Here is a 55,313-nt window from a genome sequence, read left to right on the forward strand (position 1 = left end):
TGTCCCCTTCGTCTAGTGGCCTAGGACACCGCCCTTTCACGGCGGTAACAGGGGTTCGAGTCCCCTAGGGGACGCCATTTGCGGGAATAGCTCAGTTGGTAGAGCACGACCTTGCCAAGGTCGGGGTCGCGAGTTCGAGTCTCGTTTCCCGCTCCATATTCAACGAAAACGCCGATCAGCAATGATCGGCGTTTTTGTTTGCGCGTCATTTATAGCGGTCGAAAAAAAGCCCGCCATTGCGGCGGGCTCCGTTTCATGCTCAGAGCTTCGGCAACTGCCCGATACGGCCCATCATTTCCGTGACGATCTGCAGGTCCAGCAGGAACTGGTCAACCGTCTTGAACTCGTTGTCGGTGTGCCCGGTGTATTTCACTTCCGGGCGCGCCAGGCCGAATTGCACGCCGTTGGGCAGTTCATGCACCGAGGTCGCGCCGGCTGAGGTCCCGAACTTGTGCTCCATGCCCAGGTTTTCTGTGGCCACGGCCAGCAGCGCCTTCACCCATTCACCTTCCGGGTTGCGGTACATCGGTTCGGCAACCGAGTAGGTGAAGTCAACCTTGACCTTGGTTCGCTTGTCCCAGGCGCTCAGTTTGTCGGCAATCTCTGCCTTGAGTTTTTCCGGCGACTTGCCCTTCGGCACGCGCAGGTTCACTGCGAGTTTGAAGGCTTTGTCGTCCAGGCCGACAAAGGTCAGCGAGGTGGTCAGCGGCCCCATGAAATCATCGGCGAAACCAACACCCAACTTGCCGCCCAGGTAATCCAGGCCCCAGTTGTCGGCCGCATAACGCGCGGCGTCGGTGATGTGGTTGTGCTTGAGGGCGATCTTGCCGTCGACGCGGTGGATCAGCTCCAGCATGCGTGCCACCGGGTTGATCCCGGATTCCGGCTCGGAGGAATGCGCCGATACGCCGGTCACCGTCAGCTTGACCTCTTTGCCGACCACCTTGGCCGCGACCTCGAAATCGCCGCCATTGGCCTTCGCATATTCAGTGCCGGCTTTTTGCAGGCTGGCGGCCAGCTCGGTAGGCTTGTCGCTCACGAACGTGGCAACCGAAGCCGACGGAATCTGATTGGTGGCCATGCCACCGGTCATCGCGATGACCTCGGCGCCTTGGCCTTCGCCCTTGCGACGCGGGAAGGTCGCCATGACCGTGCCGTAACCCTTCTCGGCAATCACCACCGGATAGCCACCATCCAGCGCCAGGTTGTACTGCGGCGTCGGGTTCTTTTCGAAGTAATAGGGAATGGCATCCCCGGAGGTTTCTTCGGTGGTATCCACCAGCAGCTTGAAGTTGCGCGCGAGCGGCAGCTTTTCTTCCTTGATCACTTTCATCGCGTACATGGCCACCACGATGCCGTTTTTGTCATCCTCGGTACCACGGCCGTACATGCGGTCGCCGATCAGCGTGACCTTGAACGGGTCGAGCTTGGTGCCGTCCTTCAGCACCCAGTTTTCCGGGGTCACCGGCACCACGTCGGCGTGGGCGTGGATGCCCACCACTTCATCGCCGCTGCCTTCCAGGGAAATTTCATACACGCGATTGTCGACGTTGCGGAAGTTCAGGTTGAAGTCTTTTGCCAGGGCCTGGATCTTGCCCGCGATCTTGATGAATTGCGGGTTTTTGTACTGGGGCAGGCCGTCCACGTTGAAGGTCGGGATTTCCACCAGTTCGCGGAGGGTTTCGAGGGCGGCCTTGCCGTATTTCACTCGGGTATAAATGCCCAGCAGGCGATGGATTTCATTCTGCTGGTCGGCGTTCAGAGTTTTGTTGTCGAGGAAGGCGCTGATCGCCGGGCCCACGTCGCTGGTTTTACCCAGGTCACCCTTGGCCAGGGTGCCGAGGAAACCGCGAAAATCAGTGACGGACGTTTCGTTGAAGCTCTTGATGATCGCCGTGCTTTGATCAGCTGTGATGTTGGCGAAGGCCGGCGTGGAGATCGCCGAAAAGCTGGCCGCGAACAGGGTGGCAACCGCCAGTTGCTTAAGGGGAAAGTGCATTGCTGAAGGCATTCCTTTGCAAGGAGAAAGTAGGGTATTCCTGATCAAGATGTCAGAAATATTTCCACACACTAACACTGCAAAGGTGTGCCAGGGGAGATCACAGTGAGGCTTATCTAAAAACTCAATAGCCCCTTAATCGAGGGTGTAGCGCACCGACAGCGCGCCTTTTTTCTCCGACAGGGCGAGAATCGTGACTTGTCCCAGTTCTCCCAGCGCTTGCACGTGGGTGCCGCCACAGGCGTAGGCGGGCAGCTCGCCGAAGCCGACTTCGCGGGTGCCGTCCTGCAGGCTCATATGGCGGGGGTAGTCCGCGCTGATCAATTGGTTGATCTGCTGCTGAATCGCCTCGGCTTCCATGGCTTGCGCGTTTTCACCACGGATAAACGTCACCTTGCCTTCGCCCGGCCAGTGATGCGCCTTGATCGGCAGCCAGCCCAGGGTTTCGCCAACATTACCGATCAGGTGCCCGGCGGAATGCAGCCGGGAGTGCAGGGCGCGGCGCGGTGCATCGACGCGCGCGATGATTGGGCCAGGCGCTACCGGTTTTTCGACGTAATGCACCACGCGATCGGCTTCCTGGGTGACGCGTAGCACCTGGCTGTCGCCGAGCCAGCCGGTGTCGAAAGGTTGCCCGCCACCCTGGGGGTGAAAGATCGTCGACTGCAGGGTGACGGCGTAATGGTCGTCGTGCGGTGTGCAGCTCAACACTTCAAGCTCGGCGGTCAGGTGGTCATGGGTGAAAAACAGGCGCTCGGTCATCATCTACATCCGCTTCAAGGTTCTGCGAGCAGTATAAATAGTGCGTCGATGAGTGATAATCCGCTCAACTATCAATGGACCTGTGCGTTATGAGCATCAATCTTCCTTTGCCGCTGCTGGGCGAAATGGCGATTTTCGTCAAAGTAGTGGAAGCGGGCAGCTTTTCAGCGGCGGCGCGGCAATTGAGCGTTTCGCCCTCTGCGGTCAGCCGCAGTATTTCGCGCCTGGAGCAGGGGTTGGCGACCCGATTGCTGCAACGCACTACGCGCAAACTGCGCCTCAGCGAGGGCGGTGAAGAGGTGTTCAAGCGTTGCCAGGAGATGGTCAACGCCGCGCGCTCGGTGATGGAAATCAGCGGCCAGTTCAACCATGAAGCCGAGGGCCTGGTGCGGGTCAGCGTGCCCAAGTCGGTGGGGCGGTTTGTGGTGCACCCGCATATGCCCGAATTCCTGCGGCGTTACCCCAAGGTCGACGTGCAATTGATCCTTGAAGACCGGCATGTGGACCTGATCGATGACAACGTGGACCTGAGCATCCGTATCACCGACAGCCCGCCGCCGGGGTTGGTGGGGCGCCAATTGTTGCCCATCGAGCATTTGCTCTGTGCAACGCCGCAGTATCTGGCCGAGCAGGGCACGCCGGTTCATCCCCATGATTTGCTGGCGCACAGTTGCATCTACCTCGGCGAAACGCCGGGAGACTCACGCTGGAAGTTTCGCCAGGCGGGCAAGGCGGTGACGGTGGGCGTGCGCGGGCGGTATGCGGCGAACCACACTGGGGTGCGCCTGGATGCAGTGTTGCAGCATGTGGGGATTGGCAGCTTGCCATATTTCACGGCGCGGCATGCCCTCGAGGAGGGGCGGCTGGTGCAGGTGTTGCCGGAGTGGGATTTTATTGCGTCCTACCATGGCGAGGCGTGGTTACTGCATTCGCCGACGCGGTATCTGTCGCCGAAGTTGCGGGTGTTTATTGACTATCTGGTGGAGTGCATGGCGAAAGAGCCGACGTTGCGTCGACGGTAGGAATACAGGCCACATGTGGGAGGGGGCAAGCCCCCTCCCATATTTTGATTTGTAGTGTCCTGTGGATCAGTGCTTGCTCTGATCCTGCGGCATGGCCAGCAGCTGCTTTTCCTGGTTCCAGTCGAACGGTTCGTCGTTCAGCTCGGCTTCATGGCGACGTTCTTCCAGGGCCTGGTACAGGTCCAGTTCTTCGTCGGGCATGAAGTGCAGGCAATCGCCGCCGAAGAACCACAGCAGGTCGCGCGGTACCAGATGGGCGATCTGCGGGTAGCGCAGGATGACCTGGCTCATCAGGTCCTGGCCCAGGTACTGGCTTTCGATCGGGTCGATCGGCAGCAGCGCGCGCAATTCATCGAAGCGCTCCAGGAACAGGGTGTGGCTTTCCTCGGGCACCTGTTCGGCTTCGCCGACGGCTACCAGGATGCTGCGCAGGTGGTCGAGCAAGACGAGATGATCGGCAACGACGTTGGACACGAGATAAGTCCTCTAAAGCAAAAACGGGCGCGAGAGTATATAGCTCTCGCGCCCGTATTTATATGACCGCTGGCGTCAGCGGACTTTACCCTCGGCCTGAGTCAGCTCTTCCTTGCTGAAATCATCCACGTCGATCACCTTGCGTCGCGCCGCTTCGGCGTCACGCAGGGTTTGCGCTTCGGCCGGTTGCAGTACTCCGGCGTGCAGCGCGGCGTCGATGGCATGTTCGCCGGCGGTCGGTTTGACCTGGCCGTTTTTGAGTGCGGAGTGCAGTTTTTTCTGCAGCGGATGGCTGGCGCCGAGCAGGTCGTAGGCATGTTGCAGGGCGCCGACCGGATCCTCTGCGGATTGCGGGCGGTAGCAGCCGGCCAGCAACTCTTCCAGGGTCGGGTCGCCCTTGGCGCGGCCGATCACTGCGGCGACTTCGGCATCCAGTGCATCGGATGGCCCTTTGTGGCGACGCCCGAACGGGAACACGATCACTCGCAGCAGGCAGCCGAGTACCTTGTTCGGGAAGTTGCTCAGCAATTCATCCAGTGCGCGCTCCGACTCACCGAGGCTCTCTTCCATGGCCCAGGCGAACAGCGGCGCCAGGTGGTCCGGCGAATCCAGGTCGTGATAACGCTTGAGCGCCGCCGAAGCCAGGTACATATGGCTCAGCACATCCCCCAGGCGCGCGGACAGGCGTTCGCGGCGCTTCAACTCGCCGCCCAGCAGCATCATGCTCAGGTCGGCGAGCAGGGCAAAAGCGGCCGCCTGGCGGTTCAGCGCACGGAAATAACCCTGGCTCAAACGGTTGCCCGGGGCTTTCTCGAAGTGGCCAAGGCCAAGGTTCAGCACCAGGGTGCTGGCGGCGTTGCTCACGGCAAAGCCGATATGTTGCATCAGCAGGCCGTCGAACTCCTTCAGCGCCTGGTCGTGGTCTTCGCGACCGGCCAGGGCCATTTCCTTGAGCACAAACGGATGGCAGCGAATCGCGCCCTGGCCAAAGATCATCAGGTTGCGGGAAAGGATATTCGCGCCTTCCACGGTGATGAAGATCGGCGCGCCCTGCCAGCTGCGGCCCAGGTAGTTGTTCGGGCCCATGATGATGCCCTTGCCGCCGTGCACGTCCATGGCGTGGCTGATGCACTCACGGCCGCGCTCGGTCAGGTGGTACTTGAGGATCGCCGACAGCACCGAGGGTTTTTCCCCCAGGTCGACGGCGTTGGCCGTGAGCATGCGCGCGCTGTCCATCAGCCAGGCGTTGCCGCCGATACGCGCCAGGGCTTCCTGGATACCTTCGAAGGCCGACAGCGGTACGTTGAATTGTTCGCGCACCTGAGCGTACTGGCCGGTGACCAGGCTGGTGAACTTGGCCGCGCCGGTGCCGACCGCAGGCAGGGAGATCGAACGGCCTACCGACAGGCAATTCATCAGCATCATCCAGCCCTTGCCGAGCATCTCCTGGCCACCGATCAGGAATTCCAGCGGGATGAATACGTCCTTGCCGGAGTTGGGGCCGTTCATGAACGCGGCGCCCAAGGGCAGGTGGCGACGGCCGATTTCCACACCTGGGGTGTCAGTGGGGATGAGTGCCAGGCTGATGCCCAAGTCTTCCTCGTCGCCCAGCAGATGGTCCGGGTCATGGGCCTTGAAGGCCAGGCCGAGCAGGGTCGCGACGGGCCCTAGGGTGATGTAGCGTTTTTCCCAGTTCAGGCGCAGCCCGAGGGTTTCCTTGCCTTCCCATTCGCCTTTGCAGATCACCCCGGTGTCGGGCATCGCGCCGGCGTCGGAGCCGGCCAGCGGGCCAGTGAGGGCGAAGCACGGGATGTCATCGCCACGCGCCAGGCGTGGCAGGTAGTGGTTGCGTTGTTCGTCGGTGCCGTAATGCAGCAGCAGCTCGGCCGGGCCGAGGGAGTTGGGCACCATCACGGTGGACGCCAGGTCACCGCTGCGGGTGGCGAGTTTCATCGCGACCTGGGAGTGGGCATAGGCGGAAAAGCCTTTGCCGCCGTATTCCTTGGGAATGATCAGGGCGAAAAAGCCGTGGGTCTTGATGTGCTCCCAGGCGGCGGGCGGCAGGTCCATGGCCTGGCCGATTTCCCAGTCGCTGACCATCGCGCAGAGTTCTTCGGTAGGGCCGTCGATAAACGCCTGTTCTTCTTCGGTCAGTTGCACCTTGGGGTAGGCCAGCAACTTGTCCCAGTCGGGGCGACCGCTGAACAGTTCGCCGTCCCACCACACGGTGCCGGCGTCGATGGCGTCGCGTTCGGTTTCCGACATCGGCGGCAGGACTTTCTGGAACCAGCTGAACAGCGGCTTGGTGAAGTATTGGCGGCGCAGGTCGGGCAGCAGCAGGGGGGCGGCAACGGCGGCGATCAGCAGCCAGAAGATCAACAACAGCCAACCCGGTGCATGGCTCCAGGCGCCCATCGCCAGCAGGTAAACGGCGACCACGCCCAACGCGGGCAGGGGCGCGACGCGGCGATGTGCGAGGTAGGCAATGCCGACCACCAGAACCAGTATCCACAACAACAGCATATTCAATCCTCCGTGAAACCAGGGGCGAAACCAACAAGGAGCTTAGTCGGCATCCGAACTAGCGGGGTGATCAGGGTGTTACGAGATTTGGCCGAATCGTCGTTATCGCCATGGCTGGCCTGTCGTTAGACTCCAGGCTTACCTCGGAGATAAAGCTCATGGATACGTACCTGAGTCCCAGCCGCTTCATCGATAGTGACCACCCTGCGGTGGTGGAGTTCGCAGAGAAACACCGCGGAACCCGTGCGGATTTACGTGACCAGGCAGTCAGTCTTTATTACGCGGTGCGTGAGGCGATTCGCTACAACCCCTACACCTTCAGCCGCGACCCAGACACCCTGAGCGCCAGCCACGCGCTGGCCACCCGCGAGAGTTACTGCGTGCCCAAAGCCACGCTGCTTGCCGCCTGCGCGCGGCACTGCGGCATCCCCGCGCGCATCGGCCTGGCGGACGTGCGCAATCACCTGTCGACGCCACGCCTGATCGCGTTGCTCAAGAGCGATGTGTTCGCCATGCACGGTTACACCGAGTTGTGGCTGGACGGGCGTTGGGTCAAGGCCACGCCGGCGTTCAACAGTCAGTTGTGTGAGTTTTTCGATGTACCACCATTGGAATTCGACGGGATCAACGACAGCGTTTTCCATGCCTTCAACCGCCAGGGCCTGCGCTCGATGGAGTACGTGGTGGATCACGGGCAGTTTTCTGACGTGCCCGAGGGATTTTTCTTCGCGCATCTTCAGCAGTGTTACCCACACCTGTTTGCCGATGACCTGCCAGCCCTGTTGGGCGATATGCACAGCGATTTAAGCCGCGCGTGAACCGGCGTATGCTGCTGCGTTCCTCTAAGCCATGTTCATCAACAATAAGGCGCGGTCATGCTGAAAATCTGGGGTCGTAAAAATTCATCAAACGTCAGGAAAGCACTCTGGTGCGCCGAGGAACTCGGCCTGGACTATGAGGCAATTGATGCGGGCGGGGCTTTTGGTGTGGTCGACACCCCGCAATACCGGGCGTTGAACCCCAACGGCCGGGTACCGATGATCGAAGACGGTGACTTTGTACTGTGGGAATCCAACACCATCGTGCGTTATCTGTGTGCCAAGCACGCGTCGGACTTTTACCCAACTGATGTGCAAGCCCGCGCCAACGCGGAAAAATGGATGGACTGGACCACCTCGACCCTGGCCGACCCGTTCAAGGCGGTGTTCTGGGGCATCCTGCGCACCCCGGCGGAAAAACAGAACTGGGACAGCATCAATGCCGGGCGCCAGGCCTGTATCGAAGCATTGAAAACGGTCGACCAGGCCCTCGCCACACAGCCTTACCTGTCGGGCACCGCGTTTGGCATGGGGGATATTCCCCTGGGCTGCTTCGCCTACGCCTGGTTCGAAATGCCCATCGAACGCCCGGCAATGCCCCATCTGGAGGCCTGGTACCAGCGCCTGCAGCAACGCCCGGCGTACCGCAAAGCGGTGATGACCGCGTTGACTTAATACCCACTATTAATACGGGTGACTGTACTTGTGCGGCGCGGGCAAGCACCATGCTTTCCCTGCGCAGCCGTTGAACTACGCGCGCTGCGCCCCCATCTACTCTTTCTATTCCCTTCTTTGGTGCGTATTCCGATATGAGTTCCGCTCTGTCCATCCGGCAGCTAACCAAAACCTACGGCAACGGTTTCCAGGCCCTGAGTGGTATCGATCTGGACGTTGCCGAAGGTGACTTCTTCGCCTTGCTCGGCCCCAACGGTGCCGGCAAATCCACCACCATCGGTATCCTTTCCACCCTGGTCAACAAGACCAGCGGCACGGTGAATATCTTCGGTCACGACCTGGACAAATCCCCGGCGGCGCTCAAGCGCTCCATCGGTGTGGTGCCCCAGGAGTTCAACTTCAACCAGTTTGAAAAGACCTTCGACATCGTCGTGACTCAGGCCGGCTACTACGGCATCCCGGCGAAAATCGCCAAGGAACGCGCCGAGCAGTACCTGACCCAACTCGGCCTGTGGGACAAGCGTGACGTGCCGTCGCGCTCACTGTCCGGCGGCATGAAGCGCCGCCTGATGATCGCTCGCGCATTGGTGCATGAGCCGCGCCTGTTGATTCTCGATGAGCCTACCGCCGGCGTCGATATCGAACTGCGCCGCTCGATGTGGACCTTCCTCACCGAGCTGAACGAGAAGGGCATCACCATCATCCTCACCACCCATTACCTGGAGGAGGCTGAGCAACTGTGCCGCAACATCGGCATCATCGACCACGGCACCATCGTCGAGAACACCAGCATGCGTAACCTGCTGGGCCAGTTGCATGTGGAAACCTTTTTGCTCGACCTGAAAAACAACTTGTCGGCACCGCCGCAGCTGCTCGGCTACCCCAGCCGCCTGGTGGACAGCCATACCCTGGAAGTCCAGGTGGACAAAGCCATGGGCATCACCGCGCTGTTCACGCAGTTGGCGACCCAGAACATCGAGGTGCTGAGCCTGCGTAACAAAACCAATCGCCTTGAGGAGTTGTTCGTGTCCCTGGTGGAGAAAAATCTGACGAAGGTGGCGGTATGAGTTCCGAACTGCAACCCAACCTCGTCGCGCTGCAAACCATCGTTTATCGCGAAGTGAAACGCTTTACCCGGATCTGGCCGCAGACCCTGCTGCCGCCGGCGATCACCATGGTCCTGTACTTCGTGATCTTCGGTAACCTGATCGGCCGGCAGATCGGTGACATGGGTGGTTTCACCTACATGGAGTACATCGTGCCGGGCCTGATCATGATGTCGGTGATCACCAACTCATACGGCAACGTGGTGTCGAGCTTTTTCGGCAGCAAGTTCCAGCGTTCCATCGAAGAACTGATGGTGTCGCCGGTTTCGCCGCACACCATCCTGATCGGCTACACCCTGGGCGGCGTGCTGCGCGGCTTGATGGTGGGGGTGATCGTGACGATCCTGTCGCTGTTCTTCACGCACCTGCAGGTGCATCACTTGGGGGTCACTATTCTGGTGGTGGTGCTGACGGCGACGATCTTCTCGCTGCTGGGTTTCATCAACGCGGTGTTTGCACGCAACTTCGATGATATCTCGATCATCCCAACCTTCGTGCTCACGCCGCTGACCTACCTGGGCGGGGTGTTCTATTCCATCACCTTGCTGCCGCCGTTCTGGCAGACGGTGTCGCTGGCCAACCCGGTGTTGCACATGGTCAATGCTTTCCGCTACGGCATCCTGGGGGTTTCGGATATCAAGATCAGCGTGGCAATCACCTTTATGATCGTGGCCACGATCGTCTTGTATATCGGTTGCGCGCGGTTGCTGGTGAGTGGGCGCGGGATGCGTACATAACTGCTGACCTTAACCGGGTCAAAAATGTGGGAGGGGGCAAGCCCCCTCCCACATTTGTTTTGTGTAGGTCTTTTAGATTTTCAATGCCAGCTCGATTTGGGCGTGTAACTCTTGCACCGTCAGCGGCGCAGTCGAAAACAAAATCCGAAACACCGTCGGCGCCGCGATCAGGTTGATCAAGTGGTCCACGCTCGGCGGTGTGCTGTCGGGATAGCGATCCACAATCGCCTGCAGCTGCCCACTCAGGATGCTCACGCAGTACCCCGGCGTCACACTGCATTGCAGGTCGCGCATCATGTTGCGGCCCGGCTCGGAACTCATCTCATCCAGGTATTGCTCGGCCCACGCCTGCAAGTCGCCACGCAGGCTGCCGGTGTTGGCCGGTTCGCTGTCCGGGCGCATGCGTGCCAGGGCCACATCCGCGAGCAGCACGCCAAGGTCACCCCAACGGCGGTAGATGGTCGAGGGTGTGACGCCTGCGCGCGCGGCAATCATCGGCACGGTGATGCTGGAGCGCTCATGGGCTTCCAGCAGTTCACGCACGGCCGAATGGACGGATTCTTGTACCCGGGCACTGCGGCCCCCCGGGCGGAGGCCTTCTTTTATCGCCATGCTTGCGACCTTAACACAAAGAATTTGCTTTAAGAGCTGGCGAGTAGCACACTCCGCAAAAGCAAAATATTAGCTTTAGCGGAGCGTGCCCATGTCCAGTCCCACTTCTCATCGTTCCAGCCTGGTGTTCCTCGCGATCACCTTGCTGACGTTCCTGGCCGCGTCCAGCGCGCCGACGCCGTTGTATCACCTGTATCAGGAAGGCCTGCATTTTTCGGCCGGCATGCTCACGCTGATCTTTGGTGTGTACGCCTTGAGCCTGCTGGCGGCGCTGTTGACCGTGGGTTCGCTGTCGGACCACCTGGGGCGCAAGCCGGTGATTTTTGCCGCGCTGGTCCTGAATATGTTGGCGATGCTGCTGTTTATCAATGAAGGCAGCGTGGCCTGGCTGATTGCCGCGCGCACCCTGCAAGGGTTTGCCACCGGCATGGCCACTGCGGTGCTGGGTGCGGCGCTGCTGGATACCGACCGCCAGCAGGGCCCGCTGGTCAACAGTGTGGCGCCGCTGCTGGGCATGGCGTGCGGGGCGATGGGCAGCAGTTTGCTGGTGGAATTCGCGCCGCTGCCGACCCAGTTGATTTATTGCACGTTGCTGCTGTTGATGGTGTTGCAGGCCGTGTATGTGTGGCGCCTGCCGGAAAGCGTCAGCCGTATTCCGGGTGCGTTGGCCTCGCTGCGTCCGACGTTGCATGTGCCGCCCCAGGCGCGGCGGGCGTTGTGGCTGTCGTTGCCGGTGGATGTGGCGGTGTGGGCGATGGGCGGCTTCTATCTGTCTCTGGCGCCGTCGCTGGTGCGGGCGGCCACCGGTTCGACGTCCAACCTGATCGGTGGCGGCCTGGTAGCGGTGCTGACTCTGAGCGGTGCGCTGATGATCTTCAGCCTGCGCAATCGCCCTGCGGCCAAGGTGCTGCGCCTCGGCGCCGGGTTGCTGGCGATCGGCGTGGCGCTGATCCTCACGGCCGTGCACAGCGCCAGCCTGCCGCTGTTTTTCATCGCCACCCTGATCGCCGGCGGCGGCTTTGGCGCAGGTTTCCTGGGGGCCTTGCGCAGCGTGGTACCGCTGGCCTTGCCCCATGAGCGGGCGGGCTTGATGTCGGCATTTTATGTATTGAGTTACCTGGCGTTCTGCCTGCCGTCATTGTTGGCGGGCAACCTGATCCGCAGTTTCGGCCTGATCGCGACCACCGACGGCTACGGCGCAATCCTGATTTTGCTGGCGCTGAGTGCCCTGGCGGCGCTGATGTGGCAGGAACGCCGCCCGGCTTATATTGGCAAAACAGATAACAGTTAGAGATATTACCCGTTATATAGATATTCGATCAGGTTCTACCATGGGCTCAACCTCATACGAGGAAGAGGACTGCCATCATGACCTGCTCCAATATCATCAGTTACAAACCTTTCAGTCACCTGACCCGTCCCCGGGAAGTGATTCGCCAGTTCACCCCCAACTGGTTTGCCGCGACCATGGGCACCGGTGTGCTGGCGTTGGCCCTGGCGCAACTGCCGGTCAACCTGCCGGGTTTGCATGCCATCGCCGAGGGGCTGTGGCTGTTCACCATAGGCCTGTTCATGCTGTTCAGCGTCTTGTATGCCGCGCGCTGGGTGATGTTTTTCCATGAGGCGCGGCGCATCTTCGGGCACTCCACGGTGTCGATGTTCTTCGGCACCATTCCCATGGGGTTGGCCACGATTCTCAACGGTTTGCTGCTGTTTGGCCTGCCGCGCTGGGGCGTCGATGTGATCCCCTTGGCCGAAGCCCTGTGGTGGCTGGATGTGGCGATGGCCTTGGCCTGCGGGGTGTTGATCCCGTTCATGATGTTTACCCGCCAGGAACACAGCATCGACCAGATGACCGCCGTCTGGCTGTTGCCGGTGGTCGCAGCCGAAGTCGCGGCGGCCAGCGGTGGCCTGTTGGCGCCGCACCTGGCCGATGCCCACGGGCAACTGGTGATGCTGGTCACCAGCTATGTGCTGTGGGCATTTTCCCTGCCGGTGGCGTTCAGCATCTTGACCATCCTCATGCTGCGCATGGCCCTGCATAAGCTGCCCCACGCGAATATGGCGGCATCCAGCTGGCTGGCACTCGGCCCCATCGGCACCGGCGCCCTGGGCATGTTGCTGCTCGGTGGCGACGCACCGGCCATTTTTGCCGCCAGCGGCCTGCCTGGAGTGGGTGAAATCGCCAACGGCCTGGGCCTGGTGGCGGGCATTACCCTGTGGGGCTTCGGCTTGTGGTGGATGCTGATCGCGGTGTTGATCACCTTGCGTTACCTGCGCGCCGGCATCCCGTTCAATCTGGGGTGGTGGGGCTTCACCTTTCCGCTGGGCGTTTATGCCCTGGCCACGCTGAAGCTGGCGAGCTTGCTGCGCCTGGGCTTCTTCAGCGTGTTCGGCAGCGTGCTGGTGGTGGCGTTGGCGCTGATGTGGCTGATCGTGGCCAAGCGCACGGTGCAGGGAGCTTATAAAGGTGAGCTTTTTGTTTCGCCCTGCATTGCAGGACTAGGGAATAAGTAAGCGGAGTTAGGTAAAGTCGTGGCCTGAACCAATAACAGGCCACGCAGGAACACGGACGATGAGCCACCCCTCACAATTCACCTTGCTGCGCACACGGCGCTTTCTGCCGTTTTTCATCACCCAGTTGCTGGGCGCCTTCAACGACAACATCTTCAAGCAATCGCTGATCCTGGCGATTCTCTACAAACTCGCCATCGACGGTGACCGCGCCATTTGGGTCAACCTGTGCGCGTTGCTGTTTATCCTGCCGTTTTTCCTGTTCTCGGCACTCGCCGGGCAGTTCGGCGAGAAATTCAACAAGGATGCGTTGATCCGCGCGATCAAGGTCGGCGAGATCGTGATCATGGCCGTCGGCGCCACGGGTTTTCTGTTCAATCACCTGGAGTTGATGCTGCTGGCGCTGTTTGCCATGGGCACGCACTCGGCGCTGTTCGGCCCGGTGAAGTACTCGATCATGCCCCAGGCCTTGCGCGACGATGAGCTGGTGGGCGGCAACGGCCTGGTGGAAATGGGCACGTTCCTGGCAATCCTCGCCGGCACCATTGGCGCGGGGGTGATGATGTCGTCTACCCATTACGCGCCGGTGGTGGCGGTGGCGATTGTCGGCGTCGCGGTGCTGGGTTACCTCGCCAGCCGCAGCATTCCGCGCGCGGCGGCGTCTACTCCGCAACTGCGCCTGGACTGGAATATCTTCACCCAGTCCTGGGCCACCCTGCGCATGGGCCTGGGGCAGACGCCGGCGGTGTCGCGCTCGATTGTCGGCAACTCATGGTTCTGGTTTGTCGGGGCGATTTACCTCACGCAGATCCCGGCTTACGCCAAAGAGTGGCTGTACGGCGACGAAACCGTGGTGACGCTGATTCTCACGGTGTTCTCGGTGGGCATCGCCCTCGGTTCGATGCTCTGCGAAAAACTCTCCGGGCGTAAGGTCGAAATCGGCCTGGTACCGTTCGGCTCCTTTGGCCTGACCGTGTTCGGCCTGTTGCTGTGGTGGCACTCCGGCGGTTTCCCGCAGAACGTGCAGGCCAACGACTGGCTGGCCGTGCTGGGTTACGGCCAGGCCTGGTGGGTGTTGTTCGATATCCTTGGCCTGGGTGTATTCGGCGGCTTCTATATTGTGCCGCTGTACGCGCTGATCCAGTCGCGTACCGCCGAGAACGAGCGCGCGCGGGTGATCGCCGCCAACAACATTCTCAACGCGCTGTTCATGGTGGTGTCGGCGATTGTGTCGATCCTGCTGCTGAGCGTGGCCAAGCTGTCGATCCCCGAGCTGTTCCTGGTGGTGTCGCTGCTCAACATCGCGGTCAACGCCTATATCTTCAAGATCGTCCCCGAGTTCACCATGCGCTTCATGATCTGGCTGCTCGGCCATTCCATGTACCGCGTGGAGCATCGCAACCTGGAGGCCATCCCCGACGAAGGCGCGGCCTTGCTGGTGTGCAACCACGTGTCGTTTGTCGATGCGCTGTTGATTGCCGGTTCGGTGCGTAGGCCGATTCGCTTTGTCATGTACTACAAGATCTTCCGTTTGCCGGTGCTGAATTTCATCTTCCGCACCGCCGGGGCGATTCCGATTGCCGGGCGTAATGAAGACATCCAGATCTACGAAAAGGCCTTCACGCGGATCGCCCATTACCTGAAGGAAGGCGAGTTGGTGTGCATCTTCCCCGAAGGCAAGTTGACGGCTGACGGTGAGATGAACGAGTTCCGTGGTGGGGTGACGCGGATTCTGGAGGAGACGCCGGTGCCGGTGATTCCGATGGCGTTGCAGGGGTTGTGGGGGAGTTTCTTCAGCCGCGATCCGAACAAGGGCTTCTTTCACCGGATCTGGTCGCGGGTGGTGTTGGTGGCGGGGGAGGCGGTTGACGAGCCTACGCCGGCCCGGTTGCTGGAGGTGGTGGGCGGGTTGCGCGGGGGTGTCAGGTAGATTTGTGTTGAATGTGCCGGCCTCATCGGGGGCAAGTCGAATCGTCGCACCGCCCCTCCCACATGTTGATTTGTGAACACCTTCAAAATGTGGGAGGGGGCTTGCCCCCGATGGCGGTAGTGCCCTAGGTACTGATCTTGAGCCCAATCAGTCCACAAATAATCAACGCCACACTCGCCAACCGAAACAGCGCCATGGATTCCCCAAACAGGATAATCCCGGCAATCACGGTGCCCACGGCCCCCACCCCGGTCCAGATGGCATAGGCGGTGCCCAGCGGTAATTCCTTCATCGCCAGCCCCAGCAGGCCGAGGCTGATGGCCATCGCGGCGATCGTCAGGGCGGTGGGCAGGGGCTTGCTGAAACCGTCGGTGTACTTCAGGCCGACGGCCCAGCCGACTTCGAACAACCCGGCAAAAAACAGAATGATCCAGGACATGTTGACCTCGCTTGCATAGGCGGGGTCGTCCCCGGATTGTGCGCCTCGACAGCGTCGCGAGGTCGTCCCCGCGAAGCTGGCTAGAGTGCCTAAAACGGATCAAACGATCAAGTTTGCGGGGTGTTCTCCAGCACGCGGCGGTCTTCCTTTTCGCTCATGCGGCGGAAGTAGGTCGACAGCAACGCCCCGGAAATATTGTGCCAGACGCTGAACAGCGCGCTCGGCACCGCCGCCAAGGGCGAGAAGTGCGCGCTGGCCAATGCGGCGCCCAGCCCGGAGTTCTGCATGCCCACCTCCAGCGCCAGCGACTTGCGCTGGGCCAATGGCAGTTTGAACACGCGGCCGGTGAAGTAGCCCAGCAGGTAGCCGAAGCTGTTGTGCAGCATCACCACGGCCATGATCAACAGGCCCGACTCGGCGATCTTCGCCTGGCTGGCGGCCACCACCGCCGCGACGATAATCACGATGCTGACCACCGACACCAGCGGCAACACCTCCACCGCATGGCGCACCCGCTCGCCGAGCACGCGCTGCGCGACCACGCCGAGCACTATCGGCAGCAACACCACCTGCAGGATCGACCAGAACAACTCCATGAACGACACCGGCAGCCAGGCCGACGCCAGCAGCCAGATCAGCGCCGGCGTGAGCAGCGGGGCGAGGAGGGTGGTGACGGCCGCGATGGCCACCGACAGCGCCAGGTCACCGCGTGCCAGCCAGGTCATCACGTTGGACGAGGTGCCGCTTGGGCAGCAGCCGACCAGAATCACGCCGACGGCGATTTCCGGCGGCAGGTGAAAGGCCTGGCACAGCAGCCAGGCCACGCCCGGCATGATCACAAAATGCGCGACCACGCCCAGGGCCACGCGCCACGGGTGGCGGGCAACTTCGGCGAAGTCTTCGAGTTTGAGGGTCAGCCCCATGCCGAACATCACCAGGCCCAGCAGCGGGACGATGGCGCTTTTCAGGCCGATGAACCAGCCGGGTTCGAGGAAGGCGACGACGGCGAAAATCAACACCCAGTAGGCGAAGGTATTGCCGACGAAGCGGCTCAGGGCGGCGAGTGCGCGCATGGGGGTGTCCTTGTTGTTAGATTCTTGAAATGCAAATGCAATCAAATGTGCGAGGGGGCTTGCCCCCGATAGCGGTGGGTCAGTTAAACAGGTATCAACTGACACTCCCTCATCGGCGGCAAGCCCCCTCCCACATGTTGATCTTCACTCGGCTTATTAGATGCCTTGTGGGGTTTCTTCGCCGCCCAGCGCTTCAATCAGCGCCGGCAGGAAATCACCAAACGTCAGCATCATCAAGGTAAAGCTGGCATCCAGTTGGCCCAGGGCCTCTTCGCCGCCGTCCTGTTCGGCCTGGTCTTGCAGCAGGTCTTCGAACTTCAGGCGCTTGACGGTCATCTTGTCGTCGAGCATAAACGACAGCTTGTCCTGCCAGGCCAGCGACAGCTGGGTCACGACCTTGCCGGTGGTCAGGTGCAGCTGGATTTCTTCGCCGGTCAGGTCCTGGCGCTTGCAGCGCACAATGCCGCCGTCTTCATGGGTGTCGCGCAGTTCGCATTCGTCGAGGACGAAGAAGTCATCGGCCGGTTTCTGGGTGGTGACCCAGTCGGTCATGATTGCGGTTGGCGCAGTTTTTACCGTCAGTGGGCGAACCGGCAAGGTGCCGATCACTTCACGCAGGGTCGACAACAGGTCTTCGGCGCGCTTGGGGCTGGCCGAGTTGACCAGGATCAGGCCTTGCTTCGGCGCGATGGCGGCGAAGGTGGACGAGCGACGGATAAAGGCGCGCGGCAGGAAGGCCTGGATGATTTCATCCTTGATCTGGTCGCGTTCCTTCTTATAGACCTTGCGCATTTGCTCGGCCTCGATCTCTTCGACTTTCTCCTTGAGTGCATCACGCACCACGCTGCCCGGCAGGATGCGTTCTTCCTTGCGCGCGGCGATCAGCAGGAAGTCACCGCTGACGTGAACCAGGGGAGCGTCTTCACCTTTACCGAACGGTGCGACGAAACCGTAAGTGGTCAACTCCTGGCTTGCACACGGGCGCGCCAGCTTGGTGGCCATGGCCGCTTCCAACGCCTCGGCATCAACAGGCAGATCTTGGGTCAGGCGATAGATAAGCAGGTTCTTGAACCACATGGGGTGAGTCTCTCCTTTATACAAAGGGGGGCATTATTGTCTTGATCCGGGCTGAGGCCAACCCTGCCTAAGCCATTGGAAGGCCTCAAAAAAAAGATTTAAGAAAGTGCTTGCCAGACCCAGGGTCGCTCCGTAGAATGCGCGCCACACCGAAGCGAAGGGTGATTAGCTCAGCTGGGAGAGCGTCTGCCTTACAAGCAGAATGTCGGCGGTTCGATCCCGTCATCACCCACCATTCGTTTTATGTGTTACGCGCAGCGGTAGTTCAGTCGGTTAGAATACCGGCCTGTCACGCCGGGGGTCGCGGGTTCGAGTCCCGTCCGCTGCGCCATATTCGGTAACCTGGAACACTGAACGCCAGGTCACCACAAGAAGCCCGCTCATTGAGCGGGCTTTTTTTTCGTCTGCGATTTGTGCAGGAGCCGGCTTGTTGTGCTGAGGGAGCAAGCGCCCTCAGCACAAGGTGTGTTGGCGCTTAGAAATCCCAGCGGGTGGTCACCATGACGTTGCGTGGCTCACCGTAGGCGGCGGAGTTATAGAAGCCAATATTGGTGTAATAGCTCTTGTCGAAGATATTGTTGACGTTCAGCGTCGCCGACAGGTTCTTGCTGATCTGGTATTTGCTCATCAGGTCCACGAGCCAATACGCCTCCTGGGAAAACTCTTCGTAGCCGCCACGCGGGCTGTTGTAGATGTCCTGCCAACCCACGCTTTGCCAGCGAACGCCGCCGCCGACGGTCAACTTGTCCAGGTTGCCCTTGAGTTTGTACGTGGTGTACAGCTTGACCTGGTCTTCCGGCTCGAAGGTGGAGATCTTCACGCCCTTCTCGTCGCGCACAATCTTGTGGGTGTAGCCAGCCTGCAGCTGCCAGCCAGGCGCGATTTCGCCGGACATCTCCACTTCATAACCTTTGGTCACCGCCTTGCTGCTCTTATAGGCGTAGTTGTTGGGTGTGGGCTTGAGGTTGTTGTACTCGTCGTCGGACAGCGCGCGGTTGGACTCGTGGATTTCAAAGTAGGCGGCGCTGGCATTCACTCGACCGTCGAGATAGTCGGCCTTGATACCCAGTTCCCAGTTCTGGCCTTCATCCGGTTCCAGCAGTTTGTTGTCGCGGTCGCGGTTGTAGTTTTCCTGCGGCATGAAGATATCGGTGTAGCTGGCGTAGACCGCGTAGGTGTCATTCAGGTCATAGACTGCGCCGACATACGGCACGACGCGCCCGGACTCGCGATAGCTGGGGTTGTAGCCGGTGACCTGATAGTTGACCAGGCGCGCACCGAGCAACACCTTGAGGTCGTCGGCAAGGTTCAGGCGCGTGGTCGCGTACGCGCCGGTCTGGCGCACGGTGTCGTCGATCAGTGATTGCGCCTTGCCCCAGTCCGGCATCGTTGCGTGGCCGTGCCAGTTGTTGAAGTCGACGATATTGGGGTCCAGGTTCCAATAGCCTTTGCCTTGCCATTGCGACGCGCTGATCGAGCCGCCAAGCACCAGTTCATGTTCACGCCCGCCGAGACTGAACGGGCCGCTGACATACAGGTCGGCGGAGTCGCTGACGGTTTCCCCGGTGTATTTGCCCGAGGTCAGTTGCGCGGCGCCATCCGGCTGCGGCTGGTCGCCCTGGATCGAGCCCATCAGCGCGTGGTAGCCGTTGATCTTGTGGTCCAGTTGCAGCTTGCTCACCCAGCCATTGCCCAAGTCATGTTCGAGCATGGCGAACACGGTGCGGGTGTATTGCTCCCAACTGCTCCACTCGGCGGCGTCGTTGAACGAACGCTTGACGCTGTTGCGATTGCCCTGGGAGTTGATCAGCGGAAAGCTGCCCGACCAGGACGAGCCTTTTGGCAGCGTGTCCTGGTAGTCGCCGCCTACGGTCAGCAGGGTGTCGGGCGACAGGTCGAACTCCATGATGCCGTAGTACGTCGGGCTCTTGCGCGAGTAGTGGTCCATGAACGAATGCTTGTCCTGGTAGGCCGCCACGGCCCGGCCGCGCACGTTGCCGCTGTCGGTCAGCGGGCCGCTGACATCCAGTTCACTGCGGTAGTTGTCCCATGAGCCCGCGCCGAGGGTGGCGTGGCCTTGGAAATCGGCGGTGGGTTTCTTGCGCACCAGGTTGATCGTGGCGCCGAGTGAGCCGGCGCCGGTGAGCAGGCCGGTGGCGCCCTTGAGCACTTCGACGCGGTCGTAGATCGCCATGTCGCTCAGGGTGTTGCCCGCCGAGTAGGCGACGTTACGCGCGGTGGAAGGGATGCCGTCGTACTGGAAGTTGTTGATCGAGAAGCCGCGCGCATAGTAGTTGCTGCGCTCGGTGTCGAAGGCCGACACGGTGATGCCGGGCGTGTGGCGCATCACGTCGTCCACATTGGTCAGGCCGAAATCATCCATGTGCTGGCGGGTGATCACGGAGACCGATTGCGGGGTTTCCTTGGGCGTCAGCACCAGGCGGGTCGAGGTCGCGAGCGTGCCAGGGGTGTAGGAACCAGTGCCTTCGGTGATATTGCCCAGTTGGGTGGCGCTGACTTGGGTCGGGCTCAGTTCCATGGTGCCGTCGCTGGCAATGGGCGCCGGTTGCAGGGCGTAGACCTGGTCACCTTTTACCGCGCGATAACCGCTGCCCAGCAGCAATAGGTCGAAACCGTCCTGGATGCCATAGCTCCCCTTGAGGCCAGGGCCGTTGAGACCTTCCAGTTCATGGGACTGGAACACGATAGCCACGCCGGCCTGTTGGGCAAAGCGATTGAGCGAGTTGCCCAGTGGCCCGGCAGGGATGTCAAAGGCCTGGGCGGCGACGTTGAGCGTCTGCGCCTGGGCCAGGGCCAGGTTGGCGTACATCACGCTCGAGCTGAGCAGGGCCAGGGAAAGTGGCGCGCTTTTGAGCAGGCCAAAGCGACCGCGTGGGGAGGCAGGGGTGTGCATGGGAGAGGCAATCCTTTACTTGTCGAATTACCTTGCTTGACGGGTAACCTCGGAAAAACCGGAAGCAAATGCGAATAATTATTTTTTGGCCGTGTGTTCGCGGTCCACGACGATCAGCCACGGCGTGAAGCTGCGCACCTTGATCGGCAAGGTCTGCGCCAGTAGTTGCAGGGCGTGGTCGCTGTCATCCAGGGGAATGACGGCCGATACGCGCAGGCTTTGCAGCGCGGCGCGATCAAATTGCAGGTGCCCGGACCGGTGCCGCGCGATCTCATCGAGCACGTCGGGCAGGGGGCGGTTCTCCACCACCAATTGGTGGCGACGCCAGGCCTCGTTGATGCTGGCGGGGTCGATAGTGCCGGCCAGGCGTACGCTGTTCGAACTCATCCGGGCCTGGGAGCCGGCATCCACTTCCAGTGTCTGCTGGGCGTTCGCGCTTTGCGCGGCCACCCGTGATTGCAACATGCTCAGCACGGTAACGTCGCCCTCGCGCTTGACCACAAACCGCGTGCCCAGCGCACGCAGGGTGCCTTGCGGCGTCTGTACGATAAAGGCGCGTGTGCTGTCGTGGGCGACGTCTACCAGGATCTCGCCTTGCAGCAGTTCGATGCGGCGCTGCCAGGCATCGAAGTGCAGGTTCGCGGCACTGGCGCCGTTCAGCGTCAGCGTCGACCCATCTGCCAACTGCAGGGTCTGCCATTGGTCTGGGCCATTGCGCACATCGGCCGTCCACTGTTGGGGGTAAGGGCTGAGGAGTAGCGCCGCCGCCGGCAGGGCCAGGCTGCCCGCCAGCAGCAGGGCACGCAATGCATTCTTGCCGCGGCGCGGTTTGTGGTGCGCGAACGCCGCGCTCAAGGCTGCCCGCGCCGGGGCTTTTTTGCCTCGCAAGGCCTGCATCCGGGTGATGACGGCTTCCATGCGCGCAGCGGCGGCAGCGTAGTGGGGGCCTTGTTGTTTCCAGCATTCGAACGCCACGCGCTGAGCCTCACTCAGCTCACCCTCGTGCAGGCGCAGCAGCCATTCGGCCGCTTGTTCTTCGATCTGTTGGTGGGCGTCGGACATGGGCGCTCAAGTATCCATACTGTGCCCGCAGTGCATCAGTGCCTGGATCAGGTATTTGCGCACGGTGCGTTCAGACAGCTTGAGGTGACGGGCGATCTGTTGCTGGGTCATTTCTTCGAGGTAATACAGCACGAACGCCTCGCGGGAGTACGCGTGCATGCCTTCCAGGAGAAAGGCGATCTGTTCGAGGGCTTCGAGGGTAGTGTGGATCTGCTCCGGGGACTGGAACCCCTCCAGCGCATCCATCGTCAGCGCCAGTTCTTGCAGATAGGCCTGTTCGATCTGTTTGCGTCGCGACTGGTCAATGATCAGGCGCCTGGCGGTGGTACTCAGATAGGCCCGGGGTTCACGGATGCCGGCGACGCATTCACGGGTATTGAGAATGCGTGCAAAAGTGTCCTGCGCCAGGTCGGCTGCGTTCTGGCGACAGCCCAGCTTGCGCCGCAGCCACGTCAGTAACCAGCCATGATGCTCGCTGTAGAGCTGGGTTATTTCCCGTTGGAATGGCGGTTCACCCACTGACATAGGCGTGGCCCAAGTGTTATTGAGAATGGTTTCTAATTGTGAGGCCAAGCATCGGGTAAACGCAATAGACTCGCGTTTACTTGAGCAGAAGCCCGTTTTTACAGGGGTTGCGCCAGGCTTGAGAAAATATTTCAAATAAATTGCATTTAAATCAACACATTGCGAATTTTTGGTATATGATGCCGCCCACACCGAAACGAAGGGTGATTAGCTCAGCTGGGAGAGCGTCTGCCTTACAAGCAGAATGTCGGCGGTTCGATCCCGTCATCACCCACCATTCGTTTTATGTGTTACGCGCAGCGGTAGTTCAGTCGGTTAGAATACCGGCCTGTCACGCCGGGGGTCGCGGGTTCGAGTCCCGTCCGCTGCGCCATATTCGGTAACCTGGAACACTGAACGCCAGGTCACCACAAGAAGCCCGCTCATTGAGCGGGCTTTTTTTTGCCTGCGATTTGACCTCCCCACGCGTTGCCGTTGTGCACTGCAAAGTCGCCATGAACTGTGCTGGTGCGTCATGACGTGGGGGAATACCCCCATGCACATTGGTCGATTGCGCCTCCTGCCGCTTAAACGGTTATCTATAGCCACGCGAAGACTTCCAGGCGAGCTACCGGCAGCAGGACGCTGCGGTGCCCGCTCTCTAAATAATGGCCTTTCAAGGCATAAAAATAGTCTGCAAGGGGAATGGCACCATATGAAATATCCATTGCGTGCGTTGGTGTTCTGGCCAACGTTCCTGATTCTGCTGGCGGCGGTGATCGCCAGCTACATCGACCTGCAGGCGTTCCTGTCGGTCAGCAAGCAGCTCAACAGTCTCATCCTCAACAACTTCTCCTGGCTGTTCAGCGCCGGCTCGTTTGCCATGGTGGTGTTGACCGCCATCGTCTACTTTTCGCCCTTGGGCAAGGTGCGCATCGGGGGTGAAGACGCCAAGCCGCTGCTGAGCAAATGGCGCTGGTTCATGGTGGCGCTGTGCACCACGCTGGCGGTGGGGGTGTTGTTCTGGACCACCGCCGAGCCGCTCTATCACCTGTATGGGCCGCCCACCAGCCTGCCGATCGAGGCGGGCAGCGCGGCGGCTAAAAGCTTTGCCATGTCGACGATGTTCCTGCACTGGACCATCACCCCTTACGCGATTTACCTGGTGCCCTCGCTGGTGTTCGCGCTGGTGTTCTACAACCGTCGCAGCCGTTTCTCCATCGGCGCGATGCTGGAGCCCCTGCTCGGCGAGGCCCGAGTGCGGCGCTATGCCGGGCTGATCGACACCCTGGCGATGTTCGCCCTGGTGGCAGGCATGGCCTCGTCCCTGGGCACCGGCGCACTGACTCTGTCGGGCGGCCTTAGCCAATACATCGGCGGCGAAACCACGCCGTTCCGTTTGGCGATCATCATCGCGATCATCGTCATCACCTTCGTCGCCTCAGCCGCCAGCGGCCTGCAGCGTGGCATTGTGATGCTGTCGTCGTTCAACACCTGGATCATGCTGGCCCTGGGGTTGTTTGTGCTGTTGTGCGGGCCGACCCTGTACATGTTCAGCCTCGGCGTAGAGTCCCTCGGGGTTTACCTCGACACCTTCTTCAGCCGCAGCCTGTTCACCGGCGCCGCGAGTGGCGACACCTGGCCGCAGAGCTGGACGGTGTTCTACTGGTCGGTGTGGTTTGCCTGGGCACCGGTGAGTGCACTGTTCCTCGGCAAGATCGGGCGTGGCTACACCGTGCGCGAGTTCATCCACATCAACATGCTGTACCCGGCGCTGTTCACGGCGGTGTGGATTTGCATTTTCTCCGGCACCAGCCTGTACTTCGATGCGCTGGGCGATGGCAGCCTCAACCGCGTGCTCAACGAGCAGGGCGTGGAGCACGTGCTGTACCAGATGTTCCAGCAGTTGCCGGCCAGCGGCGTGATGATCGCGTTCCTGCTGTTCGTGGCATTTATCTCCTTCGTCACCGCGGCAGACTCCAGCACCGACGTGATCGCCAACCTGTGCAGCAAAGGCGTGACCGCCGACTCCGACCTGGACGGCAACCCGGCGCTGAAGATTGTGTGGGGTGTGATCATCGGCACGGTGTCGTGGGTGATGGTCGCCTTTGTCGGCATCGACGGGGTCAAGATGCTCTCCAACCTCGGCGGTTTGCCCGGAATGATCCTGGTGCTGCTGGCCAGTACCTCGCTGATCTTCTGGTTGAAAGACCCGACATTGCTGGAGGTGAAAAACCTGCAGCCCGCCACCGAACCCGACGTGCAGGGCGCCAGCCCCGTGCCGGAATTCGCCCGCTAAGCCATAGCCTCTGTGTGTCTCCCCATACGCTCCCGGCGAGCGTGGGGAGTCGTTTGCCTGCACTCAATGCGTTTGGAGTTACCGATGGAAATCGTTACCGAGTTTGCCTACAAGGTCCGTGAAATCGAGCATTGCCTGATCCCCCTCAAGGACGGCACTCAACTGGCCGCGCGCATCTGGCTGCCCGAGGTTGCCGGTTTGCAGACCTTTCCGGCGATCCTGGAATACCTGCCGTACCGCAAGCGCGACGGCACCGCCGTGCGTGATGCGCTGACCCATCCGTGGATGGCGGGGCAGGGCTATGTGTGCGTGCGCGTGGACATGCGCGGCAATGGCGAATCCCAAGGGCTGATGGCCGATGAATACCTGTTGCAGGAACAGGACGACGCCCTCGAAGTGATCGACTGGCTGTGCCAGCAGCCCTGGTGCGACGGCAAGGTCGGCATGATGGGCATCTCCTGGGGCGGCTTCAACGGTCTGCAAGTCGCGGCGCGCCAGCCCGAGGCGTTGAAGGCGATCATCACGTTGTGCTCCACCGATGACCGCTTTGCCGACGATATCCATTACAAGGGCGGCAACCTGCTGATGGAGAACTTCGGCTGGGCTGCGACCATGCTCAACTTCAGCGCGGCGGTGCCCGACCCGCTGTTGGTCGACGACTGGAAAACCCTCTGGCAGCAACGCCTGGAGGCCATGCCGCTGCTCGCCGAAACCTGGCTGCAGCACCAGACCCGCGATGACTATTGGCGCCACGGTTCGGTCTGCGAGGATTATTCGAAGATCAAGGCGGCAGTCTACGCCGTGGGCGGTTGGGGCGATGCCTACCGCAACACGGTCTCGCGCCTGATGGAAAATTTGCCCGGCCCGAAGAAAGCCATGATCGGCCCGTGGATTCACAAGTACCCGCATTTTGCCGTGCCCAATCCCGCCATCGGCTTCCTGCAAGAAGCCAAACGCTGGTGGGATCACTGGTTGAAGGGCATCGATAACGGGGTGATGGATGACGCAGCCTGCACCTTTTACCTACAGGACATTCTGCCGCCCAAGGGCAGTTACGCCGAGCGCCCCGGCATCTGGGTGCAGACGGCACGGTGGCCCGACCCACAGGTGCAGTGGACGGATTTCAGCCTCGATGAGCGCGGTCTCAACCCGGGCAACCAGGCGCTGGCCCACCCGCGCAGCATCTGCTCGCCGCTGACCACTGGCCTGCACCAGGGCGAATATTGCGCCATCTGGTTCGGCCCCGACGGCCCGACCGACCAACGCCGCGATGACGCCCATTCGCTGTGCTTCGACTCCCAGCCACTGACCGAACCCCTGGCCCTGCTCGGCGATGCGCGCCTCACGCTGCGCCTGGCCAGCGACACCGCCTGCGGGCAATTGGTGGCGCGTCTGAACGCGGTGGCGCCGGATGGGCAGGTCACGCAGATCAGTTACGGCGTGCTCAATCTCACGCTGCGTGAGGACTTATCCCGCGTGACGCCGGTGATTCCCGGTGAGCCGATGGACGTGCACCTCAACCTCGACCATATCGGCATGCGTGTGCCGGTCGGCTACCGCCTGCGCCTGGCCTTGAGCACCGCGAGTTTTCCGCTGCTGTGGCCGAGCCGCGAGTTGACCACCCTGACCCTGTTGCCGAGCCTGCAAAGCCTGCAACTGCCGGTGTTTACCGGCCAAGCTTTGGAGTGCCCCTTCGAGGCGCCGCAAGCCGCCACCCCGGCCAACCTGGAAATCCTGCGCGCCGCCGCGCCGAAACGCACCTTGATCGAAGACGTAGGCAGCGGCGAAGTCTGCGTGAAAATCGAAGACGACCTCGGCGCGATGCGCTTCAACGATCACGGCCTGTCGGTGGACCAGCGTTGCACCGAGCAATACCGCACCTTGCCGTGGGACCCGTTGTCGACCCGCGCCGATATCCACTGGCACTACCGCGTGGGCCGCGACGCCTGGGCCGTGGAGGTGGAAAGCCGCCTGAGCGTGCACGCCGATGCCGAGTGGTTCTATATAGAGGCGGAGCAGACGGCGTGGGAAAACGGCCAGTTGGAACACCGGCGGCAATGGAGCAAACGCGTGGCCAGGGTCGCGCTGTGAGTGAGCAACTGGCAGGATGCCTGCCTACGTGATCTCTGCGGGCCGGTTAATCACCGGCCCGTTTTTGCCATTGGAACTGTTCATGTCGCGCCGAAACGTCGATCTTCCGCCTCTCAACTGTCTGCAGACCTTCGAAGCGGCTGCCCGCCACCTGAGTTTTACCCAGGCCGCCCAGGAGCTGAACCTGACCCAAAGCGCGGTCAGCCGCCAGGTCAAGCGCCTGGAGGAAGACCTGGCGCGCCCGCTGTTTTACCGGCTGGCCCAGGGCCTGAGCCTGACGCCGGCGGGCATGCGATACTTTCGCACCATCCAGCGCCTGCTGCGCGAACTCGACCGCGAGTCCGCCGAGCTGCGCCGACGCGGAGCCGACCGTCAACTGACCCTGGCCAGTACGCCCACCATCAGCTCCATCTGGCTTGCCGGCCTGCTGCCGGAATTCCAGCGCGAGCACCCGGACCTGGATATTCGCATCCTGTGCAGCGAAAGCCCCAGCCACCTTGATGTGAACGAATATGACCTGGGCCTGTTCTATCACCTCGACGAGTTGGCGGCGCCCCACGGCCTGGAGCTGTCGCCGGTGTTCGACAGCGAACAGGTCATCACCGTGTGCAGTCCTGATTACCTCAAACGCCACGGCCCGATTCGCGACCTGCAACACCTGCTCTACGGCCACACCTTGCTGATCGTTGAAGACCACTACCACGACTGGCTGACCTGGACCGACTGGTTCGCCGACGCCGGTGAGCACTACCACACCCCGCGCCATGCGTTGCGCACCAACAGCTATCAACTGTTGATGCAATCTGCGGTGATGGGCCACGGCGTCGCCCTCGGCTGGAAGAGCCTGCTGGAAGGCGAACTGGCCGCCGGGCGCCTGCAAATGGCCGTGCCCCACACCATGCACAGCCGTGGTCGCTTGCACCTGATGCAACCCCATCACCGCAACCCGCCGTCGGCGGCGCGCAGTTTTCGTCAATGGCTGCTGGCCCATGCCAGCCGTTTGAACAACCCCGCCTGAGCCACCATGAACCTGACTTTCCTGACCTTCCCGGCGCTGTACAGCGCCACCATCCTGATGCTCACCGGCAACGGGCTGTTCTTCAGTTTTATCGGCCTGCGCCTGAGCAGCCAGGGCATCAACGAAGTGTGGATTGGTGCGCTGACGGCGGCGTACTACGGCGGCATGGTCTGCGGCGCCAAGTTCGGCCACCGCATGATTGCCGGCGTCGGGCATGTGCGCTCGTATGTGGCGTGCGCCGGGGTCGCGACCATCATTGTGTTGCTGCATGTGCTGTTCGAGCAGCTGGAGTTCTGGCTGGCGCTGCGCTTTGTGATGGGCCTGGTGATGATGAACCAGTACATGGTCATCGAAAGCTGGCTGAACGAGCAGGCTGAAAACAACCAGCGCGGCGCAGTGTTCGCCGGCTACATGGTAGCCGTGTCCCTGGGCCTGATGCTGGGGCAGGGCGTGTTGATCTGGCGCCCGGAGCTGGATTTCAAACCGCTGATCATCGTCGCCATCTGCTTCGCCGCCTGCCTGCTGCCGGTGACCATGACCAAGCGCCTGCACCCGGCCAAGCTGGTGGCGGCGCCGCTGGAAGTGGGATTCTTCTGGCAGCGCGTGCCCCAGGCGCTGACCACGGTATTCGTGACCGGCCTGATGATCGGCGCGTTTTACGCATTGGCGCCAGTGTTCGCCACACGCAACGGGCTGACCACCGCCGAGGCGAGTACCTTTGTCGCGGTGTCGATTTTTGCCGGGCTCTGTGGCCAGTGGCCAATCGGCTGGCTGTCGGACCGCATCGACCGCTCGCGGCTGATCCGCGCCTGCGCCCTGGCCTTGGGGCTGCTGGTGATCCCGCTGTGGGGCCTGGTGCAATTGCCCTACACGCTGTTGCTGGTGTTCGGCTTTCTCAGCGGTTTGCTGCTGTTCACCCTCTACCCGCTGGCGGTGGCCCTCGCCAACGACAACGTCGAACAGCCCCGGCGCGTGCCCTTGAGCGCGATGATGCTCGCCACCCACGGCATTGGCGCCAGCCTCGGCCCGATGCTCAGCGGCGCATTGATGAACAGCTACGGGCATGGCGCCTTCTACATGCTGTTTTCGGCCTGCGCGCTGCTGCTGATCTGGCGTGTGCAGCCCAAGCAAGTCACCGGTGAATACCTGGTGGAAGGCGCGCCGCTGCACCACGTGGCCATGCCCGAACACCCGATGGGCGCCATGGCCGCCGTGCTCGACCCACGCGTAGACGAAATCCCCGAAGAACTGGTGATCAACGAACCGGCGCCCGACAACAAGAGCTGATCGCCTACTTGGCTTTCTTCTTGCGCCCCTCGCGCGTGGCCAGGTGCTCGAAGAAAAACGAGGCGGTGCCGAACACGGCGATGATGGTCAGTACGAGCATGCCGAGGGTTGAGCTTTCCACGGTGAACTTCCTGCGTGATGGGGTAGGCGTTCACCGTAGAGGGGCAGGGGAAGTGGCTCAATAGATGCGACGCAAAGCTTACGGCGTGGGGGCTATTGTTACGCAGTCTTTACAAGAACGTCGCCCGCAATCACGTGATTGCGGCGTGGGGTGGCAAGGATTGAGCAGGTCTACGTGAATAACGCTCCTGAAAGCGGGCCTCGGGTGAGACCCGCTTGAGCTACCTGAATTTCAATAGAATGACTGCGGCTATCATCCAAATGAACGCGGTGAGCATCAGCGTCATGTTTACGATCAGGTGGCGTTTCAAGTAGGGAGGGAAGTTTCCGAGATCAGTAGGGTTTACCTCTCCAATAATGATAGATGCCCTCGGCCACACCACCATTCCGGCGATTTTTGATATTTCCAATAGCGACCAGATGAAGCCACGCTTGCCCAGGCTCGGTCCCCAAAGGTACATGTACTGGCTGCTCTTCAAGCCTTCCTTTATCGCCTCCAAGTGACGGTGGCTCAGGTACAGGCTGTACGCGATACCGGCAACTGCAAGCAGGCCTGGGGCTCCCAGGAAAAATATCGCAACCCATGGAGACCACGTGTCGATACTGCTCATGGTTTCGTAGTCTCGTAAATGTTCTCATCCATATATTTTCCATCCATGCCATCGACGGTGCACAGGGCCTCAGCTGAGGCCCGCTTGAGCTACCTGAATTCCAACAGAACGACTATCAATGCGATCCAAGCTGCGGCAATGAAGGTCATCGTCATATTGACGATCAGGTATCGTTTCAGGTGGGGTGGGAAGTGTTTGAGGTCGTCCGGGTCCAGTTCTCCAATAATGATAGAAGCCCTTGGCAGCAGTATCATTCCGGCGATTTTTGATATTTCTAAGAGCGACCAAATCAAACCTCGCTTCCCCAGGCTCGGGCCCCATATATAAATATACCGACTGTTCTTCAAGGCTTCCTTTATCGCTCCAAGGTGCCGATGGCTAATGTACAGGCTGTAAGCAAGGCTCAACGCTGCAAGCAGAATTGGACCGCTAGTGACACTTATCGCGATCCAGGGAGCCCACGTATCGATATTGATCATGGTTGCGTAGTCTCATAAATTTTCTCACCTATGTATTCACCAGCTAACTCGCCACCTTTCGTACCTGCCCATGCACCAGCCCCTACTATCGCCGCGACGCAGACGACACCCCCGATACCCCCTGAAGCAATGCCAACTCCTAGGCATATCGAAGTGCTCGCATAACTTGCCATTACGCCACCAATGCCACCAACAAGGGTGGACCCTGCAAATTTCCCCCCTTCAGTAAACTTGATCTTCTCGCAAGCCGCCGCAGAATCGCCGTTACACACCTGCTGAATAGCCAGCAACGAAGAAACGCCGCCAATCCCAATAGCGATATACCCACCCGTCTTCATATATTTGGCTGCACGACTGACTGCATCCACATGGGCGGCATAGCCTGGAATCTGCCCCGGTGCACCCGCTTTATCCCAATGGTGTACCAGGCTCCGACTGGAGATGCCGAGGGAGGTTTTAAGCTTCGGATGATCGCCCAGGGTTGTCTGGCCACGCAGACGTGTCGAGTTCAGTAGATGGGCGTCCAGTTGCTTCATCAGGCGCGCGCGTTCAGCGAAGAACTCCGGCGATCTAAGGTGGCCGTGCTGGCGATAGCTGCCCTGATGCAAGCGCTCGATCGCCTGGAGGGTGTCGCGCAGGTTGGTCAGGTGCGCTTCCATCACTACCGCGCTGACGCCGAGCCAGGTCGCGGTGGAGCCGATGTAACTGGCAATTTCTGCGCCGTGCCGATAGAGAAAATCAGCCTCGTCTGGCGTCAGGGATTCGAGCGATGCATCCACTTGCTGGGCGGCCTGCATCAGTTGTGATTCCTGATAGGTGCAGGCGCTGTTACTCGGATCGCTGAGTACGATGATAGACCCGGCTTTTACATCCCCACGGTTGGGGTTGAGCGCCCGGTATTTATTCATCACAGCAGCGCTATTCATAGGAAACAGCGTCGCTTCCAACGCTTCGCGGCTCATGCTTTTAGGGACCACATAGAAGCCAGGTTCTTGAGGCTCAACGCTGCTGGCTACTACGTGGGATGTATCGCTGGAAGGCGCGAACCTCGTAGGTGTTGGCGTTGCCGAGTGGTTAGAAACCTCTGACGGGGCGGGTTCCGACGCCTGCTTTGCCGTTTGCCGAGAAACGCTTTCGCTCGGGGCAATTAGCCGGTTGCTCCCGGAGGGGCAGCCGCAATGTATGACTGCACCATCCAATACCGTGGCAATGCCCATCCAGCGCACGGACGGTAGGCTTTCAGCAATCACACCGTCCTTGCCGCACGCAGGACAGCGTGTAGTTGTATCGCCGAGTCGCAAGACGCTACGCCCGCCCTGGTTTGCGTTTGGCAGGCTGCTGATGCACATCGCGCCTGTTGTAGTTAGGTCACCGTGGAGGCCTTGGCCTATACCGTTGACATTTCCTCGTCCCATAATGTGGTCCCTCTCCGATGGCGATGAATAAGCGTGTTATTTCACGCCGCCACCGTGGAAGGAGGAGGGCCGGAAGTACAGTCGGACATTTCCGAAAATAATCCGGAAGGTTCTGATTGGTGGGTGAGCCAGAGTGCGACGGGGTCGAGCGGACCAACGACATCACCCGCAACGACGTGATCGCCGCGTGGCGCATGAACACCGCGCTGGCGGGGTGCATGCCGGAGAGCGCCTCGGGGTTTGGGGATGTGGAGAAGATTGATCGGGTGTTTATGAATATCGAGATACGGCCGATCAGGCAGTTGTTTATGCAGGTGAATGAGTGGCTGCGTGGGGATCGGCGGGTGGGATGGAAGGAACCGATCGGGGTTCCTTCCTGAAAACGGTGATGCCGTAAATCGACACAGTAGACCTGGGTCATTCGTGCCAACCTACAACTTTGCCAACGGCCCACAGCAGAAACGCGAACCCTAAAAGCCCTATGACACTCCATTGCATGACTGCTAGTTTTCGCTTGAGTGGTGCCGGGAAGGTCCTCAAGTCTTCCGCGCTTAGCTGGCCTCTTTTAAGTAGACCGTTTGGGAAGGTCACGATTCCAGAAAGCCCACCCACCAGCAACAGCTTGCCCCAAGGGCCGCCATGTCGGAGCGGCGCCCTAGCCCTCACTGCCGGGCAGTTATGCAGGTGATCCAACATCACATCCATTTGGGTATAGGCGGTGTGAAGTGCAAATCCAATCCAGGCAACTGTACCCAGCACGATGCCACCGGACAGATAACCAAAAAGTGTTTCAGTAAAGGTCATTTGGTGTTCTCGTAGATAACTTCACCGAACTTCTCGCCTGCGGCACCTATAGCGACCCCTCCAGCAACAGATCCCGCGCCAACCACAACAATACCGCATGCCAACGTTGCACCACCTAAAGTCGGCACGCCAAGCGCGACACACAAGGCGCTGACCAGGGAGCCTGTTAGAAGCGCACCTGCCGCTGCGCCGCCGGCAACTGAGCCGATATAACTGCCGGCTTCGGTGTATTTGACCTTTTCACACGCCTCTTCATCGCCTGCTGAGCAGACATTTTTGACCTTCATGGTGGATGCCCCAGCGCCTACCGCCATGCCGACCCAGCCGCCGTATTTGATCGCTTTGGCGGCACTCGATATCCCTTTGATGTGGGTTGCATACCCGGGTATCTGCCCAGGCGCCCCTGCTTGTGTCCAACGGTGCACAAGGCTTCGGCTTGAAATCCCGAGTGCGGATTTCAGGTTGGGATGATCGGGCAGGCCGATACCTTTGCGCACAAGAGAGGCCAGGTGGGTATCGAGTTGAGCAAGGAGGCGTTTGCGTTCACTGAAGAACTCGGGAGACCGTAAGTGTCCATCTTTGAGAAAAGCTCTCTGGTGTAGCGCCTCAATTTCTTGGAGGATATTTTTGAGGTCGTCTAGATTCCTGGCAAACATGGCCTCGCCCACACCAATGGCAGTTGAGCCCAAGGCCAAGACGCTTTGGATTTCCTCGCGATGGCGTTGCATGAAGTCTGCTTCATCGGTAGTGAGAGGCTCCAGAGCGTCATTGGTCTGAGCTGCCGCTTGCATCAACAGTCTTTCTTCGCGAGTGCATTGGAAGTTGCGCGGATCGCTGAGCACGACTATTGAGCCGGCCTTCACTTCGCCTCGATCAGGATTGAGCGCCTTAAACTTGCTCATCACCAGAGGGTCTCGCACAGGAAACAGCGTTGATTCCAACGCTTCGCGGCTCATGCTTTTAGGGACCACATAGAAGCCAGGTTCTTGAGGCTCAATGCGGTTGAAAACCACAGGGACAGGATTGCTTGAGGGCGCGAAGCCGGATTGCTGCGGGGTTTTCGACTGCCTGCTAACTGTTGAGGGGGCAGGTTCAGCTGTTTGCCTTGCGGTCGTTGGTGCGGCTCTTTGGCTTTCGTAGGTGGCCTGATAGATCGAAGGAATCAACTGAGCCCGGCAGGGGCAACCGCTGATACTGTCCAGTGTTCCAGCAACGAGTCTACCATGGCTGTTGATATACGAAATGCCGCCAATAATGTTGTAGATTTTTCCGTCTTTTCCGCAACTTACTCGATCACCTTCACGAGCATGAAGGACGCCAAACATATTGACTCTGTTGTCACCCTCCAGTACTTCCCCGCCGCAGGTGGTCTTATCACCCCAGCCAATGAAATGTCCTTCCCTCATTGTTTGTTCTCTCTTCTATGTTGGTTGGGATAGATAGCGCCTCAACCTTCAAATGATCGGATGCTAACGCGCCTTCAAAACAGCACTGCACTCACCGTGCGGTGCTGCTTTTATTCGTTCAAGGTCTAATGGTGAGGAGGAAATCTTCTGCCATCGGTACACCCTTACGCTCAACGAGTACCGCTGCGTCTTGAGGCGTATTGATGATTTGGTCGCCATTGCTGAGACAGCTGCCCACTAGGGCAATGTGGTCAAAGTCATGACCCGAGGCCGTTACTATTTGCGCTTTGGTACCATCCGGGTACACAGCGTGATCGCCCTTCTGTGCTACGCGTACTTCCAGACCATTAGGCAAGGTGATCACCATTGCAGAGGTCGTTTGTTCAATCACGCCGCCGTTGCGGGTTTGGCTGCCTTGCGTTGCTAAGCGGTAAATGGCGACAGAAGGGTGGGCGTCAATGTAATCCTGCTGTTGCTTAACTGCCGCAAGAGCCTGTTCGCTGAACGTGGAAAGTTGCTGCTCTGTAAAGGGTGACTTGTCGTGAGTGCGGAGATATTCCGGGGAAACTTCGTTGGTATACAACGGGGATGCTGTTGCATTCATGCTCAATATCCTGATCCATGGTTTTTGTGTGTGGCGTTCCTCTTATTTGCTTGATCGAAAAGATATGTCTTGTGCATATCAACCAGCGACACCAAATAAGCGAGTGGTTACCACCTCGCTACCCTGAATATGTGGTTATTGAAAGTAAAGTCGGACGTTTCCGATAAGATCGGTGTAAAGGTCTGATGGGGCAGTAGTGTCAGTAACTAAAGGGGGAGAGTTAAGCCGTATTTATTACCGACATGGAGTCAGTACGGTGGTAGTACTAAGGCGTCCCAGGGCGCGAGTGACTTGCTCTCGCGCCCATCGCGTAACCCTAAGGCGCGTTACGGCTGTGGCGGTAATCGCTGACCGCTTCGTACACCGCTTTACGCAGGCGGTTTATGCCGCCAATGGGGCGATGCTCAGCCACGCCGAACCACGGGTTGAACGATTGGTTGTCGCACGCGAGGTTCTGTTCGGGCGTGTCGAAGTCCTGGGCCGGAATGCGCACTTTGGCCACGCTCTCGTAGGGTGCATCGCTTTCCTTCCATTCGATGCTGGTGTCTTCGATGGGCATGAATTTCTGCGGGTTTTGTCGCTGGATCTGCAACACGAAACACGCAGGCACGCGGTCGGTGGACAGCTGTTGGCTCAAGGCGCTGCGCAGGAAGTTCGGCAGGTCCTGGTTCTGTTTGGGCAGCTGGTATTCCGGGCAGCTTTGCGGGTCGGGCGCGACGCGGAACTTGGCGTTAGCCGCGCCGAACTTGTAGGGCGAGACTGAAAAGTAGGTGGTCTGCGTCGGGCTGGCCGGCGCGGGGGCCAGGGTCGCCAGGGCGATAAACAAGTGGCGCACCTGCCAGCTGCGTGGGTCCGCCTTGGGGAAGAACGCCAGGACTTTCTTGCCGTCCGCTTGCGCGCCGATGTTCTGCGCGTATTCGGCCACATCGCTGACAAAGAAATTCGCATGGCTGAACATCACGAAGTCCTGCTCGGTGCGGGTTTGCTGATCAGCCAGCAGCTGTTTGCCCGGCACATCCAGCAGCTTGAGCGCCATGCCACGGGCGTCGCGAATGCTGTCGAACTGCGGGTAGGCGTTGCCGTTGGACAGGCGTATCAGCGCTTGCCAGGTTTTGCCCGGTTCGGCGAACACGCCCTGGCGCAAGGCGGGGTCAAGGTCGGCCAGCACGCTGACTTCGGCCTTTACGCAGCCATGGGCCTTGGCGTGGGCATCGCGCAGGTAGCGTGTGCCTTCGCGGTGCTGGTCGACGATGCGCACCGCCGTCTGGATGATGCCTTGGGTCATCGCCGCTTCGCCTGCCGGGATCTGTTCGTTCGGTGAGACCGGGCCGCTGTGCTGCCAGGCATACCAGGCGGTGGCGGCCAGCCAGCCGAGCAGGCCCAGGCCGACCAGCCACAACAGAGTCTTGCCGAGAAACGCGCCGATGCGCAGCCAGAGGCGTGCGAGCAGGGAGGGGCGGTTGTAGGGGGATCGAATCATCATGGCAATTGTTGCTCCAGTGGGCCGCCCAGCACTTTCAGGTATTCCAGCAGCGCCCAGCGTTCCTGGGGCAGCAGGCCGCGACCGATGACGCCGTTGCCACGCTGGCCGGCTCGGAATTCATGACCGCTGTTGTGGTTGCCGGTGATTTTGCTATCGAACAGGAATGCATTCTTGAACGCGCCGGTCTCAAACCCGAGGTGGCGCGGGTCGTAGGCGAACGTGCCTTTATAGAAGGTGACGCTGCGCTCGTCCTGGGGAGAGAGCAGTTGGTAGATCGTCGGCACCGAGCCGTTGTGCAAGAACGGCGGGGTGGCCCACACGCCGGCCAGCGGGCGGGCCTTGTAGGCGCGCAACTCACGCACGCCGATAGGCAGGCCGTAGCCATCCAGGCGTGGGCGTTCCGCCGGGGTGACACCGGCGGCGCGGTAGGCGTGGTCTTCGACATAGGCCGTAACGTAGGCCAGACCCTTGGCCACCGAGATGTTCTTCAGGTCCAGGGGCTCGGTCGGCGTGGGGTGCAGCTCGACGGGGAGCTTGGCCAACTCCGCCGGGTCCCATTGCAGGGCGCTGAGGTCGTAACGCTGGTCGGCGATGTTGCCGGCAGTGCCGGGGTCGGTGCCCATGTAGTCCACCGGCAGCATCTTCAGATGTTGCACCGGGCGGCCGCCTTCCTGGGTGACGTTGGGCACATGGCAGCCGGCGCAGTTTTCGGTGAACAGCGCGCGGCCTTGGGCGGCGAGAGGCTTGTCGATTGCACCGAACAGGTCTTCGGGCCAGGTCGGAGGCTTGAGGCGTTGCAGGGTTTCTTCGATCAGGTTGAGGTCGCGCACCCGCACGCTTGACGGGTAGCGCGCCTCGCCCTGCAGCGGTTGGCCTGCGGCGTCGAAGAAGGTCAGGGTTGCGTCCACGCCCAAGGCTTCGCCGATATTGCGCGCCATGGGTTGCTGGGCCGAGCCGTTCCATTGCACCCAGTCAAAGGTCCAGATATCCCACAGCTGCGGGTAGTCCACCGGCGCGTTGGCGACGCGATAGTTGTCCGGTGAGATGGCGTCGCCGAAGCTGGCATTGGCGATACGGCCGAACGCGTCGGTACGGCCCGGGCCTTCCTCGGTGGGGTAGAGGCCGCGGTGGGTGTCGTTCCAGGCAACCTTGAGGAACTTGTTCAGCGACTGCTTGAAGTCCTGGCGCAGTTGGCTGTGCTCGGCGTCGTAGCGATCACCCAGCACCTGGCGGGCGAAGCGCTCGAACTTCCACGGGTTGTAATAGGTTGCCGCAAGGCTTGCGACCAGCGCCTGGCCGAAACTGCCGCCACGCAAGGTGGGCACGCTCGAGGGCAGCACGTGCTGGGCCGAGCCGCCGTCGATACGCAGGGCCTGGCCTTTGAAGTGCAGCTCGCCGGTGTGGCAGGCGGCGCAGGTGATGTCCAGGTATTCGGCGTTGTCGCCGGCGTTTTTGTGCCGGGCGAAACCCACGGGCAGGTTGCCAGGGTTTTGTGCGCTGGGCGTTTGTTTGGGGTCGACCAGGAAACCGAAGCGCGCCAGGTAGTCGGGCGTGGCGAAACGCTGTTCGGAGAACGGCAGTTCCAGGGCGGTGAACCAGTCGTAATGCAGGCCTTTTACCTGGGTGCCCTGGGGCGTGAAGTAGTAGGTCTGGCGGTCGGCGGCACTCCACTGATCCTGGTAGTGCACCTGCTGTACGGGCACGTAGGCCGGCAGCTTGGGGTTGGCGGTGTAATACAGCACCACGGCCAGGATCAGCCCCAGTGCGATGAGTATCAGCAGTAAAACACGGGAAAAAATGCGCAAGATAACTATCCTTGTCGGGTGGTAGCGCTGTTATGCCACCACGCCATAACAGCGGCAAGTGGCCATGAGCCTGTTAGCAGGCGGTTCGCGATCCGTCGCGAGCATGCATCATGAATGAAAATGCTTTTAAACACGTGAACTTATCGGAAGTTTCCTGCTCACATGCCGGTAGCCATTGGTCGTGGCCGCCTGATAAGCTCGCGACTTTATTCGAATGCCCTTTTGGCGCATGAACAAGGAAATAGCATGAAACAGCATCGGTTGGCGGCGGCGGTGGCCCTGGTTAGCCTGGTACTTGCGGGTTGTGATTCGCAGACCAGCGTAGAGCTGAAAACCCCGGCGCAGAAAGCTTCCTACGGCATCGGCCTGAACATGGGCAAGAGCCTTGCCCAAGAAGGCATGGATGACCTGGATTCCAAAGCAGTAGCCCAGGGCATCGAAGATGCCGTCGGCAAAAAAGAGCAGAAGCTCAAAGACGACGAACTGGTTGAAGCGTTTGCCGCACTGCAAAAACGTGCTGAAGAACGCATGACCAAGATGAGCGAAGAGTCGGCAGCCGCCGGCAAGAAATTCCTCGAAGACAACGCCAAGAAAGACGGCGTCGTCACCACCGCTTCCGGTCTGCAGTACAAGATCACCAAGAAAGCCGACGGCGCCCAGCCTAAGCCGACTGACGTGGTGACTGTGCACTACACCGGCAAGCTCACCAACGGCACCACCTTCGACAGCTCCGTGGATCGCGGTAGCCCGATTGACCTGCCGGTCAGCGGCGTGATTCCGGGTTGGGTCGAAGGCCTGCAACTGATGCACGTCGGCGAGAAGGTCGAGTTGTACATTCCTTCCGACCTGGCCTACGGCGCGCAGAGCCCGAGCCCGGCGATCCCGGCCAACTCCGTGCTGGTGTTCGACCTGGAACTGCTGGCCATCAAGGACCCAGCCAAGGCTGAAGCCCCTGACGCACCTGCAGCACCAGCCGCCAAGAAGTAATCGGCGACTGAACACAAACGCCCCGTTTCGACGGGGCGTTTTTGTTTCCGCGATTTGCATCGATCCAGATGTGGGAGAGGTTTGCCCCCCGATCGCGGTATATCAGCCAAGTGATCCAGTGGCTGACACTCTGCTATCGGGGGCAAGCCCCGTCCCACAGTGAAGCCTCTGCAATCTGAACGAACGTCCGTGACTGAGCACAGTCTGATATAAGACTCGAGTACGGGTAGCCGCACATCAACGCCAAGTCAATGAAATATTGGGTTTTTTTATGTGCGCAAAAAACGCCCGATCTGACTGTAGGCCTTGTAATCCGTGGCTTTCAGCTGGGAAAACCAGCTCTGTTCACAAGGTTATCCACAATTTGTGTGGATAACTTTTTATGTCGCCTGGAACTGGAGTGATCCATGAAACCACCCTTCAATTTCACCCGTTTCCTGCCCATGGCCGCTCGCTTGCTGGGCCGGGGGCGTTTGCCGACCCTGCTGTTCGCTGTCGCCGCCAAAGGCTCGAGCCAGGGCAACCGCCTGGGCAAGCTCAAGGATGATCTCAAACTGCTGCAGGCCCTGTGCCTGGCCTACTGGCGCGGCGAGTATCGCGCGATCAGCCCCAAGGCGCTGATCTCGGTAGTGGCGGGGCTGATGTACTTCCTCAGTCCGATTGATGCGATCCCGGACTTTATTCCCATGTTCGGCATGCTCGATGACATCGCGGTATTGGCGTGGGTCATGAAGACCCTGGAGGGCGAACTGAGCGCCTTTCGCGCCTGGCGCGACGCGCAGCGCCCGGAAAAACTCGCCGTGGTCGAGCGCCTGCCCGCCACGCCGGCCTTGCTGAGCAAGGAAAACCCGCAAAAAAACTAATGACTCTTATATCCACCTACGCCCTTTGCGGCTGTTAGGATTACACTCCTAAGGAAAAGTGCTTACTCAGTAAGTGTTGTTATCCTACGGGGCAGTCATGGATATTCAGATAATTTCACGCAATGGCGAACCCGAATACGCGGTCTTGCCATGGGATCAGTACCAGGCGCTGCTAAAAGCTGCCGGTCAGCAACAACCCGCATCGCCTCCACCTGCTACTGCCCACGCCGCACCTGCTCAGGACCTGCGGCCGCTCGCCGACCTGCGCGGCCTGCGCGAAGCCAAGGGCCTGGCCATCGAGGCCCTGGCCCGCACCGTGGGCATCAGCCCGTCGTATCTTGGATTGATCGAAAGTGGAGAACGCCAGCCGGATGCTGCGATCCGCCGCAGCCTGGCCTGGGAATTGGGTGTTGCAGGTTGGAGGGATGAATCTTGAGCGTACGTATCAGCCGTCAACACTGGGATGGGTTACTCAACGAGCTGGACCAGGCGCGCCGCCAGCGCCATCTACTGACGTATCGCGCGCTGCTGGAGCGCCTGCAATTTCCCACGCCGGCCATGCAAACCCTGGCCGCCGCCCTGGAACACCTGGCCGCGCTGGACGCCAAGGCCGAGCAGCCGTTGCGCAGCTCGCTGGTGATCAGCCAGGGTGCCAGCCGCTTGCCGCGTACCGGTTTCTTTGAGTGCGTGGAGCGCCTGGGGCGTTTCAGCGGGCCATCCGATGGTGTGGCCGCCGCGTCCTGGCACGCCTCGGAAGTGGTGCGGGTGTTCGAATACGAGTACCCGGAATCCGCCGAGGCCTAAAGCGCCTGAGGCAATACGTCCATGCTGTCGATCACGTGGATGCTGTAGCCGGCCATATCCTTGGCATGGTGCTTGGCCTGCGACGCCAATTCCGCCAGCTGGCTGGCATCGAGTTGTGCACAGGCCTGCGGGTACAAATGCACCACGCCGATAGACAGCGACAGCAAGGCAAACTCCTGGCGCACACCCTGGCGGTTCAATGCCACGAAGCAGCCGGCTTCCAGGTGCTCCGCACGGTAAAAGCGTCGACACTGGGTGTGGAAGTCATCCAGCAATTGGTTGAGGCGCTTGCGCCAATCCTGCGGCCCCAGCACCAGTAAAAAATCATCGCCACCAATGTGCCCGACAAAGTCGCGGCTGGGGTCTACCCGGTCGTTCAGGCATTGCGCGAGGCACAGCAACACCTCATCCCCACGCCCGTAGCCGTAGATGTCGTTGAACGGCTTGAAGCTGTCGATATCCACGTAGCAGATCACCGATTCACGCTGTTGCTGCAACAGCCGTGTGAGGCACTGCTGGATCGGCACGTTGCCCGGGAGCAGGGTCAGCGGGTTGGCGTAGCGGGCCTGCTGGATTTTCAGCTCGGTAATCAGCTTGAGCACGTCGATGACCCGGCCCAGCCCCAGGTAGTCGCCGTTGAGGGTGATGATGAAATCTTCTTCAATACGTTGCCGCGCGCGGCTGGTCAGCAACCGGCTGACTTGTTGCAGGGATTGGCTTAGCTCCACCGCGAGAAAATCATCGCTCATCAAGCGGCTGATGGGCTTGCGCGCAAACAGATCGGTGGCGAACGGCTTGAGCAGGGCATCCGACAGCGAGTGCCGATGCACGATGCCGACCGGGTGGCCGCGCCCATCCAGCACCGCCAGGGAATTGAGGTTGGCCTGGCGCCGGAACGACTCCAGCACCTGGGCGGTGGCGGTGTCCTGGTCCACCGCCGGTTGTTCGTTGAGCAGGGCGCTGAGGTCGCTGGCCTCTTCGCTCAGGGCGATATTGGCATTGTCCGGTTTGGGCAGCATTTGGCGCGCTTCCTGCGGCGGGTGTTCCTGGGGACGGCAGAGCAGGTAGCCCTGGACCAGGTCCACACCCATCTCGGTGAGCACCGCCAGCTCTTCCGGCAGCTCGATGCCCTCGGCAATCACCTGGGCGCGCGAGGCCCGGGCAATCTGCAGGATCGAGCCGACAAACTCGCGCTTGAGCGCGTCCTGGTGAATGCCGTCGATAAAATGCCGGTCGATCTTCACGTAATCCGGACGCAGCTCCGACCATAGCCGCAGGCTTGAATAACCAGCGCCCAAGTCATCCAGGGCGATGGCAAAGCCCATGTTGCGGTAATGGTGCAGGGCGGTTTGCAGCAGGTCGAAATCGTCGGTGGGCGTTTGCTCGGTGAGTTCGATCACCACCTGGCTCGGCGGGATACCGAAGTCGCGCAGCAGTTGCAAGGTGCGCCCCGGCTGGTGCGCCGTCTCCATCAACGATTCCGGCGAGATATTCAGGAACAGTTTGCCCGGCAGCTTCTGCTCGCTGAAGCGTCGGCACGCACTTTCGCGGCAGGCGATCTCCAGTTCACTCAGGCGCCCGGCGTGGCTGGCCACGGAGAACAGCGCGACGGGGGAGTGCAGCGGGCTGTTGGACGGCCCGCGGCTGAGGGCTTCGTAGCCGAGGATACGCCGTTCGGACAGGCAGATGATCGGTTGGAACAGGCTGTGCAAACTGCCTTGAGCCAGGATAGAGCCCAATGCCTTCAGCTGTTCGGTCATGGTCATGGCGATCTCAGTCGAAAAAAAAGGACCGCAGGCGGTAAGCCTGCGGTCCTTCATTTCACGACAGAATGATGTCTATATGATGACACTCCAGAGAGCGTTCACATTAAATCGCCATCATTTACTGCTTGGCCACCTGTTTGCTGATTTTCAGGTAGTCCAGCAGGATCCGACCGGTCTCGGCCAGGTACGCGTCGTCTTCCGGCTTGGTTTTTTCGGCTTCGGCCGGCAGCGCATCTTCATCTTCTTTCTTCAGCTCCTTGAGTGGATCTTCACCCTTGGCCTTGCGGCGGATGTTTTCCAGTACAAGCTGCTTGTTCTCGATGTCGGAGTGCTGCGCGCGGCGGTCCACTTCGTTGAGGCTGACGGTTTTTTCTTCCATCAGCTTCTTGGCCAGGGCCAGCTTGTCGCGGATGAATACGAACTCGGCATCCTTGGCGGAGCGGGTGTCGTGGTCAGCCTTCAACTGCGCCAGGAATGGCTTGAACGGGTCCGACGCGGGCTTGATCGCCGGGCGAATGGTGTCCCACGGCATGGCTTCCGGCAAAGCGCTTTCGCCGATTTCCTTGGTGTCGATGATCGACGGGAAATCGATATCCGGCAGCACGCCCTGATGCTGGGTGCTCTGCCCGGAAACCCGGTAGAACTTGGCCAGCGTCAGTTTAAGCTCGCCATGGTTCAGCGGCTGGATGGTCTGCACGGTGCCTTTGCCGAAGGTCTGGCCGCCGATGATCAACGCGCGGTGGTAGTCCTGCATGGCACCGGCGAAAATCTCCGAAGCCGACGCCGAGAGGCGGTTGACCAGCAACGCCATCGGCCCTTTGTAGAAGGCGCCCGGGTTCTCGTCTTCGAGCACATCGACACGGCCGTCAGCGTTGCGTACCAACACGGTCGGGCCCTTGTCGATAAACAGGCTGGTCAGCTCGGTGGCTTCCTGCAGGGAACCGCCGCCGTTGTTGCGCAGGTCGATGACCACGCCGTCGACTTTTTCCTTCTGCAGCTCAGTCAGGATTTTCTTCACGTCGCGGGTAGTGGACTTGTAGTCCGGGTCGCCGGCACGGAAGGCCTTGAAGTCGAGGTAGAAGGCCGGAATTTCGATGACGCCCAGCTTGTAGTCCTTGCCATCCTGCTTCAGGTTGAGGACTTTCTTCTGCACGGCCTGGTCTTCGAGCTTCACCGCTTCACGGGTGATGGACACGATCTTGCTGGTCTGGTCGTTCGGCGCATTGGTGTGCGGAATCACTTCCAGGCGCACCACGCTGCCTTTCGGCCCACGGATCAGCTTGACCACTTCGTCCAGGCGCCAGCCGACCACATCGACCATCTCTTTGTCGGCCTGGGCCACACCGATGATCTTGTCGGCCGGAGCGACCTGCTTGGTCTTGTCGGCCGGACCTGCCGGCACCAGACGTACGATCTTGACCTGGTCATTGTCGCTTTGCAGGACGGCACCGATGCCTTCCAGCGACAGACTCATATTGATATCGAAGTTTTCCGCGTTATCCGGCGACAGATAATTGGTGTGCGGGTCGTAGGACATCGCGAAGGTGTTGATGTAGGCCTGGAAGATATCTTCGGCACGGGTCTGGTCCAGACGTGCCAGCTGATTCTTGTAGCGCTTGGTCAACAGTTCCTGGATCGCCTTGGGCTCTTTGCCGGCGATCTTCAGGCGCAGCACTTCGTCCTTGACGCGTTTGCGCCACAGGTCGTCGAGCGCGGCGGTGCTGGTCAGCCAGGGCGCGTCCTTGCGGTCCACCAGAAGGGTTTCCTTCTGGGTGAAATCGAGCTTGTCGACGCCTTTGTCCAGCTCACCCAAGGCGAAATCCAGACGCGCTTTGACGCGGTCCAGGTAGCGCTTGTAGATGGTGAAGCCGGGCTGCAGGTCGCCGCTCTTGAGGAAGTCGTCGAACTGGGTCTTCCACTTGTCGAACTCAGCGATATCGCTGGCCAGGAAGTAGCTGCGCGACGGGTCCAGCAACTTGAGGTAGCTGTCGTAGATGATCACCGAGCGCGCGTCGTCCAACGGCGGCTTGCTGTAGTGATGGCGCTTGAGCAACTCGACAACGTTAAGGCTGGCAATCACCTCATCGCGATCCGGCTGAAGGTTATCCCAGCTGTTGGCTGCGAACGTATTGGTCGACATCGACGCGAAGCCGAGACCAATGAAAAAAGCGAGGGCGGTGCTGGGGAACAAATGCTTCATGCTGATTCGACGCGGGGGCAATTGATAACGCATATTAGGCCGTCTTTGAGGGAGCCGGTTCCATATGGTCCGGTCGCATAATGCAAAAAGCCCGGCGCTACAGCTACGGGCTCAGTCCAGACTCACTATGGAGGCACTGTGAAAGCATTGCAAGGCGTTGAAGGTCATGTGGAGTGGCTGGAAGAGCCAAGTCCTGGTTGTGATGTAGGCCAGGTTCGTATTCGCGTGGCGGCTGCGGGCCTCAATCGCGCCGATTTGTTGCAGCGCGCGGGGCTTTATCCGCCACCGCCAGGCGCCAGCCAGGTGCTGGGCCTGGAGTGTTCCGGGGTGATCAGTGAAGTCGGCGCGGGCGCGTCCTGGCAGGTCGGCGACCGTGTTTGCGCGCTGCTGGCCGGTGGCGGCATGGCCGAAGAAGTGGTGGTGGATGCCCGTCACGTGCTGGCGGTGCCGGAAGGCCTGTCGCTCGTCGAAGCGGCGGCATTGCCTGAGGTGTACAGCACGGCATGGCTCAACCTGTTCCAGCTGGCGGGCCTCAAGCCAGGCGAGAAGGTGTTGCTGCATGCCGGTGCGAGTGGCGTGGGCTCGGCCGCCATCCAGCTGTGCAAGGCGTTTGGCAGCCCGTGCTGGGTCAGCGTCGGCTCGGCGGAGCGCCTGGCCTACTGCGAAGCCCTGGGCGCCCAGGGCGGCGTGGTGCGTACCGACGGCATTGAAGGGCTGCGGGACTTCGGGCCGTTCGATGTCATTCTCGACCCGGTGGGCGGCAACTATGCGGCGCTGGACGTCAAGCTGCTGGCCCTGGACGGTCGCTGGGTGCTGATCGGTTTGATGGGCGGCCGCGAGGCGCAGCTGGACCTGGCGCAGGTGCTGGGCAAGCGCATTCAATTGCTGGGCTCGACCTTGCGCAGCCGCAGCGATCAGTTCAAGGCCGACCTGTTGAGTGATTTGAGCCAGCACGTGTGGCCGCTGTTTGTGGAAGGCCGCTTGAGCCCGCAATTGGCCAAGACCTTTGCGATCAAGGATGCCGAGGCGGCGTTTGAGGAGCTGGCAGGCAACCAGATTTCCGGGAAATTGGTGTTGGTGATTGACGAAAGCCTGGCCTGAATTGGAATGGGTTTAAAAATGTGGGAGGGGGCTTGCCCCCGATAGTGGTATGTCAGTGAAGAATATTTCATCTGACACACCGCCATCGGGGGCAAGCCCCCTCCCACATTTGGATCACAGTTGAATCAGATCCAGTTGTGGATCGGCCAGCCGGCCTTTTCAGCATGCTCGCGAAGCACCGGGTCCGGGTTAACGACTTGAGGAAACTCAACCTTGCTCAGCAACGGCAAATCATTACGCGAATCCGAATAGAAATACGCGCCCTCCAGCGTCTCACCTTCCTGCTCAAGCCACGCCAACAACCGCGTGATCTTGCCCTCACGATAAGTCAGCACACCCACGGTACGCCCGCTGTACACACCATGGCTGACGTCCAGATCAATCCCCAACACTTCATCGATACCGATACGCGCCGCAATCGGCGTGACCAGGTGCGTGCCCGAAGCGGAAATCACCAGGATCCGGTCGCCATTCGCGCGGTGGCGGGCGATGGTCTTGGTGGCGTCGCTGTAGATCAGCGGCTCGATCACGTCCTCGACCCACGGCTCCACCAGGTGGTCGATTTCTTCCGGGGTGCGGCCGATCATCGGCTCGAGGCTGAAGTCCATGAAATCTTCCATGGCCAGCTCGCCTCGGCTGTAAGCGTCCATCAGCTCGTTGTTGCGGCGCATGAACGACTCGGGGTCGACCCAGCCCAGGCGGCCCATCTGCTCGCTCCACAGCGTGGCGCAGTCGCCGTGGATCAGGGTGTCGTCCAGATCAAAAATTACCAATGCCATCCGTTACGCTCTCTCGTTAAATCGTTGCGTCAGGCTACTTCACACAGCGCACTCGGGTCGATGGAAAGTGCCAGGCGCTGGCCGTCGGGGTGCAGGTCGTCCGCCGAGCGGTTGAGTACATCCACCACCAGTTCCACGCCATGCGCTTCGATGCGGTAGCGGATCACGTTGCCCAGCAGGCTGTGGCTGCGCACCAGGGCGTCGAGTTCGCCGCTGCGGCTCAGTTCGATGGCCTCCGGGCGAATCGCGATGCGCCCGCTGATCGGCCGTTGCAGCAACTGGCTGGCCTTGTCGGCATCCAGCAGGTTGTAGTTGCCGATAAAGCCTGCGGCGAATACATCCACCGGCGCGGTGTAGAGGGTTTCGGCGTCGCCGCTCTGCACGATCTTGCCCTGGTTCATCAGGAAGATGCGGTCCGACATGGTGAGGGCTTCTTCCTGGTCATGGGTCACGAAGATCGTGGTCAGCCCCAGCTCGCGCTGGATCTGGCGGATCTGCTCGCGCAGGTGTTTGCGAATCCGCGCATCCAGCGCCGACAGCGGCTCGTCCAGCAGCAACAGGCGCGGGCGAGTCACCAGGGAGCGGGCGAGGGCCACGCGCTGGCACTGGCCGCCGGACATCTGGTGCGGGTAACGCCCGGCCAGGTCCTTGAGCTCCACCAGTTGCAGCACTTCCTGCACGCGCTTGTGGCTGTCGTCGGCGTTGACCTTTTGCATGCGCAGGCCGAAGGCGACGTTCTGCTCGACGGTCATGTTGGGGAACAGTGCATAGCTCTGGAACACCATGCCGATATGTCGTTTCTGTGGGCTCAGCGGGACGATGTCCTGCCCATCCAGCAGAATTTTCCCACTATCCACCGAGGTCAACCCGGCGATGCAACGCAGCAAAGTCGACTTGCCGCACCCGGACGGGCCGAGCAGGGTGACGAACTCGCCCTTGGCAATCTCGCAGTTGATATCACTGAACACCGGTGTGCCGGCATAGCCTTTTTGCAAGTGTTGGACGCTGACGAAGCTCATTGGCTTTTGTCCTTGTTCAAGATATTGGCGGCCCAGGTCAGCACCAGCACAAAGAAGAAATAGGAGATCACGACGGCGCTGGTGAAGTGGCCGCTGCTGTTGCGCATGTTGTTGAGGTACACCTGCAGGGTTTCGTAGCGGGTGCCCACCAGGATGTTGGCGAACACGAACTCGCCGAACAGGAACGAGAACGACAACAGTAGCGCCACCATCAGGCCTTTGCGCAGGTTGGGCAGCACCACGAAAATCGCCGCCTGCCAGGTGCTGGCGCCGAGCAGCTGCGAGGCGTCCATCAGGTCACGCAGGTTGATCGCTTGCAGGTTGTTGGTGATCGCGCGGTACATGAACGGCAGCGCCACGGTGAAGTAGCAGCCGATCAGGATCCACGGCGTGCCCACCATCGCAAATGGCCCGGAGCCATAGAGTTGCAGCAGGCCCACCGACGACACCACCGGCGGCACCGCAAAGGGCAGCAGGATCAGGATGTTCATCAGCGCGTCCAGCTTGGGAAAGTGGTAATGCACCACAAACAGCAGCGGCAGGATCAGCACCACCGACAGGATCAGCGCGCCGACGCACACCAGCAACGACTGCCCGAAGGCCATCAGAAAGCGCGGGTCGCTCCACAGCTGCACATACCATTTCAGGGTAAAGCCGGCCGGCAGGATGGTCGCCGACCAACTGCTGGCAATCGAGTAGACAAAAGTGCCGATCAGCGGCAACACCAGGATCGCAAACAGCAGGTACACCACCACGCGATGGTAGAGGGAGGCCGGGCCGGCTTCAGCGCGAGACATGGTAGCTCCTCTTGAGCAGCAGTTGATGGACCACCGTGACCAGGGTCATCAGCGCCACCAGTACCACGGCCAGGGCGCTGGCCAGGTTCGGGTCAAGTGACACATCCCCCGACACCAGGCCAGCGATACGGATGGGTAGCACGTTGAAGTTACCGGTAGTCAGGGCATAGACCGTGGCATACGCGCCGAGGGCATTGGCCAGCAGGATTACGAACGTACCCAGCAGCGCCGGCGTGAGCACCGGCAGGCCGATATGCCGCCAGAAGTCCCAGCCATTCGCGCCGAGCAACGCCGCCGACTCGCGCCAGTCTTCGCGCAGCGCATCGAATGCCGGGTACAGCAGCAGCACGCCAAGCGGAATCTGGAAGTAGGTGTAGAGGATGATCAAGCCGGTTTTCGAGTACAGGTTGAAGTCCTGAATGATCCCCGCCTGCTTGAGCATGATGGTGATGCTGCCGTTGAACCCCAGCAGGATGATGAACGCGAAGGCCAGGGGCACGCCGGAGAAATTGCTGGTCATGTTGGCGAAGGCGGTAACGAAGTTGCGCAGTGGCGAGTCCACCTTGCGCAGCGAGTAACTGCCCAGCACAGCAATGATGATCCCGAAGATGCTGGAGTAGAAGCTGATCTCCAGGCTGAACTGGATCGCCTGCAGGTAGAACTTGGAGCTGAAGATGCGCGTGAAATTATCCACGCCCCAGCCGGATTCTTCGGTTTGCAGGCTGTTGATCAGCACCCATACCAGCGGGGCGATTTCGAACACGATAAAGAACAGGGCGAAGGGCACCAGGCACAGCAGGGCCAGCCATTTGCCGCGAGTCATGGCATTCACTTGAGCAGCTCCCGGCATACAGGTTTGTCGTGGGGCACGCCCAACAGCTCACAGACGGTTCCGCACAGGTCGGTCTGTTGCGGCTTGGCGTCGGGGTTCAGGCTGAACGCGTCGCCAAGCACGAACAGCGGCACTTCGCGCTCCTCCGGCAGCAGGCCGTTGTGGGAGCGGTCGTTATTCATGCCGTGATCGGCGGTCACCAGCACCTGGTAGCCGGCGTCGAGCCAGGTTTGCAGGTAGTCGGCCAGGATGATGTCGGCCGAGCGTGCGCTGTTGCGGTATTGCGGGGTGTCGAGGCCGTGCTTGTGGCCGGCGTCGTCGATATTCATCGGGTGCACCACCAGAAAATCCGGCGCGTGCTTGAGCCGCAGGCTTTCGGCGTCGGCGAACAGGTGCGAATCCGGGTAATGGTCATTCCAGTAGAAATGCCCGTGCTGGATCGCCAGCGCCTTGTCGTCGGTATGCCGGTCGCGGGCGGCGAGAAAGGGCGTGCGGTTATACAACTCGCTGACCCAGTGATACGCCGCCGCAGCAGTGCTAAGGCCGGCCTCGGTGGCGTAATGGAAAATGCTGCGCTGGTTGGACAGGCGCGAGACATTGTTGTGCACGATGCCGCTCTGGATCGGTGGCACGCCGGTAAGGATGCACTCATACAGCGGGCGGGACAGCGCGGGCAGTTCACATTCCAATGTGTAGAGGGCTGCGCGTCCTGCGCCGACATAGGCCTGCAAGTGCCCCATGGCGTGCCTCGCAACCTCGAAGTTGAGGCCGTCGAGCACCACAAGGATGACGGTGTGCTTCATGGGGGGAGACGCTCCGCAACAATAAACTTGACTCGATTTCCCTGGAGGAACGAGGTCAAAAATGTGGGAGGGGGCTTGCCCCCGATGGGGGTGTGTCAGCAAAAAATCTGTAACTGACCCACTGCAATCGGGGGCAAGCCCCCTCCCACATAAGCCCCTCCCACATTGGATCTGCACTGCAGATCCAATGTGGATGGCCGGCTTACTTCATTTCTACGATGACCTGCTCGTTCCACAGCTGCGGCAGCTTCTTGGACGTGGCTTCCCAGGCATCCGCGTCCTTGATCGGCTGCGGGTTCGCCTTGGTGTACTGCTCGCCCGGGATCAGGTTCTTGGCGATTTCGGCCGGCAGTTTCAGGTCGGTTTCCGCGCGGATCGGACGCGCATTGCCCTTGGCCAGGTTGAGTTGGCCAGCATCGCTGAAGATGTATTCGCGGGTCAGCTTGGCGGCGTTCGGGTGCTTGGCGTATTTGTTGATGATGGTGGTGTAGCCGGATTTCACCGAGCCGTCCGACGGGATCAGCACCACGTAGTCATCCGGGTTGGCCATCTTGGCTTTGTAGCTCAGGCCGTTGAAGTCCCAGACGATGCCCACTTCGACTTCGCCTTTTTCCATGGTGGCGATGGTCGGGTTGGACAGGCCGAGACGACCTTGCTGGGCGATCTTGGTGAAGAATTGCAGGCCGGGAGCGATGTTCTTCTCATCACCTTTGTTGGCGATGGCGGCAGCCAGCACGGCGTTGGACGCCTGGGCGGCAGTGCTTACGTCACCGACGGAAACCTTGTATTTGCCGGTCAGCAGATCCGCCCAGCTGGTGGGCACGTCGGAACCGTGCAGCAGCTTCTTGTTGACGATAAAGGCGATGGTGCCGGTGTAGGCCAGGGCCCAGTGGCCGTCTTTGTCTTTGGCCCAATCCGGCACCGAAGCCCAGGTGGTCGGTTTGTACGGCTGGGTGACTTCCTGCTTCACCGCAATCGGGCCGAAGGCCGCGCCCACGTCGCCGATATCGGCGCTGGCGTTGTCTTTTTCGGCTTTGAACTTGGCGATTTCCTGCGCCGAGCTCATGTCGGTGTCGATGTGCTTGAGGCCGTAGGTCTTGGCCAGGTCGTCCCAGGTGCCTTTCCAGTTGGCCCAGTCATCGGGCATGCCGACGCTGTTCACGGCGCCTTCAGTCTTGGCGGCAGCTTCAAGGGTTTTTAGATCGGTATCAGCAGCCATGGCGGCGGTGCACATGGCAATGGTCGAGCCTAACAGTGATGCCAGGAAAAGCTGTTTCATCCGAAGCTCCTTTGGGCGTATTCAACGCTGCGTTTTTTTCGACGTTTGCGGTGGTGTTGGTCTAGGTCAGCAATACCTGAGCCAATCTAGGCTCGATGGATGACAGTTTCATGTCGATGTCGTTTTTGAAGCGCCGATGTCGCTCAGCACAGACTCAGCGTAGACCATGCCAAAGTGCCCGCAGGCCTTGGACTTGGCCGATGTATTGCAGGGTGTGCTGTGGGGCACGACGCGGACTGTCATCTGTCGGTCATCTGTAATGCCTAGGCTGGCATGCAACGGCCGAAGCCCGAATACCGCGCGTTTTGTGCACCTGAACGGTGCTGGTCTAGTCCAGAAAGGTTACGTTGATGCGTGATGAGGCAATCAAGGCGGTGACCTCCATCGGCCTGGCGCTGCAAGAGCAGATCGACCACGGCCTGTTGCCGCCTGCAAGCAAACTGCCGGCCGAGCGCAAACTCAGCGAGTTGTTTGGTACCACTCGCATTACCGTGCGGGAAGCCTTGTTACAACTCGAGGCCCAAGGCCAGATTTATCGCGAGGAGCGCCGTGGCTGGTTCGTTTCGCCGCCCCGGCTGGCCTACAACCTGATGCAGCGCAGTCACTTCCACGCGATGGTCACCGACCAGGGGCGGGTGGCCTCGACCGAAGTGATCTCGGCACGGTTGCAGCCGGCATCGGCGGCGGTGTGTGCGTGGTTGCAGTTGCCGGCGTTGTCCAGCGTGATCCAGATCTGCCGGGGTCGGCGGATTGATGGGCGGTTGGTGCTGTATGTGGAGCACTACCTGAACCCGCAGTATTTTCCGGGGATTCTTGAGTGCGATCTGAATCAGTCGATGACCGAGCTGTATGCGCGTAAATACGATGTGCATTACGGGCGGGTGCGTTTTGAGATTGTGCCGACATCACTGCCGGTGGAAGCCGCCGCCGCATTGCGCGTATCGGTGGGCAGCCCGGGCTTGCGTATTGCGCGGGTCAACTATGACCAGCACCAGCGGTTGATCGATTGTGACCTGGAGTTCTGGCGGCATGATGCGATTCATGTCGGCGTCGATGTGGTTTAGCCCTGATGCACCACAATCCAATGTGCCAATGTGGGAGGGGGCAAGGCGAATCGTCGCACCGCCCCTCCCACATTTGGATGTGTCAGTCAGTGGAGAGGGTTTTGATCACCTGATCGACGTTGCTTTCCAGCTCCGCCACCGGCTCCGGCCCATCTACATTCAGCACCAGCAGCTTCGACCCGCCTGCGCTCACAGCCGCCTTCACCGCCTCACTCGGCTGACGATGGTGCAGCACCACCGCCACGTCGTTGTCCTTCAACTCCGTGGTGAGTTTCTGCAACGCCTCAGGCGTCCATTCTGCATCGGGCCGTGCATCGGTGCTGAGCACTTCCAGGTTCAAGCTGCTGATCAGATACGCGAAGTGATCGCTCAAACTCACCACGCTCAGGTTATCGGCTTTGGCCAGCCGCGCTTCGCTGTCGGCGGTGAGCTTGAGCAGGCGTTGCTTGAGCGCGGCCAGGTTGGCGTCGATTGTTGGCTTGGCGCCCGGGGCCAGGCGGCTCAGGTCGGCAGCCAGTACATCGGCCATGCGTCCCATGTTGTTGCTCGATTGCCAGGGCTGGCTGTTCAGCCCGTCGGTGACGCCAGGTTGCACGGCGATGCCAGGCAAGCCCCCATCCACCGGGCGTGCGGCGTCGACTTCGACGATACGGATATTGCTGCGCCGCGCCACCGGGTACAGCGGGTCATCCGCCCACAACGAGCGCAGGCCGATGGCGGCGTCGGCGTCCTGGGCCAAGGTGTTCAGCGCCGGGGCGCCACGACCGGTGAAGTACGACACTTGCCGCGAGCCCGGCAGGTTGGCCGGTGCGGCGCGTTCCAGCTGCACGTCGGTACCTTTGAGCAGTACCTCGGCCAGACCATAGGTGATCGGCAGCGAGGCCAGCACTTTGACCGGCTTTACGGTCTTGGCCTGGCTCAACGCGGCATGGCCCAGGCCATTGGTGGCGATGAAGTCCCGGGGTTGGAAGCCATCCACGGCAGCCAGTGCCGAGGTGCTGATCAAACATGCGATGGCCAGGGCCATTGGGCGAAAAACAGGGCGCATTATCCAAGGTTCCCTTTGAGGCTGGGCACGGTGCCGCGCGCGATGGCGGCAAAGGCGAAGGCGATACCGGCGACCAGAATAATCGCGGCCCCGGAGGGGATAGGCAGGTCGAAAATGATCGGCAGCAGGATCCCGCACAAGGTGCTGACGGTGGCAATCACCACCGAAATCCAGAAGAAGCCCTTGAGCGACTGGCTCAGCAGGCGTGCCGCTGCAGCTGGAATCACCAGCAGCGCACCCACCAGGATCGCACCGATGACCTTGACCGCCGCCACGGTGATCAGCGTCACCAGGATCACGAACAGATAATCCAGGGTCTTCACCGCCACCCCGCGCACCGCCGCCAGCTGCGGGTTGAAGCTGGCGAGCATGATGCGGTTGTACAGCGGCAGCGCCAGGGCCATCACCAGCGAGCCGACAATCGCCAGCACCAGCAGGTCATTGCCGTTGACCGTCAGAACCGAGCCAAACAGCACGTTCTCGAGGATGTGCACGTTGATCTTGCCCGCGAGGATCAGCAGCAGGCTCGCGCCCAACGCCAGCGACACCGACAGGAACACGCCGATCAAGGTATCCGGCGCCAGGCCTGTGCGGTTGCGCAGGTAGTTGAGCAGGATGCCGAACAGCAGGCAGTAGCCGAACAGGCTGCCGTAAGGCCCGGTGTAGGGCTCCCCGAGCAGGATGCCCACGGCCACGCCGGTCAGCGCCGCATGGCCGACCGCTTCGGAGAAAAACGCAAAGCGCTTGACCACCACCAGAGTGCCCAGGCCGCCCAGCACCGGGCCGATCAGCAGGCCGGCGAGCAGGGCGTTGACCACAAAACCATAGGCCAGCGCCTCCGGCAGGTAACCGGACGAGGCCCAGCCCTGGACCATCAGGCGAAACGCTTCATAACTCATTGCGCCGGGCTCCGAGGGTGGGTGGAAAACAGGGTCAGCAGGCGGTCCGGGGTCAGCGCCTCTTTGGGTGTGGCGTCGAACAGCACGCGGCGGTTCAGCCCGGTCACACGGTCGGCCAGGCGGCCCACGGCTTCCAGGTCATGTTCGATCCACAGCACGGTGATCCCGGCCAGGCGCCAGTCATTGAGCAAGCGTTCGAACACCTGGATACCGGCTTCATCGAGGGCCGACATCGGTTCATCCAGCACCAGCAGTTGTGGTGCCGGGATCAGGCCCTGGGCCAGCAGCACACGCTGGCGCTCACCACCGGACAGCGCGCCCATGCGCCGCTTGCGCTTGTCCTGCATGCCGACCCGTTCCAAAGCTTCGCCAATCGCGGCGGCATAGTGCTTGGACAGGCCAAGGAACGCCGGACGCCGCTGGCACATGGCGGCCATGAAATCGTCGACGGTCATCGGCAAACCACGGTCGAACTCCAGCGCTTGCGGCACATAACCGATGGTGCCGGGCGTGGCCGGCCAGTGCAGGCTCAACTGCCCCTGGTGCGGCGTTTGCCCCAGCAGGGTCTTGATCAGCGAGCTTTTGCCGCCGCCGTTGGGGCCGACCAGCGCATGGATGCTGCCCGGTTGGACCTGGAAACTCACAGCGTCGAGGATCACGGTGCGGCCCAGGGTCAGCGAGACCTTGTCGAAGTCGAGGGTCGGGCCGACGCTGGCAACGGTCAGTTGTTCGGCTGCGGTCATGCGCCCGACTCCTGAATCGCCCGGACCACGGTGTTGAGGTTGCCGGTCATTTCCACTTCGTACTTTTCAGCGCTGTATTCGCCATAGGAAATATGCGACAGCGGGTACAGCTTGACCCCGGATTCACGCTGGATGGTGTCGACGTAGGTGGACGGGAAGTCCATCTCCGAGAAGATCACCTTCACGTCCAGGGCACGTAGCTCGTCGATGGTTTTCTTCAACTGGCTGGGGCTGGGCTCGATGCCGTGTGCCGGTTCGACCACCGCCGTGACTTCCAGGCCAAACTCGCGCAGCAGGTAATCGTAGGCGGCGTGCACCGTGGCCACGCGCAGGTCCGGGTTGGGTGCACTGGTCAACTTGGCCAGGGCGTCGGCACGCATCTGGCGCAGGCGTTTGCCGTAGGCGCGGGCGTTCTGGGTGTAGGTCTTGGCGTTGTCCGGGTCGAGTTTGCCGAGTTCGCGGGCGATGTTGTTGACCTGGGCAATCGACGCGCTGATCGACAGGAAGGTGTGCGGGTTGACCACCTTGCCCGCGCCGCGTGCGGCGTTACCGGTGGCGGCCAGCAATGGCACGTTGGCGTTGGCTTCGATCACCGGGATATCCGGACGCTCGCTGGTGGCGATCATGCGGTCGGCGAAATCGTCATGGCCGACGCCGTTGAGCACG

The 55,313-nt window shown here is 60.8% G+C and carries 49 protein-coding genes, 6 tRNA genes and 1 pseudogene (1 of these 56 running past the window's edge); 25 read left to right on the forward strand and 31 right to left on the reverse strand.

The window, feature by feature from the left end; translation table 11 throughout:
• The first annotated feature begins 1 nt into the window (after position 1).
• Together AC0IYH_RS26405 and AC0IYH_RS26410 are read left to right on the forward strand one after the other, a co-directional pair.
• Positions 2 to 77, forward strand: a tRNA-Glu gene (locus AC0IYH_RS26405).
• A gap of 3 nt (positions 78 to 80) precedes the next feature.
• Positions 81 to 156, forward strand: a tRNA-Gly gene (locus AC0IYH_RS26410).
• A gap of 103 nt (positions 157 to 259) precedes the next feature.
• On the opposite strand, the gene AC0IYH_RS26415 is transcribed toward AC0IYH_RS26410, so the two are convergent.
• Together AC0IYH_RS26415 and AC0IYH_RS26420 are read right to left on the reverse strand one after the other, a co-directional pair.
• Positions 260 to 1,999, reverse strand: coding sequence for a dipeptidase (locus AC0IYH_RS26415; protein ID WP_471836996.1), 1,740 nt, complete (start codon positions 1,997 to 1,999; stop codon positions 260 to 262).
• A gap of 135 nt (positions 2,000 to 2,134) precedes the next feature.
• The gene (locus AC0IYH_RS26420) at positions 2,135 to 2,761 is read right to left on the reverse strand and encodes an alanyl-tRNA editing protein (protein ID WP_471836998.1); all 627 of its coding nucleotides are present in this window, start codon (positions 2,759 to 2,761) and stop codon (positions 2,135 to 2,137) included.
• Between the two features lie 89 nt (positions 2,762 to 2,850).
• Here AC0IYH_RS26420 and AC0IYH_RS26425 point away from each other — a divergent pair, with 89 nt between their 5' ends.
• Positions 2,851 to 3,783 carry a LysR family transcriptional regulator gene (locus AC0IYH_RS26425; RefSeq protein WP_471837000.1) on the forward strand — a complete coding sequence of 311 codons (933 nt, stop codon included), beginning with the start codon at positions 2,851 to 2,853 and terminating at the stop codon, positions 3,781 to 3,783.
• 66 nt (positions 3,784 to 3,849) lie between these two features.
• Here AC0IYH_RS26425 and AC0IYH_RS26430 read toward each other — a convergent pair whose 3' ends face one another.
• Together AC0IYH_RS26430 and AC0IYH_RS26435 are read right to left on the reverse strand one after the other, a co-directional pair.
• Positions 3,850 to 4,257 (reverse strand): PA2817 family protein, encoded by a 408-nt coding sequence (locus AC0IYH_RS26430; RefSeq protein WP_003172871.1) that lies wholly within the window; start codon positions 4,255 to 4,257, stop codon positions 3,850 to 3,852.
• A gap of 75 nt (positions 4,258 to 4,332) precedes the next feature.
• Positions 4,333 to 6,780 (reverse strand): acyl-CoA dehydrogenase, encoded by a 2,448-nt coding sequence (locus tag AC0IYH_RS26435; protein ID WP_471837003.1) that lies wholly within the window; start codon positions 6,778 to 6,780, stop codon positions 4,333 to 4,335.
• A gap of 158 nt (positions 6,781 to 6,938) precedes the next feature.
• Between AC0IYH_RS26435 and AC0IYH_RS26440 the strand changes: the two genes are divergently transcribed.
• The 4 genes from AC0IYH_RS26440 to AC0IYH_RS26455 all read left to right on the forward strand — a co-directional run bounded on the left by AC0IYH_RS26440 (position 6,939) and on the right by AC0IYH_RS26455 (position 10,116).
• Positions 6,939 to 7,598 carry a transglutaminase-like domain-containing protein gene (locus AC0IYH_RS26440; protein ID WP_471837005.1) on the forward strand — a complete coding sequence of 220 codons (660 nt, stop codon included), beginning with the start codon at positions 6,939 to 6,941 and terminating at the stop codon, positions 7,596 to 7,598.
• A 57-nt stretch (positions 7,599 to 7,655) separates the two neighbouring features.
• Positions 7,656 to 8,273, forward strand: a complete 618-nt coding sequence (locus tag AC0IYH_RS26445; RefSeq protein WP_471837007.1) for a glutathione S-transferase family protein — start codon at positions 7,656 to 7,658, stop codon at positions 8,271 to 8,273.
• Positions 8,274 to 8,407: 134 nt separating this feature from the next.
• Positions 8,408 to 9,340 (forward strand): ABC transporter ATP-binding protein, encoded by a 933-nt coding sequence (locus tag AC0IYH_RS26450; protein WP_116630413.1) that lies wholly within the window; start codon positions 8,408 to 8,410, stop codon positions 9,338 to 9,340.
• The gene (locus AC0IYH_RS26455) at positions 9,337 to 10,116 is read left to right on the forward strand and encodes an ABC transporter permease (protein WP_116630412.1); all 780 of its coding nucleotides are present in this window, start codon (positions 9,337 to 9,339) and stop codon (positions 10,114 to 10,116) included. The genes AC0IYH_RS26450 and AC0IYH_RS26455 overlap by 4 nt, the downstream gene beginning before the upstream one ends.
• Positions 10,117 to 10,188: 72 nt before the next feature.
• On the opposite strand, the gene AC0IYH_RS26460 is transcribed toward AC0IYH_RS26455, so the two are convergent.
• Positions 10,189 to 10,728: a TetR/AcrR family transcriptional regulator gene (locus AC0IYH_RS26460; RefSeq protein ID WP_471837009.1), complete on the reverse strand. Its 540-nt coding sequence runs from the start codon at positions 10,726 to 10,728 to the stop codon at positions 10,189 to 10,191.
• 91 nt (positions 10,729 to 10,819) lie between these two features.
• Here AC0IYH_RS26460 and AC0IYH_RS26465 point away from each other — a divergent pair, with 91 nt between their 5' ends.
• The 3 genes from AC0IYH_RS26465 (at position 10,820) to AC0IYH_RS26475 (ending at position 15,172) form a co-directional block, all read left to right on the forward strand.
• Positions 10,820 to 12,019 carry an MFS transporter gene (locus tag AC0IYH_RS26465; RefSeq protein WP_471837011.1) on the forward strand — a complete coding sequence of 400 codons (1,200 nt, stop codon included), beginning with the start codon at positions 10,820 to 10,822 and terminating at the stop codon, positions 12,017 to 12,019.
• Between the two features lie 77 nt (positions 12,020 to 12,096).
• Entirely contained in the window at positions 12,097 to 13,245 is a 1,149-nt protein-coding gene (locus AC0IYH_RS26470) for a TDT family transporter (protein WP_471837013.1), read from the forward strand.
• A gap of 58 nt (positions 13,246 to 13,303) precedes the next feature.
• Entirely contained in the window at positions 13,304 to 15,172 is a 1,869-nt protein-coding gene (locus AC0IYH_RS26475; protein ID WP_471837015.1) for an MFS transporter, read from the forward strand.
• A 124-nt stretch (positions 15,173 to 15,296) separates the two neighbouring features.
• On the opposite strand, the gene sugE is transcribed toward AC0IYH_RS26475, so the two are convergent.
• The 3 genes from sugE to rdgC all read right to left on the reverse strand — a co-directional run bounded on the left by sugE (position 15,297) and on the right by rdgC (position 17,761).
• Positions 15,297 to 15,611 carry a quaternary ammonium compound efflux SMR transporter SugE gene (gene sugE, locus AC0IYH_RS26480; RefSeq protein WP_003237114.1) on the reverse strand — a complete coding sequence of 105 codons (315 nt, stop codon included), beginning with the start codon at positions 15,609 to 15,611 and terminating at the stop codon, positions 15,297 to 15,299.
• 107 nt (positions 15,612 to 15,718) lie between these two features.
• Positions 15,719 to 16,684, reverse strand: coding sequence for a bile acid:sodium symporter family protein (locus tag AC0IYH_RS26485; RefSeq protein WP_122772858.1), 966 nt, complete (start codon positions 16,682 to 16,684; stop codon positions 15,719 to 15,721).
• Positions 16,685 to 16,840: 156 nt separating this feature from the next.
• Positions 16,841 to 17,761, reverse strand: a complete 921-nt coding sequence (gene rdgC, locus AC0IYH_RS26490; RefSeq protein WP_027607105.1) for a recombination-associated protein RdgC — start codon at positions 17,759 to 17,761, stop codon at positions 16,841 to 16,843.
• Positions 17,762 to 17,920: 159 nt separating this feature from the next.
• Between rdgC and AC0IYH_RS26495 the strand changes: the two genes are divergently transcribed.
• Positions 17,921 to 17,996, forward strand: a tRNA-Val gene (locus AC0IYH_RS26495).
• Positions 17,997 to 18,015: 19 nt separating this feature from the next.
• A tRNA-Asp gene (locus AC0IYH_RS26500) sits at positions 18,016 to 18,092 on the forward strand.
• A gap of 144 nt (positions 18,093 to 18,236) precedes the next feature.
• Here AC0IYH_RS26500 and AC0IYH_RS26505 read toward each other — a convergent pair.
• The 3 genes from AC0IYH_RS26505 to AC0IYH_RS26515 form a co-directional block, all read right to left on the reverse strand.
• The gene (locus AC0IYH_RS26505; RefSeq protein WP_471837018.1) at positions 18,237 to 20,675 is read right to left on the reverse strand and encodes a TonB-dependent siderophore receptor; all 2,439 of its coding nucleotides are present in this window, start codon (positions 20,673 to 20,675) and stop codon (positions 18,237 to 18,239) included.
• Positions 20,676 to 20,753: 78 nt separating this feature from the next.
• On the reverse strand, positions 20,754 to 21,737 hold the full coding sequence (locus AC0IYH_RS26510) for a FecR domain-containing protein (RefSeq protein WP_122772860.1): 984 nt from the start codon (positions 21,735 to 21,737) through the stop codon (positions 20,754 to 20,756).
• Between the two features lie 6 nt (positions 21,738 to 21,743).
• Positions 21,744 to 22,262 carry a sigma-70 family RNA polymerase sigma factor gene (locus tag AC0IYH_RS26515; protein ID WP_116630403.1) on the reverse strand — a complete coding sequence of 173 codons (519 nt, stop codon included), beginning with the start codon at positions 22,260 to 22,262 and terminating at the stop codon, positions 21,744 to 21,746.
• A gap of 201 nt (positions 22,263 to 22,463) precedes the next feature.
• On the opposite strand from AC0IYH_RS26515, the gene AC0IYH_RS26520 reads away from it, so the two are divergent.
• From AC0IYH_RS26520 to AC0IYH_RS26545, 6 genes are all read left to right on the forward strand, one after another.
• Positions 22,464 to 22,539: transfer RNA gene (locus tag AC0IYH_RS26520), tRNA-Val, on the forward strand.
• 19 nt (positions 22,540 to 22,558) lie between these two features.
• Positions 22,559 to 22,635 (forward strand) — tRNA-Asp (locus tag AC0IYH_RS26525).
• Positions 22,636 to 22,956: 321 nt separating this feature from the next.
• Complete coding sequence (locus AC0IYH_RS26530; protein WP_471837020.1) at positions 22,957 to 24,540, forward strand: BCCT family transporter; 1,584 nt, start codon at positions 22,957 to 22,959, stop codon at positions 24,538 to 24,540.
• An 84-nt stretch (positions 24,541 to 24,624) separates the two neighbouring features.
• A complete protein-coding gene (locus AC0IYH_RS26535) occupies positions 24,625 to 26,631 on the forward strand; it encodes a CocE/NonD family hydrolase (RefSeq protein WP_471837022.1) in 2,007 nt (668 codons plus the stop codon).
• An 82-nt stretch (positions 26,632 to 26,713) separates the two neighbouring features.
• Positions 26,714 to 27,649, forward strand: coding sequence for a LysR substrate-binding domain-containing protein (locus tag AC0IYH_RS26540; protein ID WP_122774269.1), 936 nt, complete (start codon positions 26,714 to 26,716; stop codon positions 27,647 to 27,649).
• Between the two features lie 6 nt (positions 27,650 to 27,655).
• Complete coding sequence (locus AC0IYH_RS26545) at positions 27,656 to 28,936, forward strand: MFS transporter (RefSeq protein WP_122774212.1); 1,281 nt, start codon at positions 27,656 to 27,658, stop codon at positions 28,934 to 28,936.
• Positions 28,937 to 29,277: 341 nt separating this feature from the next.
• Here AC0IYH_RS26545 and AC0IYH_RS26550 read toward each other — a convergent pair whose 3' ends face one another.
• From AC0IYH_RS26550 to AC0IYH_RS26560, 3 genes are all read right to left on the reverse strand, one after another.
• Positions 29,278 to 29,667 (reverse strand): hypothetical protein, encoded by a 390-nt coding sequence (locus tag AC0IYH_RS26550; RefSeq protein ID WP_471837024.1) that lies wholly within the window; start codon positions 29,665 to 29,667, stop codon positions 29,278 to 29,280.
• 89 nt (positions 29,668 to 29,756) lie between these two features.
• The gene (locus AC0IYH_RS26555; RefSeq protein ID WP_471837025.1) at positions 29,757 to 30,146 is read right to left on the reverse strand and encodes a hypothetical protein; all 390 of its coding nucleotides are present in this window, start codon (positions 30,144 to 30,146) and stop codon (positions 29,757 to 29,759) included.
• The gene (locus tag AC0IYH_RS26560) at positions 30,143 to 31,108 is read right to left on the reverse strand and encodes a hypothetical protein (protein ID WP_471837027.1); all 966 of its coding nucleotides are present in this window, start codon (positions 31,106 to 31,108) and stop codon (positions 30,143 to 30,145) included. The genes AC0IYH_RS26555 and AC0IYH_RS26560 overlap by 4 nt, the downstream gene beginning before the upstream one ends.
• Positions 31,109 to 31,716: 608 nt before the next feature.
• On the opposite strand from AC0IYH_RS26560, the pseudogene AC0IYH_RS26565 reads away from it, so the two are divergent.
• Positions 31,717 to 31,941: pseudogene (locus AC0IYH_RS26565) on the forward strand (phage portal protein); the annotation flags it as partial.
• Between the two features lie 37 nt (positions 31,942 to 31,978).
• Here the strand turns inward: AC0IYH_RS26565 and AC0IYH_RS26570 are convergent.
• The 5 genes from AC0IYH_RS26570 to AC0IYH_RS26590 form a co-directional block, all read right to left on the reverse strand.
• A complete protein-coding gene (locus tag AC0IYH_RS26570; protein WP_471837029.1) occupies positions 31,979 to 32,365 on the reverse strand; it encodes a hypothetical protein in 387 nt (128 codons plus the stop codon).
• A complete protein-coding gene (locus AC0IYH_RS26575; RefSeq protein WP_471837031.1) occupies positions 32,362 to 33,771 on the reverse strand; it encodes a PAAR domain-containing protein in 1,410 nt (469 codons plus the stop codon). The genes AC0IYH_RS26570 and AC0IYH_RS26575 overlap by 4 nt, the downstream gene beginning before the upstream one ends.
• A gap of 118 nt (positions 33,772 to 33,889) precedes the next feature.
• The gene (locus AC0IYH_RS26580; protein WP_471837033.1) at positions 33,890 to 34,375 is read right to left on the reverse strand and encodes a hypothetical protein; all 486 of its coding nucleotides are present in this window, start codon (positions 34,373 to 34,375) and stop codon (positions 33,890 to 33,892) included.
• A gap of 316 nt (positions 34,376 to 34,691) precedes the next feature.
• A complete protein-coding gene (locus tag AC0IYH_RS26585; RefSeq protein WP_471837035.1) occupies positions 34,692 to 35,858 on the reverse strand; it encodes a catalase family protein in 1,167 nt (388 codons plus the stop codon).
• Complete coding sequence (locus AC0IYH_RS26590) at positions 35,855 to 37,663, reverse strand: di-heme-cytochrome C peroxidase (protein ID WP_471837037.1); 1,809 nt, start codon at positions 37,661 to 37,663, stop codon at positions 35,855 to 35,857. The genes AC0IYH_RS26585 and AC0IYH_RS26590 overlap by 4 nt, the downstream gene beginning before the upstream one ends.
• Before the next feature lie 246 nt (positions 37,664 to 37,909).
• On the opposite strand from AC0IYH_RS26590, the gene AC0IYH_RS26595 reads away from it, so the two are divergent.
• The 4 genes from AC0IYH_RS26595 (at position 37,910) to AC0IYH_RS26610 (ending at position 40,317) form a co-directional block, all read left to right on the forward strand.
• Positions 37,910 to 38,650: an FKBP-type peptidyl-prolyl cis-trans isomerase gene (locus AC0IYH_RS26595; protein ID WP_101268239.1), complete on the forward strand. Its 741-nt coding sequence runs from the start codon at positions 37,910 to 37,912 to the stop codon at positions 38,648 to 38,650.
• A gap of 407 nt (positions 38,651 to 39,057) precedes the next feature.
• Complete coding sequence (locus AC0IYH_RS26600) at positions 39,058 to 39,513, forward strand: YkvA family protein (protein WP_034103060.1); 456 nt, start codon at positions 39,058 to 39,060, stop codon at positions 39,511 to 39,513.
• Positions 39,514 to 39,610: 97 nt separating this feature from the next.
• Positions 39,611 to 39,949, forward strand: coding sequence for a helix-turn-helix domain-containing protein (locus AC0IYH_RS26605; RefSeq protein ID WP_471837039.1), 339 nt, complete (start codon positions 39,611 to 39,613; stop codon positions 39,947 to 39,949).
• Positions 39,946 to 40,317 (forward strand): hypothetical protein, encoded by a 372-nt coding sequence (locus AC0IYH_RS26610; RefSeq protein WP_101268243.1) that lies wholly within the window; start codon positions 39,946 to 39,948, stop codon positions 40,315 to 40,317. Before AC0IYH_RS26605 ends, AC0IYH_RS26610 begins: the two co-directional genes overlap by 4 nt.
• On the opposite strand, the gene AC0IYH_RS26615 is transcribed toward AC0IYH_RS26610, so the two are convergent.
• Both AC0IYH_RS26615 and AC0IYH_RS26620 read right to left on the reverse strand, forming a co-directional pair.
• Positions 40,314 to 42,083, reverse strand: coding sequence for a bifunctional diguanylate cyclase/phosphodiesterase (locus AC0IYH_RS26615; protein WP_116630389.1), 1,770 nt, complete (start codon positions 42,081 to 42,083; stop codon positions 40,314 to 40,316). The genes AC0IYH_RS26610 and AC0IYH_RS26615 overlap by 4 nt on opposite strands.
• Positions 42,084 to 42,201: 118 nt before the next feature.
• The gene (locus AC0IYH_RS26620) at positions 42,202 to 44,283 is read right to left on the reverse strand and encodes a carboxy terminal-processing peptidase (RefSeq protein ID WP_241088992.1); all 2,082 of its coding nucleotides are present in this window, start codon (positions 44,281 to 44,283) and stop codon (positions 42,202 to 42,204) included.
• Between the two features lie 138 nt (positions 44,284 to 44,421).
• Here AC0IYH_RS26620 and AC0IYH_RS26625 point away from each other — a divergent pair, with 138 nt between their 5' ends.
• Positions 44,422 to 45,384 carry a zinc-binding dehydrogenase gene (locus AC0IYH_RS26625; protein WP_122774218.1) on the forward strand — a complete coding sequence of 321 codons (963 nt, stop codon included), beginning with the start codon at positions 44,422 to 44,424 and terminating at the stop codon, positions 45,382 to 45,384.
• Between the two features lie 125 nt (positions 45,385 to 45,509).
• On the opposite strand, the gene AC0IYH_RS26630 is transcribed toward AC0IYH_RS26625, so the two are convergent.
• The 6 genes from AC0IYH_RS26630 to AC0IYH_RS26655 all read right to left on the reverse strand — a co-directional run bounded on the left by AC0IYH_RS26630 (position 45,510) and on the right by AC0IYH_RS26655 (position 50,893).
• Positions 45,510 to 46,163 carry an HAD family hydrolase gene (locus tag AC0IYH_RS26630; protein WP_471837042.1) on the reverse strand — a complete coding sequence of 218 codons (654 nt, stop codon included), beginning with the start codon at positions 46,161 to 46,163 and terminating at the stop codon, positions 45,510 to 45,512.
• A gap of 29 nt (positions 46,164 to 46,192) precedes the next feature.
• The gene (locus AC0IYH_RS26635) at positions 46,193 to 47,182 is read right to left on the reverse strand and encodes an ABC transporter ATP-binding protein (RefSeq protein ID WP_471837044.1); all 990 of its coding nucleotides are present in this window, start codon (positions 47,180 to 47,182) and stop codon (positions 46,193 to 46,195) included.
• Entirely contained in the window at positions 47,179 to 47,979 is an 801-nt protein-coding gene (locus tag AC0IYH_RS26640; protein ID WP_116630386.1) for an ABC transporter permease, read from the reverse strand. Before AC0IYH_RS26640 ends, AC0IYH_RS26635 begins: the two co-directional genes overlap by 4 nt.
• The gene (locus AC0IYH_RS26645) at positions 47,966 to 48,802 is read right to left on the reverse strand and encodes an ABC transporter permease (RefSeq protein ID WP_163821483.1); all 837 of its coding nucleotides are present in this window, start codon (positions 48,800 to 48,802) and stop codon (positions 47,966 to 47,968) included. The genes AC0IYH_RS26640 and AC0IYH_RS26645 overlap by 14 nt, the downstream gene beginning before the upstream one ends.
• A gap of 5 nt (positions 48,803 to 48,807) precedes the next feature.
• Positions 48,808 to 49,614, reverse strand: a complete 807-nt coding sequence (locus tag AC0IYH_RS26650) for an alkaline phosphatase family protein (protein WP_122774220.1) — start codon at positions 49,612 to 49,614, stop codon at positions 48,808 to 48,810.
• A 202-nt stretch (positions 49,615 to 49,816) separates the two neighbouring features.
• The gene (locus AC0IYH_RS26655) at positions 49,817 to 50,893 is read right to left on the reverse strand and encodes an ABC transporter substrate-binding protein (protein WP_471837047.1); all 1,077 of its coding nucleotides are present in this window, start codon (positions 50,891 to 50,893) and stop codon (positions 49,817 to 49,819) included.
• A gap of 350 nt (positions 50,894 to 51,243) precedes the next feature.
• On the opposite strand from AC0IYH_RS26655, the gene AC0IYH_RS26660 reads away from it, so the two are divergent.
• Positions 51,244 to 51,957 carry a UTRA domain-containing protein gene (locus AC0IYH_RS26660; protein ID WP_101268261.1) on the forward strand — a complete coding sequence of 238 codons (714 nt, stop codon included), beginning with the start codon at positions 51,244 to 51,246 and terminating at the stop codon, positions 51,955 to 51,957.
• An 82-nt stretch (positions 51,958 to 52,039) separates the two neighbouring features.
• Here the strand turns inward: AC0IYH_RS26660 and AC0IYH_RS26665 are convergent, their stop codons facing one another.
• The 4 genes in view from AC0IYH_RS26665 to AC0IYH_RS26680 are tightly spaced (each overlapping or abutting the next) and all read right to left on the reverse strand, a layout consistent with a single transcriptional unit that may run on beyond the window.
• Positions 52,040 to 53,005 carry a metal ABC transporter substrate-binding protein gene (locus AC0IYH_RS26665; protein ID WP_471837049.1) on the reverse strand — a complete coding sequence of 322 codons (966 nt, stop codon included), beginning with the start codon at positions 53,003 to 53,005 and terminating at the stop codon, positions 52,040 to 52,042.
• A complete protein-coding gene (locus AC0IYH_RS26670; RefSeq protein WP_101268265.1) occupies positions 53,005 to 53,904 on the reverse strand; it encodes a metal ABC transporter permease in 900 nt (299 codons plus the stop codon). Before AC0IYH_RS26670 ends, AC0IYH_RS26665 begins: the two co-directional genes overlap by 1 nt.
• A complete protein-coding gene (locus AC0IYH_RS26675; protein ID WP_471837051.1) occupies positions 53,901 to 54,647 on the reverse strand; it encodes a metal ABC transporter ATP-binding protein in 747 nt (248 codons plus the stop codon). The genes AC0IYH_RS26670 and AC0IYH_RS26675 overlap by 4 nt, the downstream gene beginning before the upstream one ends.
• Positions 54,644 to 55,313, reverse strand: partial view of a metal ABC transporter substrate-binding protein gene (locus tag AC0IYH_RS26680; protein WP_116630380.1) — the 3' portion only. The gene runs 251 nt beyond the window's last position; 670 of the gene's 921 nt are visible here — the last part of the coding sequence; its start codon lies off the right edge, out of view — the gene reads right to left on this strand; the stop codon is at positions 54,644 to 54,646. Before AC0IYH_RS26680 ends, AC0IYH_RS26675 begins: the two co-directional genes overlap by 4 nt.

The sequence above is a fragment of the Pseudomonas sp. AC463 genome (genome assembly GCF_979253585.1).

Excerpts from the sequence above, each read along its gene's own strand:
- rdgC (WP_027607105.1), bottom strand. The coding sequence starts at position 17,761 with ATGTGGTTCAAGAACCTGCTTATCTATCGCCTGACCCAAGATCTGCCT.
- AC0IYH_RS26605 (WP_471837039.1), top strand. The coding sequence starts at position 39,611 with ATGGATATTCAGATAATTTCACGCAATGGCGAACCCGAATACGCGGTC.
- AC0IYH_RS26475 (WP_471837015.1), top strand. The coding sequence starts at position 13,304 with ATGAGCCACCCCTCACAATTCACCTTGCTGCGCACACGGCGCTTTCTG.
- AC0IYH_RS26675 (WP_471837051.1), bottom strand. The coding sequence starts at position 54,647 with ATGACCGCAGCCGAACAACTGACCGTTGCCAGCGTCGGCCCGACCCTC.
- AC0IYH_RS26575 (WP_471837031.1), bottom strand. The coding sequence starts at position 33,771 with ATGAGGGAAGGACATTTCATTGGCTGGGGTGATAAGACCACCTGCGGC.
- AC0IYH_RS26635 (WP_471837044.1), bottom strand. The coding sequence starts at position 47,182 with ATGAGCTTCGTCAGCGTCCAACACTTGCAAAAAGGCTATGCCGGCACA.
- AC0IYH_RS26535 (WP_471837022.1), top strand. The coding sequence starts at position 24,625 with ATGGAAATCGTTACCGAGTTTGCCTACAAGGTCCGTGAAATCGAGCAT.
- AC0IYH_RS26600 (WP_034103060.1), top strand. The coding sequence starts at position 39,058 with ATGAAACCACCCTTCAATTTCACCCGTTTCCTGCCCATGGCCGCTCGC.
- AC0IYH_RS26420 (WP_471836998.1), bottom strand. The coding sequence starts at position 2,761 with ATGACCGAGCGCCTGTTTTTCACCCATGACCACCTGACCGCCGAGCTT.
- AC0IYH_RS26650 (WP_122774220.1), bottom strand. The coding sequence starts at position 49,614 with ATGAAGCACACCGTCATCCTTGTGGTGCTCGACGGCCTCAACTTCGAG.
- AC0IYH_RS26645 (WP_163821483.1), bottom strand. The coding sequence starts at position 48,802 with ATGACTCGCGGCAAATGGCTGGCCCTGCTGTGCCTGGTGCCCTTCGCC.
- AC0IYH_RS26620 (WP_241088992.1), bottom strand. The coding sequence starts at position 44,283 with ATGAAGCATTTGTTCCCCAGCACCGCCCTCGCTTTTTTCATTGGTCTC.
- AC0IYH_RS26510 (WP_122772860.1), bottom strand. The coding sequence starts at position 21,737 with ATGTCCGACGCCCACCAACAGATCGAAGAACAAGCGGCCGAATGGCTG.
- AC0IYH_RS26425 (WP_471837000.1), top strand. The coding sequence starts at position 2,851 with ATGAGCATCAATCTTCCTTTGCCGCTGCTGGGCGAAATGGCGATTTTC.
- AC0IYH_RS26665 (WP_471837049.1), bottom strand. The coding sequence starts at position 53,005 with ATGCGCCCTGTTTTTCGCCCAATGGCCCTGGCCATCGCATGTTTGATC.
- sugE (WP_003237114.1), bottom strand. The coding sequence starts at position 15,611 with ATGTCCTGGATCATTCTGTTTTTTGCCGGGTTGTTCGAAGTCGGCTGG.
- AC0IYH_RS26545 (WP_122774212.1), top strand. The coding sequence starts at position 27,656 with ATGAACCTGACTTTCCTGACCTTCCCGGCGCTGTACAGCGCCACCATC.
- AC0IYH_RS26580 (WP_471837033.1), bottom strand. The coding sequence starts at position 34,375 with ATGAATGCAACAGCATCCCCGTTGTATACCAACGAAGTTTCCCCGGAA.
- AC0IYH_RS26615 (WP_116630389.1), bottom strand. The coding sequence starts at position 42,083 with ATGACCATGACCGAACAGCTGAAGGCATTGGGCTCTATCCTGGCTCAA.
- AC0IYH_RS26640 (WP_116630386.1), bottom strand. The coding sequence starts at position 47,979 with ATGTCTCGCGCTGAAGCCGGCCCGGCCTCCCTCTACCATCGCGTGGTG.
- AC0IYH_RS26530 (WP_471837020.1), top strand. The coding sequence starts at position 22,957 with ATGAAATATCCATTGCGTGCGTTGGTGTTCTGGCCAACGTTCCTGATT.
- AC0IYH_RS26440 (WP_471837005.1), top strand. The coding sequence starts at position 6,939 with ATGGATACGTACCTGAGTCCCAGCCGCTTCATCGATAGTGACCACCCT.
- AC0IYH_RS26435 (WP_471837003.1), bottom strand. The coding sequence starts at position 6,780 with ATGCTGTTGTTGTGGATACTGGTTCTGGTGGTCGGCATTGCCTACCTC.
- AC0IYH_RS26570 (WP_471837029.1), bottom strand. The coding sequence starts at position 32,365 with ATGACCTTTACTGAAACACTTTTTGGTTATCTGTCCGGTGGCATCGTG.
- AC0IYH_RS26655 (WP_471837047.1), bottom strand. The coding sequence starts at position 50,893 with ATGAAACAGCTTTTCCTGGCATCACTGTTAGGCTCGACCATTGCCATG.
- AC0IYH_RS26550 (WP_471837024.1), bottom strand. The coding sequence starts at position 29,667 with ATGAGCAGTATCGACACGTGGTCTCCATGGGTTGCGATATTTTTCCTG.
- AC0IYH_RS26660 (WP_101268261.1), top strand. The coding sequence starts at position 51,244 with ATGCGTGATGAGGCAATCAAGGCGGTGACCTCCATCGGCCTGGCGCTG.
- AC0IYH_RS26460 (WP_471837009.1), bottom strand. The coding sequence starts at position 10,728 with ATGGCGATAAAAGAAGGCCTCCGCCCGGGGGGCCGCAGTGCCCGGGTA.
- AC0IYH_RS26450 (WP_116630413.1), top strand. The coding sequence starts at position 8,408 with ATGAGTTCCGCTCTGTCCATCCGGCAGCTAACCAAAACCTACGGCAAC.
- AC0IYH_RS26515 (WP_116630403.1), bottom strand. The coding sequence starts at position 22,262 with ATGTCAGTGGGTGAACCGCCATTCCAACGGGAAATAACCCAGCTCTAC.
- AC0IYH_RS26540 (WP_122774269.1), top strand. The coding sequence starts at position 26,714 with ATGTCGCGCCGAAACGTCGATCTTCCGCCTCTCAACTGTCTGCAGACC.
- AC0IYH_RS26505 (WP_471837018.1), bottom strand. The coding sequence starts at position 20,675 with ATGCACACCCCTGCCTCCCCACGCGGTCGCTTTGGCCTGCTCAAAAGC.
- AC0IYH_RS26445 (WP_471837007.1), top strand. The coding sequence starts at position 7,656 with ATGCTGAAAATCTGGGGTCGTAAAAATTCATCAAACGTCAGGAAAGCA.
- AC0IYH_RS26630 (WP_471837042.1), bottom strand. The coding sequence starts at position 46,163 with ATGGCATTGGTAATTTTTGATCTGGACGACACCCTGATCCACGGCGAC.
- AC0IYH_RS26585 (WP_471837035.1), bottom strand. The coding sequence starts at position 35,858 with ATGATGATTCGATCCCCCTACAACCGCCCCTCCCTGCTCGCACGCCTC.
- AC0IYH_RS26470 (WP_471837013.1), top strand. The coding sequence starts at position 12,097 with ATGACCTGCTCCAATATCATCAGTTACAAACCTTTCAGTCACCTGACC.
- AC0IYH_RS26555 (WP_471837025.1), bottom strand. The coding sequence starts at position 30,146 with ATGATCAATATCGATACGTGGGCTCCCTGGATCGCGATAAGTGTCACT.
- AC0IYH_RS26485 (WP_122772858.1), bottom strand. The coding sequence starts at position 16,684 with ATGCGCGCACTCGCCGCCCTGAGCCGCTTCGTCGGCAATACCTTCGCC.
- AC0IYH_RS26560 (WP_471837027.1), bottom strand. The coding sequence starts at position 31,108 with ATGAGCCGCGAAGCGTTGGAAGCGACGCTGTTTCCTATGAATAGCGCT.
- AC0IYH_RS26455 (WP_116630412.1), top strand. The coding sequence starts at position 9,337 with ATGAGTTCCGAACTGCAACCCAACCTCGTCGCGCTGCAAACCATCGTT.
- AC0IYH_RS26595 (WP_101268239.1), top strand. The coding sequence starts at position 37,910 with ATGAAACAGCATCGGTTGGCGGCGGCGGTGGCCCTGGTTAGCCTGGTA.
- AC0IYH_RS26465 (WP_471837011.1), top strand. The coding sequence starts at position 10,820 with ATGTCCAGTCCCACTTCTCATCGTTCCAGCCTGGTGTTCCTCGCGATC.
- AC0IYH_RS26670 (WP_101268265.1), bottom strand. The coding sequence starts at position 53,904 with ATGAGTTATGAAGCGTTTCGCCTGATGGTCCAGGGCTGGGCCTCGTCC.
- AC0IYH_RS26415 (WP_471836996.1), bottom strand. The coding sequence starts at position 1,999 with ATGCACTTTCCCCTTAAGCAACTGGCGGTTGCCACCCTGTTCGCGGCC.